This window comes from Cryobacterium sp. TMT1-66-1 (assembly GCF_004403435.1).
GTDB lineage: Bacteria > Actinomycetota > Actinomycetes > Actinomycetales > Microbacteriaceae > Cryobacterium > Cryobacterium flavum.
The window spans coordinates 57,279-112,994 of record NZ_SOGP01000021.1; the positions used below are offsets into that span (position 1 = coordinate 57,279).

The 55,716-nt window shown below is 64.3% G+C and carries 61 protein-coding genes and 2 pseudogenes (2 of these 63 running past the window's edge); 31 read left to right on the forward strand and 32 right to left on the reverse strand.

Annotated elements, in window-relative coordinates:
* The 4 genes from E3T29_RS14415 to E3T29_RS14430 form a co-directional block, all read left to right on the forward strand.
* Positions 1-276, forward strand: the 3' portion of a protein-coding gene (locus E3T29_RS14415; RefSeq protein WP_134346306.1) for an acetone carboxylase subunit gamma. 180 nt of this gene lie to the left of the window's left edge; 276 of the gene's 456 nt are visible here — the last part of the coding sequence; its start codon lies off the left edge, out of view; its stop codon occupies positions 274-276.
* A gap of 2 nt (positions 277-278) precedes the next feature.
* Positions 279-2,405 (forward strand): hydantoinase/oxoprolinase family protein, encoded by a 2,127-nt coding sequence (locus tag E3T29_RS14420; RefSeq protein ID WP_134346307.1) that lies wholly within the window; start codon positions 279-281, stop codon positions 2,403-2,405.
* A 52-nt stretch (positions 2,406-2,457) separates the two neighbouring features.
* Complete coding sequence (locus E3T29_RS14425; protein ID WP_134346308.1) at positions 2,458-4,794, forward strand: hydantoinase B/oxoprolinase family protein; 2,337 nt, start codon at positions 2,458-2,460, stop codon at positions 4,792-4,794.
* Between the two features lie 98 nt (positions 4,795-4,892).
* Positions 4,893-5,690, forward strand: coding sequence for a hypothetical protein (locus E3T29_RS14430; RefSeq protein ID WP_134346309.1), 798 nt, complete (start codon positions 4,893-4,895; stop codon positions 5,688-5,690).
* A 39-nt stretch (positions 5,691-5,729) separates the two neighbouring features.
* Here E3T29_RS14430 and E3T29_RS14435 read toward each other — a convergent pair whose 3' ends face one another.
* From E3T29_RS14435 to E3T29_RS14465, 7 genes are all read right to left on the reverse strand, one after another.
* On the reverse strand, positions 5,730-6,449 hold the full coding sequence (locus E3T29_RS14435) for a DUF2461 domain-containing protein (protein ID WP_134346310.1): 720 nt from the start codon (positions 6,447-6,449) through the stop codon (positions 5,730-5,732).
* Between the two features lie 2 nt (positions 6,450-6,451).
* On the reverse strand, positions 6,452-7,021 hold the full coding sequence (locus E3T29_RS14440; protein WP_134346311.1) for an HhH-GPD-type base excision DNA repair protein: 570 nt from the start codon (positions 7,019-7,021) through the stop codon (positions 6,452-6,454).
* A 134-nt stretch (positions 7,022-7,155) separates the two neighbouring features.
* Positions 7,156-7,551: a hypothetical protein gene (locus E3T29_RS14445; protein WP_134346312.1), complete on the reverse strand. Its 396-nt coding sequence runs from the start codon at positions 7,549-7,551 to the stop codon at positions 7,156-7,158.
* On the reverse strand, positions 7,548-8,102 hold the full coding sequence (locus E3T29_RS14450; RefSeq protein WP_134346313.1) for a TQO small subunit DoxD: 555 nt from the start codon (positions 8,100-8,102) through the stop codon (positions 7,548-7,550). The genes E3T29_RS14445 and E3T29_RS14450 overlap by 4 nt, the downstream gene beginning before the upstream one ends.
* Positions 8,103-8,113: 11 nt before the next feature.
* Positions 8,114-9,103, reverse strand: a complete 990-nt coding sequence (locus E3T29_RS14455; protein ID WP_198412713.1) for a radical SAM protein — start codon at positions 9,101-9,103, stop codon at positions 8,114-8,116.
* Between the two features lie 2 nt (positions 9,104-9,105).
* Positions 9,106-9,930 (reverse strand): phosphate/phosphite/phosphonate ABC transporter substrate-binding protein, encoded by an 825-nt coding sequence (locus E3T29_RS14460; protein ID WP_134346314.1) that lies wholly within the window; start codon positions 9,928-9,930, stop codon positions 9,106-9,108.
* 7 nt (positions 9,931-9,937) lie between these two features.
* On the reverse strand, positions 9,938-11,071 hold the full coding sequence (locus tag E3T29_RS14465; RefSeq protein ID WP_198417770.1) for an acyl-CoA dehydrogenase family protein: 1,134 nt from the start codon (positions 11,069-11,071) through the stop codon (positions 9,938-9,940).
* Positions 11,072-11,287: 216 nt separating this feature from the next.
* Here E3T29_RS14465 and E3T29_RS20335 point away from each other — a divergent pair.
* Positions 11,288-11,969: pseudogene (locus tag E3T29_RS20335) on the forward strand (transposase); the annotation flags it as partial.
* A gap of 71 nt (positions 11,970-12,040) precedes the next feature.
* On the opposite strand, the gene E3T29_RS14475 reads toward E3T29_RS20335, so the two are convergent.
* Both E3T29_RS14475 and ychF read right to left on the reverse strand, forming a co-directional pair.
* Positions 12,041-12,715: an SDR family oxidoreductase gene (locus E3T29_RS14475; protein WP_092340705.1), complete on the reverse strand. Its 675-nt coding sequence runs from the start codon at positions 12,713-12,715 to the stop codon at positions 12,041-12,043.
* Positions 12,716-12,768: 53 nt separating this feature from the next.
* The gene (ychF, locus tag E3T29_RS14480; RefSeq protein WP_134346315.1) at positions 12,769-13,842 is read right to left on the reverse strand and encodes a redox-regulated ATPase YchF; all 1,074 of its coding nucleotides are present in this window, start codon (positions 13,840-13,842) and stop codon (positions 12,769-12,771) included.
* Positions 13,843-13,905: 63 nt separating this feature from the next.
* Here ychF and E3T29_RS14485 point away from each other — a divergent pair, with 63 nt between their 5' ends.
* Both E3T29_RS14485 and rmuC read left to right on the forward strand, forming a co-directional pair.
* Positions 13,906-14,520, forward strand: coding sequence for an exonuclease domain-containing protein (locus E3T29_RS14485; RefSeq protein ID WP_134346316.1), 615 nt, complete (start codon positions 13,906-13,908; stop codon positions 14,518-14,520).
* 89 nt (positions 14,521-14,609) lie between these two features.
* Positions 14,610-16,037: a DNA recombination protein RmuC gene (rmuC, locus tag E3T29_RS14490; protein WP_134346317.1), complete on the forward strand. Its 1,428-nt coding sequence runs from the start codon at positions 14,610-14,612 to the stop codon at positions 16,035-16,037.
* Positions 16,038-16,157: 120 nt separating this feature from the next.
* On the opposite strand, the gene glpX is transcribed toward rmuC, so the two are convergent.
* The gene (gene glpX, locus E3T29_RS14495) at positions 16,158-17,090 is read right to left on the reverse strand and encodes a class II fructose-bisphosphatase (RefSeq protein ID WP_092340794.1); all 933 of its coding nucleotides are present in this window, start codon (positions 17,088-17,090) and stop codon (positions 16,158-16,160) included.
* A 209-nt stretch (positions 17,091-17,299) separates the two neighbouring features.
* Between glpX and fbaA the strand changes: the two genes are divergently transcribed.
* Entirely contained in the window at positions 17,300-18,325 is a 1,026-nt protein-coding gene (gene fbaA, locus E3T29_RS14500) for a class II fructose-bisphosphate aldolase (RefSeq protein WP_092340701.1), read from the forward strand.
* Positions 18,326-18,329: 4 nt separating this feature from the next.
* A complete protein-coding gene (locus E3T29_RS14505; RefSeq protein ID WP_134346318.1) occupies positions 18,330-18,905 on the forward strand; it encodes a DUF6264 family protein in 576 nt (191 codons plus the stop codon).
* Positions 18,906-18,967: 62 nt separating this feature from the next.
* On the opposite strand, the gene E3T29_RS14510 is transcribed toward E3T29_RS14505, so the two are convergent.
* A complete protein-coding gene (locus tag E3T29_RS14510) occupies positions 18,968-20,008 on the reverse strand; it encodes a 4-hydroxy-3-methylbut-2-enyl diphosphate reductase (protein WP_134346418.1) in 1,041 nt (346 codons plus the stop codon).
* A gap of 147 nt (positions 20,009-20,155) precedes the next feature.
* Between E3T29_RS14510 and xseA the strand changes: the two genes are divergently transcribed.
* The 5 genes from xseA to E3T29_RS14535 all read left to right on the forward strand — a co-directional run bounded on the left by xseA (position 20,156) and on the right by E3T29_RS14535 (position 24,420).
* Positions 20,156-21,373 carry an exodeoxyribonuclease VII large subunit gene (xseA, locus tag E3T29_RS14515; RefSeq protein WP_134346319.1) on the forward strand — a complete coding sequence of 406 codons (1,218 nt, stop codon included), beginning with the start codon at positions 20,156-20,158 and terminating at the stop codon, positions 21,371-21,373.
* A 5-nt stretch (positions 21,374-21,378) separates the two neighbouring features.
* Positions 21,379-21,633 carry an exodeoxyribonuclease VII small subunit gene (locus E3T29_RS14520; RefSeq protein WP_134346320.1) on the forward strand — a complete coding sequence of 85 codons (255 nt, stop codon included), beginning with the start codon at positions 21,379-21,381 and terminating at the stop codon, positions 21,631-21,633.
* The gene (locus E3T29_RS14525; protein ID WP_166790002.1) at positions 21,630-22,283 is read left to right on the forward strand and encodes a DUF4245 domain-containing protein; all 654 of its coding nucleotides are present in this window, start codon (positions 21,630-21,632) and stop codon (positions 22,281-22,283) included. The genes E3T29_RS14520 and E3T29_RS14525 overlap by 4 nt, the downstream gene beginning before the upstream one ends.
* Positions 22,280-22,930 (forward strand): carbonic anhydrase, encoded by a 651-nt coding sequence (locus E3T29_RS14530; RefSeq protein WP_092340695.1) that lies wholly within the window; start codon positions 22,280-22,282, stop codon positions 22,928-22,930. The genes E3T29_RS14525 and E3T29_RS14530 overlap by 4 nt, the downstream gene beginning before the upstream one ends.
* A gap of 65 nt (positions 22,931-22,995) precedes the next feature.
* Entirely contained in the window at positions 22,996-24,420 is a 1,425-nt protein-coding gene (locus tag E3T29_RS14535; protein ID WP_092340694.1) for an aspartate ammonia-lyase, read from the forward strand.
* Positions 24,421-24,473: 53 nt separating this feature from the next.
* Here E3T29_RS14535 and E3T29_RS14540 read toward each other — a convergent pair whose 3' ends face one another.
* From E3T29_RS14540 to E3T29_RS14550, 3 genes are all read right to left on the reverse strand, one after another.
* Positions 24,474-25,823 carry a PhoH family protein gene (locus tag E3T29_RS14540; RefSeq protein WP_370449178.1) on the reverse strand — a complete coding sequence of 450 codons (1,350 nt, stop codon included), beginning with the start codon at positions 25,821-25,823 and terminating at the stop codon, positions 24,474-24,476.
* A 217-nt stretch (positions 25,824-26,040) separates the two neighbouring features.
* Positions 26,041-27,162 carry an aminotransferase class V-fold PLP-dependent enzyme gene (locus E3T29_RS14545; RefSeq protein WP_134346322.1) on the reverse strand — a complete coding sequence of 374 codons (1,122 nt, stop codon included), beginning with the start codon at positions 27,160-27,162 and terminating at the stop codon, positions 26,041-26,043.
* 61 nt (positions 27,163-27,223) lie between these two features.
* The gene (locus tag E3T29_RS14550) at positions 27,224-28,009 is read right to left on the reverse strand and encodes an isoprenyl transferase (RefSeq protein WP_134346323.1); all 786 of its coding nucleotides are present in this window, start codon (positions 28,007-28,009) and stop codon (positions 27,224-27,226) included.
* A gap of 69 nt (positions 28,010-28,078) precedes the next feature.
* On the opposite strand from E3T29_RS14550, the gene E3T29_RS14555 reads away from it, so the two are divergent.
* Entirely contained in the window at positions 28,079-28,780 is a 702-nt protein-coding gene (locus E3T29_RS14555; protein WP_134346324.1) for a hemolysin III family protein, read from the forward strand.
* A gap of 6 nt (positions 28,781-28,786) precedes the next feature.
* Here the strand turns inward: E3T29_RS14555 and E3T29_RS14560 are convergent, their stop codons facing one another.
* Together E3T29_RS14560 and mca are read right to left on the reverse strand one after the other, a co-directional pair.
* Entirely contained in the window at positions 28,787-29,050 is a 264-nt protein-coding gene (locus E3T29_RS14560) for a hypothetical protein (protein WP_092340690.1), read from the reverse strand.
* Complete coding sequence (gene mca, locus E3T29_RS14565; protein WP_092340792.1) at positions 29,047-29,895, reverse strand: mycothiol conjugate amidase Mca; 849 nt, start codon at positions 29,893-29,895, stop codon at positions 29,047-29,049. Before mca ends, E3T29_RS14560 begins: the two co-directional genes overlap by 4 nt.
* A 202-nt stretch (positions 29,896-30,097) precedes the next feature.
* On the opposite strand from mca, the gene E3T29_RS14570 reads away from it, so the two are divergent.
* The gene (locus E3T29_RS14570; protein ID WP_166792422.1) at positions 30,098-30,484 is read left to right on the forward strand and encodes a DUF4307 domain-containing protein; all 387 of its coding nucleotides are present in this window, start codon (positions 30,098-30,100) and stop codon (positions 30,482-30,484) included.
* 106 nt (positions 30,485-30,590) lie between these two features.
* Complete coding sequence (gene greA / locus E3T29_RS14575) at positions 30,591-31,082, forward strand: transcription elongation factor GreA (RefSeq protein WP_092340688.1); 492 nt, start codon at positions 30,591-30,593, stop codon at positions 31,080-31,082.
* A 159-nt stretch (positions 31,083-31,241) separates the two neighbouring features.
* On the opposite strand, the gene ilvA is transcribed toward greA, so the two are convergent.
* Positions 31,242-32,477: a threonine ammonia-lyase gene (ilvA, locus tag E3T29_RS14580; protein WP_134346326.1), complete on the reverse strand. Its 1,236-nt coding sequence runs from the start codon at positions 32,475-32,477 to the stop codon at positions 31,242-31,244.
* Between the two features lie 3 nt (positions 32,478-32,480).
* Entirely contained in the window at positions 32,481-33,905 is a 1,425-nt protein-coding gene (locus E3T29_RS14585) for an AI-2E family transporter (RefSeq protein WP_241987833.1), read from the reverse strand.
* Between the two features lie 115 nt (positions 33,906-34,020).
* Here E3T29_RS14585 and E3T29_RS14590 point away from each other — a divergent pair, with 115 nt between their 5' ends.
* A complete protein-coding gene (locus E3T29_RS14590; protein ID WP_134346327.1) occupies positions 34,021-35,241 on the forward strand; it encodes a winged helix-turn-helix domain-containing protein in 1,221 nt (406 codons plus the stop codon).
* Between the two features lie 79 nt (positions 35,242-35,320).
* On the opposite strand, the gene E3T29_RS14595 is transcribed toward E3T29_RS14590, so the two are convergent.
* The 3 genes from E3T29_RS14595 to E3T29_RS14605 all read right to left on the reverse strand — a co-directional run bounded on the left by E3T29_RS14595 (position 35,321) and on the right by E3T29_RS14605 (position 37,555).
* Positions 35,321-36,205 carry a M48 family metalloprotease gene (locus E3T29_RS14595; RefSeq protein ID WP_134346328.1) on the reverse strand — a complete coding sequence of 295 codons (885 nt, stop codon included), beginning with the start codon at positions 36,203-36,205 and terminating at the stop codon, positions 35,321-35,323.
* A gap of 11 nt (positions 36,206-36,216) precedes the next feature.
* Entirely contained in the window at positions 36,217-36,783 is a 567-nt protein-coding gene (locus E3T29_RS14600; RefSeq protein WP_092108227.1) for a LemA family protein, read from the reverse strand.
* Between the two features lie 187 nt (positions 36,784-36,970).
* Positions 36,971-37,555, reverse strand: a complete 585-nt coding sequence (locus E3T29_RS14605; RefSeq protein ID WP_134346329.1) for a heme-binding protein — start codon at positions 37,553-37,555, stop codon at positions 36,971-36,973.
* A gap of 18 nt (positions 37,556-37,573) precedes the next feature.
* Here E3T29_RS14605 and E3T29_RS14610 point away from each other — a divergent pair, with 18 nt between their 5' ends.
* The 3 genes from E3T29_RS14610 to E3T29_RS14620 all read left to right on the forward strand — a co-directional run bounded on the left by E3T29_RS14610 (position 37,574) and on the right by E3T29_RS14620 (position 39,881).
* A complete protein-coding gene (locus tag E3T29_RS14610; protein ID WP_241987834.1) occupies positions 37,574-38,302 on the forward strand; it encodes a cysteine hydrolase family protein in 729 nt (242 codons plus the stop codon).
* A gap of 98 nt (positions 38,303-38,400) precedes the next feature.
* The gene (locus tag E3T29_RS14615; protein ID WP_198417771.1) at positions 38,401-39,150 is read left to right on the forward strand and encodes an ABC transporter ATP-binding protein; all 750 of its coding nucleotides are present in this window, start codon (positions 38,401-38,403) and stop codon (positions 39,148-39,150) included.
* Positions 39,147-39,881: an ABC transporter permease gene (locus tag E3T29_RS14620; protein ID WP_134346331.1), complete on the forward strand. Its 735-nt coding sequence runs from the start codon at positions 39,147-39,149 to the stop codon at positions 39,879-39,881. The genes E3T29_RS14615 and E3T29_RS14620 overlap by 4 nt, the downstream gene beginning before the upstream one ends.
* 94 nt (positions 39,882-39,975) lie before the next feature.
* On the opposite strand, the gene E3T29_RS14625 is transcribed toward E3T29_RS14620, so the two are convergent.
* Complete coding sequence (locus E3T29_RS14625; protein WP_134346332.1) at positions 39,976-41,442, reverse strand: glycoside hydrolase family 1 protein; 1,467 nt, start codon at positions 41,440-41,442, stop codon at positions 39,976-39,978.
* A gap of 214 nt (positions 41,443-41,656) precedes the next feature.
* On the opposite strand from E3T29_RS14625, the gene E3T29_RS20565 reads away from it, so the two are divergent.
* From E3T29_RS20565 to E3T29_RS14650, 5 genes are all read left to right on the forward strand, one after another.
* Positions 41,657-43,930, forward strand: a complete 2,274-nt coding sequence (locus E3T29_RS20565) for a hypothetical protein (RefSeq protein ID WP_166792423.1) — start codon at positions 41,657-41,659, stop codon at positions 43,928-43,930.
* 26 nt (positions 43,931-43,956) lie between these two features.
* Positions 43,957-44,883 (forward strand): Ppx/GppA phosphatase family protein, encoded by a 927-nt coding sequence (locus E3T29_RS14635; protein ID WP_134346334.1) that lies wholly within the window; start codon positions 43,957-43,959, stop codon positions 44,881-44,883.
* 35 nt (positions 44,884-44,918) lie between these two features.
* Entirely contained in the window at positions 44,919-45,470 is a 552-nt protein-coding gene (locus tag E3T29_RS14640; RefSeq protein WP_134346335.1) for a dihydrofolate reductase family protein, read from the forward strand.
* Positions 45,471-45,482: 12 nt separating this feature from the next.
* The gene (locus tag E3T29_RS14645) at positions 45,483-45,893 is read left to right on the forward strand and encodes a RidA family protein (RefSeq protein WP_134346336.1); all 411 of its coding nucleotides are present in this window, start codon (positions 45,483-45,485) and stop codon (positions 45,891-45,893) included.
* Positions 45,894-46,123: 230 nt separating this feature from the next.
* A complete protein-coding gene (locus tag E3T29_RS14650; RefSeq protein WP_134346337.1) occupies positions 46,124-46,654 on the forward strand; it encodes a GNAT family N-acetyltransferase in 531 nt (176 codons plus the stop codon).
* Positions 46,655-46,682: 28 nt separating this feature from the next.
* Here the strand turns inward: E3T29_RS14650 and E3T29_RS14655 are convergent, their stop codons facing one another.
* The 4 genes from E3T29_RS14655 to E3T29_RS14665 all read right to left on the reverse strand — a co-directional run bounded on the left by E3T29_RS14655 (position 46,683) and on the right by E3T29_RS14665 (position 48,260).
* On the reverse strand, positions 46,683-47,189 hold the full coding sequence (locus E3T29_RS14655; protein WP_134346338.1) for a GNAT family N-acetyltransferase: 507 nt from the start codon (positions 47,187-47,189) through the stop codon (positions 46,683-46,685).
* A gap of 173 nt (positions 47,190-47,362) precedes the next feature.
* A complete protein-coding gene (locus tag E3T29_RS14660) occupies positions 47,363-47,608 on the reverse strand; it encodes a hypothetical protein (RefSeq protein ID WP_134346339.1) in 246 nt (81 codons plus the stop codon).
* Between the two features lie 147 nt (positions 47,609-47,755).
* Positions 47,756-47,905, reverse strand: coding sequence for a hypothetical protein (locus tag E3T29_RS19715; protein WP_166792425.1), 150 nt, complete (start codon positions 47,903-47,905; stop codon positions 47,756-47,758).
* 13 nt (positions 47,906-47,918) lie between these two features.
* Positions 47,919-48,260 carry a hypothetical protein gene (locus E3T29_RS14665; protein ID WP_134346340.1) on the reverse strand — a complete coding sequence of 114 codons (342 nt, stop codon included), beginning with the start codon at positions 48,258-48,260 and terminating at the stop codon, positions 47,919-47,921.
* Between the two features lie 192 nt (positions 48,261-48,452).
* Here E3T29_RS14665 and E3T29_RS20345 point away from each other — a divergent pair, with 192 nt between their 5' ends.
* Positions 48,453-48,641 (forward strand): response regulator transcription factor, encoded by a 189-nt coding sequence (locus E3T29_RS20345; protein WP_241987836.1) that lies wholly within the window; start codon positions 48,453-48,455, stop codon positions 48,639-48,641.
* A 465-nt stretch (positions 48,642-49,106) separates the two neighbouring features.
* Here the strand turns inward: E3T29_RS20345 and E3T29_RS14675 are convergent, their stop codons facing one another.
* Complete coding sequence (locus E3T29_RS14675) at positions 49,107-50,051, reverse strand: YafY family protein (protein WP_134380291.1); 945 nt, start codon at positions 50,049-50,051, stop codon at positions 49,107-49,109.
* Positions 50,052-50,139: 88 nt separating this feature from the next.
* Here E3T29_RS14675 and E3T29_RS14680 point away from each other — a divergent pair, with 88 nt between their 5' ends.
* The 4 genes from E3T29_RS14680 to pdxH all read left to right on the forward strand — a co-directional run bounded on the left by E3T29_RS14680 (position 50,140) and on the right by pdxH (position 52,469).
* Positions 50,140-50,505 carry a VOC family protein gene (locus E3T29_RS14680; RefSeq protein WP_134346342.1) on the forward strand — a complete coding sequence of 122 codons (366 nt, stop codon included), beginning with the start codon at positions 50,140-50,142 and terminating at the stop codon, positions 50,503-50,505.
* Positions 50,506-50,766: 261 nt separating this feature from the next.
* The gene (locus E3T29_RS14685; protein WP_092340671.1) at positions 50,767-51,018 is read left to right on the forward strand and encodes a type II toxin-antitoxin system Phd/YefM family antitoxin; all 252 of its coding nucleotides are present in this window, start codon (positions 50,767-50,769) and stop codon (positions 51,016-51,018) included.
* Entirely contained in the window at positions 51,015-51,275 is a 261-nt protein-coding gene (locus E3T29_RS14690; RefSeq protein ID WP_134346343.1) for a Txe/YoeB family addiction module toxin, read from the forward strand. Before E3T29_RS14685 ends, E3T29_RS14690 begins: the two co-directional genes overlap by 4 nt.
* A gap of 552 nt (positions 51,276-51,827) precedes the next feature.
* Positions 51,828-52,469: a pyridoxamine 5'-phosphate oxidase gene (gene pdxH, locus E3T29_RS14695; protein WP_174776431.1), complete on the forward strand. Its 642-nt coding sequence runs from the start codon at positions 51,828-51,830 to the stop codon at positions 52,467-52,469.
* Positions 52,470-52,489: 20 nt separating this feature from the next.
* On the opposite strand, the pseudogene E3T29_RS14700 reads toward pdxH, so the two are convergent.
* From E3T29_RS14700 to E3T29_RS20350, 5 genes and pseudogenes are all read right to left on the reverse strand, one after another.
* Positions 52,490-52,906 (reverse strand): annotated as a pseudogene (locus E3T29_RS14700) (2OG-Fe(II) oxygenase family protein); the annotation flags it as partial.
* Between the two features lie 61 nt (positions 52,907-52,967).
* Entirely contained in the window at positions 52,968-53,483 is a 516-nt protein-coding gene (locus E3T29_RS14705; protein ID WP_134346346.1) for a GNAT family N-acetyltransferase, read from the reverse strand.
* 334 nt (positions 53,484-53,817) lie between these two features.
* On the reverse strand, positions 53,818-53,937 hold the full coding sequence (locus E3T29_RS20765) for a hypothetical protein (RefSeq protein ID WP_370449180.1): 120 nt from the start codon (positions 53,935-53,937) through the stop codon (positions 53,818-53,820).
* 710 nt (positions 53,938-54,647) lie between these two features.
* Positions 54,648-55,088 carry a GyrI-like domain-containing protein gene (locus tag E3T29_RS14715; protein ID WP_134346347.1) on the reverse strand — a complete coding sequence of 147 codons (441 nt, stop codon included), beginning with the start codon at positions 55,086-55,088 and terminating at the stop codon, positions 54,648-54,650.
* Between the two features lie 252 nt (positions 55,089-55,340).
* Positions 55,341-55,716 carry the 3' portion of a hypothetical protein gene (locus E3T29_RS20350; RefSeq protein WP_241987837.1) on the reverse strand. Its footprint extends 185 nt past the window's final position, so 376 of the gene's 561 nt are visible here — the last part of the coding sequence; its start codon lies beyond the right edge, outside the window; it ends in the stop codon at positions 55,341-55,343.

The window sequence follows — 55,716 nt, forward strand, 5'->3', positions numbered from 1 at the left end:
ACCTTCTCACCCGACCCCACCTTCTGCCGCATTCTGGAGTTCTACTGCCCCACCTGCGGCACCCAGATCGAAGCCGAGTACCTGCCGCCGGGGCACCCCCCGACCGTTGACATGCTCTGGGACATCGACTCGCTGCGTGAAAAGTGGGAGGCCCACGGTGGTAACCCCGAAGAGGTCGTCAACTATGGTCCGGGCGAAAACGCTGAGACCGACCTCAGCGCCCGGTTCGATTCCTCGTCCGCACATTCCCACTCACACCGCACCGAAGGGCGCTGACCGTGAAACGAATTTCCGTAGACATCGGCGGCACGTTCAGCGACTGCTTCTTCGTCTGGGACGACGTGTACATCGAGTCGAAGGCACTCACCACCCATCACAACCTTGCCCTCGGCTTCAACGAAGCCCTCGACCGGGCCTGTGAGCGAGCCGGCATCACGCGGGAAACCGCGCTCAAAGAGGTCGACTCGGTGCGCTACGCGACCACCCTCGGCACCAACGCCCTGATCGAGGGCAAGGGACCGCGGGTTGCGGCGATCGTCACCCACGGTTTCGAGGACACCATCCCGCTTTCCCGCGGCCGTGGCTACGGTGAAGGACTCGACGGGGTCAAGCAGGGCGATATGCCCGATGCCCAGCGGCCCGACCCGCTCGTGCCGCGCCGGCTCATCCGCTCGGTCAAGGAACGCATCGACTCGGTCGGCGAGGTGCTCGTGCCGTTGATGTACGACGATGTGCGCACCCAGGTGCGCGAACTCGTTGACAACGGTGCAGAGGCCATCGTCATTGCCTTGACCAACGCCACCGAGAACTCGGTGCACGAGGACCGCATTCTCGAGATCATTCTCGACGAGTACCCCTCGCACGAGCTCGGGTCGATTCCGGTTCTGCTCAGCAGCCAGGTCTCGGGCCGCAAGGGCGAATATGTGCGGGCGATGGCCACCATCGTCGACGCTTTTCTGCACCAGACGATGTTTTTCGCCCTCAACCAGCTCTCGAACAACCTCCGCGATTCTGGCTATGAAAAGCCCATGCTCGTCATCCACAACTCGGGCGGCATGGCGCAGCCCAATTCAACGGATGCCCTGCAAACGATTCACTCCGGCCCGATCGCCGGCGTCGGCGCGGCCCAGCACCTGTCCGAATCGACCGGGCTCGGCGACGTCGTGTCGATGGATATGGGTGGTACCTCGTTCGACATCGGGCTGGTACCCGAGGGCGGAGTGCGGCACTACGACTTCCAGCCCACCATCGGACGCTGGATGGTCTCGGCGCCAATGATCCACCTCAACACCCTCGGTGCTGGTGGCGGCTCGATCGCCGCCTACAACCGCATTCACCACGCGATCCAGATCGGGCCCGAATCGGCCGGAAGCGACCCCGGACCGGCCTGCTACGACCGTGGCGGTTTGCGTCCAACGGTCACCGATGCCGACCTAGTGCTCGGCTACCTCGACCCCGACAACTACGCCAACGGGCACATCAAGCTCAACAAGAAGCGATCGATCTATGTGATCGACGAGACGCTCAGCGACGAGCTCGACCTCGACGCCGTCGAGGTGGCCAAGGTGATCAAGAAGACCGTCGACGAGCAGATGGCGATCGGCATCGAGAAAGAGCTGCGCTCGCGCGGCGGCCTCATCGAGGACTACACGATGCTGGCTTATGGCGGCAACGGCCCGCTGCACGCCTGCGGTATCGCGGCGAGCGCCGGCATCAGCCGCATTCTGTTTCCCCCCTTCGCCTCCGTATTCTCGGCGCTCGGGGCCGGCAACATGCGACCGCTGCACATTCACGAGCGCAGCGCCTACGTCGTGCTCTACGAAGCCATTAAGCGCAGCCTGTACAACCAGTACGACGCGCTCAACGGGTACATCGAGGAGCTTGAGGCCAAGGGCGCCGAAGACCTCGTGCGCCAGGGCTACGATCGCGCCGACGTGCGCTACCGGCTCGAAATGGACATGCGATACGGCAACCAACTCGTCACAACGGCCGTAGCGTTCGACATCAACCGGGTCAACGGGGTCGCCGATGTGCTGCACCTGATCAAAACGTTCTCCGAGATCTTTGGCGAGCGTTATGGCGAGGGGACGCAAGCACCGGAGGCAGGCATCCGCGTACAGACGATTCGAGTGGCGTCGTTCATCGAGGGCGAAGTCATCAAGTTCGAGTCGATCAAGATCGGCGGAGAAAAGAGCAAACCAGCCCCGGTCTCAAACCGTACGGTGCACTTCACCAGCATTGCCGGCCCGGTCGACACCCCCGTTTACGATGCCGAGGCGCTCCACCACGAATACGTGATTCACGGTCCGGCGATCGTCACGACCGAGAACACCACCTATCTGGTGGAACCGGGCTGGCGCCTGGAGCCGACCGTGCAGGGAGCGGTATGGCTGCTCAGCGACTAAGCGTTCCCACCATCCCCGTCACATTTCGCATAAGCAAAGGAGCTTGAGCACCATGACACTGACAATTGACGAATTCGTACCAAGCAGTGGAAACGACGACGGCGCAGCCCAGCTGCTGACCGATCAGGAACAGCAGTGGGTCGATAAATTCATGGACGAGACCACCCTCTTTCTCGGACCAGACCCGGCGATCATGCGCCACCACGAGATCATGCCGCGCACCGCCTACGAGGAGGAGTGCATCGCGAAAGGCATCGACCCGCTCGAGATCGACCGCATCCGTAAGCGCCTGGCCGGCGCCCTCGACGAAGCGTTCGAAATGTGCGAGAGCATGGGCGCCGCTCCCGGCGCCAAATGGGCGGACCTGTCCTGCGCGGTCTACACCGCCGAGGGTGACGTCACCTACCTCTCCAACCGTGGTGTGATCGCATTCTCCTCGGTGCTGCACCACCCCATCCGCTACATCATGAAGAACTGGAAGGACGAGCCCACCGTCGGCATCAACGAGGGTGACGGATTCTTCCACAACGACTCCCGCTTCGGTATGGTGCACAACACCGACCAATCGATGCTCGTACCGGTCATTCGCGGCGGCATCATCATCGCCTGGGTCGGCGCGACCATTCACGAGGGTGAAAACGGCGCCTGCGAGCCGGGCGGTATGCCCAGCGGCTCGGAGACACCGTTCGACGACGGCTTGCGGGCCTCGCCGATCAAGATCGTGGAAAAGGGCCACCTGCGGCGCGACTTGCTGACTTTTCTGCAGCACTCGACCCGCGACCCGAAACTCATGCTCGCCGACATCAAGGTGAAAATGGGCGCTGTGCGCCGCATCATGGACACCGTCGACCGCCTCATCGACGAGGTCGGGCAGGAGACATTCGTTGCCTCTCTGCGCGTCACCGTGGAAGACGTTGAAACCGAGGTGCGTCGCCGCATCGGCGAACTACCCGACGGCACGGTTACTTTCAACCAGTTCGTCGATTCAACGCTGAAAGAAAATATTTTGATCAAGTTCGCCTGCAAGATCACCATCAAGGGCGAGCGTATGATCGTGGACCTCACCGGTACCGGCCCCGAAATTCTCAACCGTGCCATCAACTCGCCACTCGCCTCAACCAAGGCGTTCATGGTGCAGGCGATTCTGTCGTACTGGTGGCCCGACCTGCCCCGCTCCACCGGCGCTATGAGCCCGATTGAAGTCATCACCGAAGAGCACAGCTGGGCGGATGCCGGTTACGACGCCCCCGTAGGCCAGTCGCTGCAAGCCTCCTTCCGCGGCTTCTCCGCGCTGCAGAGTGCGTTTGCCAAAATGCAGTTCTCGGCACCGCAGAAATACTCCAACGTCGTCGCGCCCTGGTTCAACCAGATCAATGACTTTCTCTGGGGCGGCACCACCCAAAACGGCGAACAGGTCGGCAACCTCTGCGCCGACCTGAACGGCATGGGCGGCGGAGCGAAAGCGTTCCGTGATGGCGAGGATGCTGTTGCCCCGCTGTTCTGCGCGATGGCCGACATCGGCGAGCAGGAAGTGATGGAAGAGGAAGTCCCCTTTCTCCAGCTGGTCAGTAAGCGTCTCGTTCGTGACAATCAGGGCTTCGGCAAGTTTCGCGGCGGCATGGGTTACGAAATGATGGTCGCCTCGCGCGGCACACCCAGCTGGGGTTTCATGACCGTCACGAGCGGATCGAAGTTCTCCTCCGTGCCCGGCATGTTCGGTGGCTACGGTTGCCCCGTGTATCCCCTCGCGATGGTGAAAAATGTCAACATCTACGACATCATCAAAAAGGACCCGACGCAGTTCAACCTCTCGATGGAACGAGTGATGAACGAGCAGCCGTTTGAGGGCGGCGACTACCAGTCCTCGCACATGGGGTTGCAGTTCGACGTGGCGAAGGAGGGCGAGCTCTACATGATCGCCCAGGGAGCGGGCGGCGGCTACGGCGACGTGCTCGAGCGCGACCCTGAGCTCGTGGTGACCGACCTGGAACTCGACCGCATCAGCGCCCACACGGCGTCGACCATGTACGGCGTGGTCTGGGAGCCCGGCACTTACGTCGTGCACGAGCACCAGACGGCCGAGTTGCGGGCACAGATGCGGCGCGATCGTATTTCGCGCGGCACTCCCTACAAGGAGTTCGTGCAGAAGTTCGTGCAGGAAGAACCGCCGGCCGAGCTGCACTACTTCGGTTCCTGGGGCCAGGACGACGACGAAAATCTGATTGCCACCCACTGGGGTGGAGCGGAGCCGGAACGGGTCAAGGGTAAGCTCGCCGAACTCCCGCTGATCATGATTCCGGACCGTCGGGTTCTCAAGATCGGCAAGCTCGAAGCCCGCGTGCGGGAACTTGAGAAGAAGTACGGCGAAGTCGTCGCGCACAAGTCCTAATATCCACCTGCTGACCCGCGGCTGCGGGGCCGTCTCCTTACGGCCCCGCAGCCGCGGGTCGAACGTTTTGTTTGTTTGATTGATTGATGGGAGATACCGTGACGATTTCGCTGGATGAGTTTCTGGCCGCGCCCGCATCGGGCCGCCGCCGGGCAGTCGTACTCGACAGCCATGACTACGCTCAATCCGTTTTCTTGCAGGGCAAGCCCGTGCCGTGGCAGGAGCCGATGGCCTACGCTAACTTCTTCGGCCAGGTTCAGGGCGTACTGGAGTCCGACCTCGCGCTGCTGAGCCTCGACCGGTTCTACGCGCAACGTGTCGCCGCCGACCCGAAGCTGCAAGCGGCGATGGGTGCCAAATCCCGCACCGGCTTTGCCCTCCGCGCCCTGCTCAACGATGCCGAGACGACCGCGTTCGTCGTCGAACTAGCCACCGTTTTCAGTCAGACCCAGCGGGTGCCGGTCGTGGTGCAGATTCCGTCGCCGATGCAGTGGCTGGCGCGCACGCATCCGTTTTCGGGGTCGGACGACGTCTCGGGGCTTGACGCCGACAATGCCGAGAACGCCTCCATGTATGTCGCCGACTGGCTGCGCGGATTCGCCGCCCTGCCGTTGATGGCGGTGCTGCTGGATGATCGTGGCCCCGCTCTCGAGCCGGTGCCGCTGTCGACCTATTCGCCGATCACGAACGTGACCGACCACTACCGCTGGGCGCTCGGCCAACGGCACGACGATCGCGTGGAACTGCACGGCAGCCCTCTGACCGGCGCGGTGATCGGCGCGGATTTCTGGTCGAGCGACGCCGGCACGCTGCCGGACGGCGATTTTCTGGTGGGCGAAGTGCCGCAGCACGCCGTTCCGGAGCGAGTGCTGAGTCGCATCACGGCGCTGGTCTAGCCGGCGCTGGCTTGCGGGCATCCGTTCGGTCGGTCGCGGTCAGGCGGAGCGACGCCGACCCACGGCCGCTTCCTGCTCGAGCGGGGTGGCCGTGGCCAGCGGAATGTTCAGAAAGTCAACGACCGGCTGGATTGCTCGAAAGCGTTCGATGACGAGGTCGGTAAAATTGTCATCGAGGGCCTTGTCACCGGGCAAGTGTGAAAACACCGCCCAGCTGCGATTGAGCAGCAGGTCACCCGCTGGATGGTCGATCGGAAAGCCTCGCGGCGGGCGGGTGAGCTTGTTGCCGCCGAACGGCTCGGCCAGTTGGGCGAGCGCGGGCGCGGCGAGCAGAGAACGCAGCTTCAGGTGATGCTCGAGCACATAGTCGCGAATAGCCCGCAACTGCGGCGGCTGTGGGCTGTAGGCGCCTCCTGCCACCAGCACGCCGTGCACCCCGACCTGTAGAAAGAGTCCAGCCCCTCCGGCTTTCTCCAACCCCTGCCGTGGCCAGGAGGCGGCCAGATGCGTCTTGTACGGCGTCTTGTCGTGGGAAAAACGCACATCGCGATAGATGCGCAACATGGCCTTGTTCGGCGGGCGAATATAGTCACCGGCGAAGTCGCCCATCGCCCGGTTGAGGGACTCGATGACCGCGAGCATCCGCTCTTTCACCTCGACCTCGTAGATCGCTTTGTGTTCCTGAAACCACTCGCGTTCGTTGCGGTGCTCGAGTTCGTCAAGAAAATCGAAGGTCGCCGCGCTGAAGTGCGCACCCACCGCTACGCCTTCGCCGCCGCTTTGGCGGCCCGCTTGGTCTCGCGCACGCGAGTGAGTGATTCGGGGTCGACGATGTCGGCCACCGATCGGAACGACCCTTCTTCCCCATAGGGAGCGGATGCCTCGCGCCAGCCGTCCGCGTCGACCCCGAGCCGCTTGCCGAGAAGTGCGAGAAAGATCTTCGCCTTCTGCTCGCCGAACCCGGGCAGCGCCTTGAGCCGGCGCAGGATCTCCGGGCCGGCCGGGTCGTCAGCGGTCCAGATAGACGCCGTGTCGCCGTTCCAGTCGCGGACGATGACCGCGGCGACCTCCTGCACGCGTTTGGCCATCGAGCCCGGAAAACGGTGCACGGCCGGTGACTGGCGGAACACCTCCACAAAGGCCTCGGCGTCGTAGGCCGCGATCGTGGCCGGGTCGAGTGCGCCAATGCGGCCGTGAATCTTAGCCGGGCCAGCGAAGGCAGTCTCCATGGCAATCTGCTGGTCGAGGAGCATGCCCACAAGCAGGGCGAACGGGTTCTCGCTGAGCAGGGTGTCTGCTGCGGCATCGCCGGTGAGGTGCAGTGTCGTCATTCGCCCAGTCTGCCACTGCGCCACTGAACCGCTAAACCGCTGAGTCGCCGCGTCGCCGACAACGCGCGCGCCATCAACCACGCAGAGAAGCCGTCGGCCGTGCGTTGGGAAGACGGTCGTGTCGCCGACGCGCCTTATACGGTCGATGGCATCGGCCGCGAGGTAATCCAGATCGCGACCAAGGCGGCGCCGAACCCGACCATCAGCGCGGCGGCGTTCACTGAACCGGCAATGATACCGATCGTTTGCGCGTAGGTCACCAGCCGCACCAGACCCGCGACGATCAGAATCGCGCCGGCCACGAGAAGCAGCACGGGCATGCGCAGCGCGCAGCCCAGTGCGGCTAGAGCGGCCAAACCGACCAGCAGTAACCCTTGTATGAGGTTCACCGAAACAAAATGCAACGGTGTGTAGTCCACGAGGGAGAACAATGCGCTGAGCGCGGTGAACCCGGCGACGAGCAGACCGCGGGTACGCCAGCTCAAGGCGCGGGGAACGCGTACCGGTGCGGTGCCGTTGGGAGCGTTCACGAGACCGCCATCGCCAGCCGGGCCACCGGGCCCGAGCGGAGGGACCAGCGGGGGCGAAGCAGTCCATCGACTCCCGTGACACGCCCGGCGGCGGTGGCGAGGATCACGAATTGGGCTGCAAACATCAGGTAATAGCTCCAGTGCCACTCCATCGGTGTGTTCAGCACCGAGAGCGTGATTGCGATCGTCTGCAGAATTCCAACGATCGCCCAGAAGCGAGTCAGGAGCCCGACCAGCAGGAACGCACCGAGGCAGAATTCTGCGAGGAGTACCGCCCAGCCGAACAGAGCGAAGTTCGGCAAGATGACGTTCTGCACCAGCCAGGTAAAGGGCGCCAGAACCGGGTTCTCCACGGCGTAACTCGTGTACTGATATAGCCCGTTGCCCGCTTCTTGACCGAAGTCGGGCGGTCTTTTCCAGTTCACGTTCTGCAGCCACATCAGCCCCACAGCGATCCGCACGGCCGCGAGCACCACGCGAGTTGGCCGGCCGGCAGCGATGGCGTTGACGTCCAGTGCCTTGGCGTTCACTGGCGTTCCGATACCCGTCATGGTGTTCCTATTCAGGCGCAGGCGAAGAGAGTTGACGCGGCCGTCATCGACGACCACTGCTCGGCGAAGAGGTCACTGACCCGGTCGAGAGAAGGAGCGAGCGGCAGAATCTGCCGGCTGACGAGGGCATCCTCATCGAGTGCAGCGACCGGATGCCAGTAGATGCCGTCGGCCGTCACAGTCACCTCGGGAATTAGCGACTCCCGCGAGAATGCGAACCCTTCATCGGCGACCCCTTGGAGGGCGATCGGACGGATCACCTGATCGGCCCGCGGAATCCCGAGCCCATCGAACAGCGCGTGCAGCTCATCCAATGCCGGGTCATCGTGCGCCGAGATGGTCGCGGCGACCCGCACGGTGAAGCCCTCGTCGAGTGCCACCCGAATGCCGGCTAGCGCCCGCTTCCAGCTCCCAACGCCGCGGTGCGAGTCGTGTACCTCCGCGGTCGGCGAGTCCACGCTGATCTGCAGAGCGAAGCCAGCGCGCGGCATCGCCTGCAGCTTGCGCAGTCCCTGACCACGAAACAGCATCCCGTTGGTTAACAGCGTGGTCGGCAGCCGGTCGACGCAGGACCGCACGATCGCATCGATATCGGGCAGCAGGAATGGCTCACCGCCGGTGAGGTAGAGCTCGCGCACGCCCCACGCTGCGGCTTCGGCAACGAGGGCTTCAATCGTCTCGATTCCCAGCAGCCGCGGATCGGCTCTCGGTGAAGACGCCACACAGCAGTAATCGCAGGCCAGGTTGCAATGAAAATTGGTATAGAGCCACAGCCGGGCTCCGGGCATCCGATCGGCGGGGATCATCGTCGCCGGGTTGCGCGGTCGTCCGCGACCGACGGTGACGTAACCGGCATCCTGCTCGACCATCATTGTGCTGACCACCGTGTTGCCGGTCTTCGCGCACCACCGGCGCACCAAGTCCAGTTCGCTCGCCGACGCCACCGGGAACTCGGCGGTGTCCCCCTCGGCCAACTGTTCGACGGTGCGCATGAGCGCCATGACTACCATCGGGAATCGACGCCCTGCTCAGCAATCGCCTCGAAGAGGCCGGCGTAGCCGTCAAGGTGTGGCTCGACCCACTGGGTGAGCCCTTCCAGTTCAAGGATGCGCCGGTGCGCGGGCACCTCCCAGTCCATGGCGAGCAACTTTGCCACCCACGGAGCACTCACCGCCTCGGGAAGCGTGTCCAGGGCGGTGAACATGCAGTGCGAGTAGGTCTCGGTCTGCCAGACCTGTTCCAGCATCCCGGGCATCAGCTCACCGCGGCCAATGTTCTCCCAGACCGTGATGCCGATAGCGGCGACGTCGGCGTCCCCGGCAAGAACCGCGTCGATCGCGTCCAGCTCGCTTCGCCCGGTGTCACCATGCTTGCCGATGTCACTATCGAAGCGTTTCAGCTGCATGTGGTCCACATTCACGCCGGCCGCGCGAAGGTAGTGCAGGGGCAAGATCGCGGCGTGCGCGGAGTCCGCCGAGCCGAGTGCCAGCCGCCGGGCGCCGATGTCGCCGGGACCCGACCATCCGCTGCCCGCCGCCGCCACGAACACCGTCGAGAACGCGGTGTCGGTGTCGCGCATCGCGAGCGCCCGCACGTGCCCATCGGTTTGCAGCACGGTGCGAGCATAAGCCAGGTTGGTATTCCACGCGATGTCAATCATTCCGGCCCGCAAAGCGTCGACCAGACGGCCGTAGTTGGAGAACAGCACGAAATCCATGGCCGTGTCGGGCTCGTCAAAGTAATCACGGATGCCCTCCCAGATGGGAACGACATTGGGCGTATACGCGACGGCTCCGACGAGCAGGGGCGCTCCGATTAGTTGTGACATCCGGCGCTCAGAACAGGGGAAGGCCGGTGAGGGCCTTCCCGTAGAAGTCGTAGAGCACGTCGGCCGTGGGGGCCATGACCGAGCCGGCCCGCGCATCCCGAAAGGCTCGCTCGATGGGAAGATGTTTCGAGAATGCCGCACCGCCGCAGACCCGCATCGCCGATTCGGTAATCGTCAGCGCGGCGTCGTTCGTCGAGGCTTTCACCCCGAGCACGAACAATCCGGTGTCGTCAGCGGGACTCGCTACCCGTGCCGCCGCCAGAGCCAGGTAGGCACCCTGGGCCGCAAGCGCAATGCTCATCTTCGCCACCTGAGCGCGAATGGTCGGTAACGCCGACAGCGCCTGATCCAGATGCTCGAACCGGGTCCCAGTCACATGGGTCGTCGCCGCATCCACCGCGGTCCGCGAGAGCCCGAGCGACACTGCCGAGTTGCCCAGGTTGAACCACGGCAGCACGGTGGCCATCATGGTGCCGAACCCGCTCCCCGCCTCGCCGATGCGATAGCCGGATGGAATCTTCACCGACACCGACATCGGGCTCGACGCGTTGCCACGCAGCCCAAGCCCTCGCCAGGGGCCGGCGATCTCCAGACCGGGGGTGGCTGAGGGGATCGCGTACAGGTCGACGGTCTCTGGGTCGACAGCGCTCTTCGACGACATGACGTAGACGTCTGCGTGACCGGCCGAGGTTACCCAGCTCTTGTAGGCGGAAAAGCGCAGATCGTCGCCGTCGGTGACGGATTCCGACACGGGGGCCCAGAAGTGCGACCGCGATCCTTTTTCACTGAAGGCGAGCGTGCCGAGCACCTCGCCCGACGCCATTCGCGATAGGAGGTCCGGCATCGCGGTCGGAGGGGCGGATGCCACTGTCACCGCCGCCGCGACGTGCATCAGGTAGATCATCGCGGTCGAGCCGCAGGCCGCAGCGATGGAGCCGACCACCTGGATAAACTCGGTCGGACCGGCGCCCATGCCCCCGGCGTCCTCGCTGATCACCAGCCCGAGCAGCCCACTCCGGCGCAGCGCCTCGACCGCAGCGATCGGATACGTACCGTCTGTATCGACCTGTTCGGCGTGAGCGGCGGCCACTGCCGTCACCTCCGCAACGGTCTCGTCGAGAGTCGTCTGTGTCATGGTCATCCGGTCTCCTAGCATCGTCGCTGAAGTTTCTCGCCGCCACTACCGCGGTGCCGACCAGGTAAGTATTGCGTATCGAGATGCCAAATCAAAGAGAATGATTTTTGGCTCTCCTGAAGTATCCGTGGGTTCGTTGGGAGCGCCTTAACGGCCGCACGCGGCTCTCCTCCTAGGTTTCTAACTGTCAAAGGTAAGAAACTCGGGAACGGAAAAAGCGGCATGCGAGCACGGAGAATATGGCGAACTCTCCTCGGTGTCGAGAACACGTTCGTCGAGGACGTCGATCTTGATCTGGAGGGCAGGATTTTGATCGCGTTGGTGCGTCCGATGGCGTCGAAACGGAACCGATGCGGGTCCTGTCAGAAGCGCAGCCCACGCTGCGACCTCGGTGACGGGCGGCGTCGCTGGCGGGGGTTGGACGTGTGCTCAATTCAAGTTCACCTTGAAGCTGACGCGCCGCGTGTGTCCTGCCGCGTCCACGATGTGACCGTCGCCGGCGTGCGGTGGGCCCGGCACCAGAGCGGTCAGACCCTATTTTTTGACGACCAAGTCCCATGGCTGGCCACACAAACGTCCAAGACCGCCCTCCCTGTGCTGATGCGCATCGCGGATCGGAATTGACAAGATCAGTTAAAAGCGCGGCCACAGGTATTTGACCTGCGTCGTCGACCACGATTCCGGCCGTCTTGTGTGGGCAGCACCGGGCCAGGACAAAGCCACCCTCGCGACATGTATCGACGCGTTAGGACCGGAGCGGTCGGCCCAGATCACGCATGTTTCTGCCGATGGTGCGGCCTGGATCGCCAGTGTTGTCGCGGACAAAGCCCCCAACGCCATCCGCTGCGCCGACCCGTTCCACGTCGTGAAATGGGCCACCGAAACCCGCGATGACGTCCGCCGAACCGATCAACGTCAGAGAATTGACTTTGCTCTCGTCCTACAGTCCGATTGAGAATAGAGACAGCTACTGCCCTACTCCCGACCGTCCTCAAGCGGGATGAGCATGGTGCGGAACGGACCGGCAACGGCGTGGAGGTCCCAGATGCGATCGGCGACCCCATCGATGCCGTTGGCAAGCTGAAGCTGTGGGATGCCGCCGGGAATCACAAGTTGGTTGACACGGATGCCCTCACCCGCGAGGGCATCGTGGAGCATCTCGCCGTAGGCGCTCTCGGCCGGGAAGGCGACCGATGTGCCGGCGAAGTCGGCGCGGGCCTTCACGGAGGTTCCACCGTTGATCATGATGATGCTTCCGCTACCTGCCTGACGCATCGCCGGGAGCACTGCACGCACCGCGTGGATGAGCCCGAGGGCCGAGAACTGCAGGGCCTCTAACGCCAGCTCGGGAGTCATCTCAAGCACCGGCTTCAGGTAGTCGCGCGACGGGAGCGGGCTATATTGCAGCGCGGTGATGGGCCCGAGTTCTGCCGCCGCGTTCGCAAGGGCAGCTTCGAGTGACGCCGGCGTGCGGACATCCGCAGCGTAAGCACTCGCGGTGAAGCCGGCAGTGGTGAGCTCGGCTGCCATGGCGTCTAGTTTCGACGGGTTCCTGGCGATCAGGGCAATTGAGAAGCCTTCGCGCCCGAACCTTCGCGCAACTGCTGCGCCGAGTCCCGGTCCGGCTCCGATGATGGCGATGACAGGCACGATGGTCTCCTTCGATTGATGTTGCTGTGATAACGATCGCGAAAAGGTCGAGCTTAGACGTTGAAGCGGAACTCCACCACGTCGCCGTCCTGCATGACGTATTCCTTGCCCTCGATACGGGCCTTGCCCTTGGAACGGGCCTCGGCGATCGAACCGGCGGCCATGAGGTCTTCGAAGGAGAAGATCTCGGCCTTGATAAAGCCCTTCTGGAAGTCGGTGTGAATGACTCCGGCGGCCTGCGGCGCGGTCCAGCCCTTGTGGATGGTCCAGGCACGGCATTCTTTCGGACCTGCCGTGAGGTAGGTCTGCAGGCCGAGGGTGTCGAAGCCGATGCGGGCGAGCTGGTCGAGACCGCTCTCGGCCTGGCCGGTCGAGGCGAGCATCTCAGCGGCGTCTTCGGCGTCGAGTTCGCTCAGTTCGCTCTCGAGCTTGGCGTCGAGGAACACGGCGTTCGCCGGAGCGACGAGCGCGGCGAGGGTGTCGAGCTTGGCCGGGTCCTGCAGCACGGCCTCGTCCACGTTGAAGACATAGATGAAGGGCTTAGCGGTGAGCAGGCCGAGTTCACGGATCGGCTCGATGTCCAGTGTGGCGGAGGACAGCGGCTGGCCGCCGTCGAGGATGGCCTGCGCCTTGAGTGCGGTCTCCAGAACGAGCGGCGGCAGCTTCCGCCCCTTGACCTCTTTCTCGAAGCGCAGCACGGCCTTCTCGAGGGTCTGCAGGTCGGCGAGGATCAGCTCGGTATTGATGGTTTCCATGTCGCCGGCCGGGTTGACCTTGCCGTCGACGTGCACCACGTCGGGGTCGGCGAATCCGCGAATGACCTGGGCGATGGCATCCGCTTCGCGAATGTTGGCGAGGAACTTGTTGCCGAGCCCCTCCCCCTCGCTCGCGCCACGCACGATGCCGGCGATATCGACGAACGACACCGGCGCTGGCAGCAGGGTCTTGCTGCCGTAGATGGTCGCCAAGTCGGCCAGGCGCGAATCGGGAAGGTTCACGATTCCAACGTTTGGCTCGATCGTGGCGAACGGGTAGTTCGCTGCGAGCACGTTGTTCTTGGTCAGGGCGTTGAACAGGGTTGACTTGCCCACATTGGGGAGTCCGACGATTGCAATTGTAAGAGCCACGAGAGACTATTCTACCGGCCACGTCTGCGCGGGCTCTGTCGGTGGCCCGTGAGACCATGAGGAGTGCTGAATTTCACCGCGATCGATTTCGAAACCGCCAACTCCTCGGGCGCCTCGGCGTGCTCAGTGGGGATGGTGAAAGTGCGTGACGGCGTGGTCGTCGATTCGGCCTACTGGCTCATTGCACCGCCGCCCGGCCACGACGAGTTCTCCGAGTGGAACTCGCGCATCCACTGCATCACCGCAGCGGATGTCGTGGATGCCGCCAGCTGGGCCGAACAGCTTCCGCAGCTGGTCGCCTTCGTCGGCGACGACTATCTCGTCGCCCACAACGCCGGTTTCGACCTCGGCGTGGTCAAGACAGCATCGCTCGTGACCGGCCAGCCAGTGCCCGATTTTCGATATGTCTGCAGCCTGCAGGTTTCTCGCCGTACCTATCACCTGGAGTCGTACCGTCTGCCGGTCGCGGCCATGGCGGCCGGGTTCGAGGACTTCTCGCACCACAACGCGCTGGCCGACGCCGAGGCGTGTGCGGCCATCATGATCCATGCGGCAGGGCGTCACGAGGTCGACACGATCGAGCAGCTGGCCCACGTGACCCGGGTCAAGATCGGCGTGATCGGGCCAGCGGCCACCAAGGAGCACGCGTCGACGCACGGGCCGATGGCGCTCAACTAGCGGCGCTCAGCCGGCTGGATTGGCTCGGGCATGTGGACCGGTCCGAGTGTCATTCCAGCGATGTCAGTGGTCGCTGGCAGACTTAAAGCATGGATCCACTGCTGAGTTTGATCATCGGTCTCGTCGTCGGTGCCGCGCTGGGCGCCCTGTTGACCGTGGTGGTGCTGCAACGCAACCGCGCGCGCCCCACCGCTACCGGGGGTGACGACCCGGCCGTGCTCGAAGCCCGTCATCAGGTAGCCCTCGCCGAGGTACGAGCGAGCGAGGCCACGGTTCGCGCTGCCCTGCAGAGTGAGCTGTCGGCCGCTCTCGCCACCGTCGACGGTCTCTCGGCGCAGATCGACCACGACCGGGCCACGTCACGTGAGGCCGTCGAGCGCCAGCGGTCAGATCAGCAGTTGCAGTCCGAGCGGGAGAAGCGCGAGCACCTCGTACTCGAGGCCCTCAGCCCCGTTCGTGAGACGCTGCGCACCATGCAGGAGAAAGTCACCGAGCTCGAGACGCAGCGCAGTGAACAGTACGGTTCGCTCTCGCAGCAGCTCAAGCAGGCGCAAATTTCGGATCAGCAATTACGGGTGACCACCGAGTCACTCGCGACTGCCCTGCGTTCCAACAGCACCCGTGGTGTCTGGGGCGAGACCCAGCTGCGGCGCGTCGTCGAAGCTGCCGGTCTGGCCCAGTACGTCGACTTCAACACGCAGACCAATATCACGACGGATGCCGGCCTTGGCCGTCCCGACATGGTCGTACGGCTGCCCGGCAATAAGTCGATCGCGATCGATGCCAAGGTTCCGCTGGAGCACTACATCGAAGCCAGCACTATTCCCTACACGGCCACAGGCGAAGAGGGCGCCCGCCGCAAGCTGCTGATCGACAAGCACGTGAAGGCCGTGCGTGCGCACATTGACGCGCTCGCCAAGAAGACCTACTGGGAAGGCTTCGATGCCAGCCCGGAGTTCGTGATCGCCTTCATTCCGAGCGAATCCCTGCTGTCCGCGGCGCTCGAGGCCGACCCGTCAATTCTCGACTACTCGTTCAGCAAGCGAGTTGCCTTGGCCTCACCGGTGAACCTGTGGGCGGTGCTGAAAACGGTGGCCTTCACCTGGCAGCAGCAGGCCGTCACCGATGAGGCGCAGAAACTCTTCGACCTCGGCAATGCCCTGTACCAGCGGCTCGGTGCGCTCAGCGGCCATGCCGAGTCGCTGCGCAAGGCGCTCGAGCGCACGGTGGACAGCTACAACAAATTCGCCAACTCACTCGAATCCCGGGTGCTCGTAACCGCTCGGCAGTTTCCGGGGATCGACCAGACCAAGATTGGGCTGCTCACTGAACCGGCAATCATTCACGATTCGCCGCGCAAGCTGACCGCGCCCGAGTTGGAGGCGCCGGCATCTGTTTCCGACGAGCTGGACCTGCCCGTTCAACTGGACGGCGCTGAATTGAATGAGGCCAGACACAGCGTGATCGACCGGCGTCTCGCTGATGCCGACGAATCGGATTCCGAGGTACACGTGTAAGTCGGTGACAGAGAGTGTGAACGAAGAACTGCACGCCCCAAGTCTGAACAAACAGACCCGAGGCGTGCAGTTTGCGTTACGAGCCCGTCTTGCAGGCGAGCTCCGAGCCGGTCGAAGCGACTACAGCCACTTCTCGGCAAGGTGCTCGGCGATGACGCGACGGGCCGTGCCCGAACGCGAGCGCAGCACGATGCTTTCGGTACGGATCATCGGGCCCTTGCGACGCACGCCGTCGACGAGTCCGCCGTCGGTCACACCGGTCGCCACGAAGAACGTGTTGTCCCCGCTGACCATGTCGTCGATTTCGAGCAGCTTGTCGATGTCGAGGCCGGCCGCGACTCCGCGAGCACGCTCAGCGTCGTCCTTCGGAGCCAGGCGTCCCTGCATGTAGCCGCCGAGCGCCTTGAGCGCGCAGGCTGTGGTGATGCCCTCCGGGCTTCCGCCGATGCCGACGCACATGTCAATTCGGGTCTCGTAGCGCGCAGCGTTGATACCGCCAGCCACGTCGCCGTCGAGCATGAGGCGGGTTCCGGCGCCGGCGCTGCGAATCGCGTCGATCAGGCCGGCGTGGCGGGGGCGGTCGAGTACGGCAACCGTCAGCTCTCCGACTGGTTTCTTCACTGCCTTGGCAAGCTCACGCAGGTTGTCGGCGATCGACTGGTCGAGGCTGACGACGCCGCGACCGGCTGCACCGGTGACGATCTTGTCCATGTAGAAGATCGACGAGGCGTCCAGCATGGTGCCGCGGTCCGACACGGCGATGACGGAGACGGCGTTCTGGCGGCCTGCTGCGGTGAGGCTCGTTCCGTCGATGGGGTCCACGGCGATGTCGCAGGCGGGGCCGCGGCCGTTGCCGACGTGCTCACCGTTGAAAAGCATGGGGGCTTCGTCTTTTTCGCCCTCACCGATGACGATAAGTCCGTCGAAGTTGACGGTGCCGAGGAAGGCGCGCATGGCGTCGACGGCGGCCTTGTCGGCGGCGTTCTTGTCGCCGCGGCCAATGAAGGGCACGGCACGGATAGCGGCGGCCTCGGTGGCGCGCACGAGCTCCATCGCGAGGTTACGGTCGGGGTGTTGAAACAGAGTGGCGGTCTCGGTGCTGTTCAAAAGGTCCTCCCGGACGTAAGTTCGACTTCGAATACGACGGATGCGCGGCGGGTCGCGCGGATTGTCCGCCCGAGTCACCTTATCGCGCACGGACCACGCCGAGGCGGGCGTGGCTAGACTCGGGTCACACCCCCGCACACTTTCGAGGAGAAGCAATGCCCATCGCAACCCCCGACCAGTACGCCGCCATGCTCGACAAAGCGAAGACAGGCGGGTTCGCCTACCCGGCGTTCAACGTGTCCTCGTCGCAGAGCATCAACGCCGTCCTCCAGGGCCTCACCGAAGCCGGATCCGACGGCATCATCCAGGTCACCACCGGCGGCGCCGACTACTTCGCCGGCCACACCGTGAAGAACCGGGCCTCCGGCGCGCTCGCCTTCGCCCGTTTCGCGCACTCGGTCGCCGACAACTACCCGATCACCGTGGCACTTCACACCGACCACTGCCCCGAGGGCGCGCTCGGTGACTTCGTCATTCCGCTCATCGAAGCCTCGGAGTCTGCGGTAGCCGATGGCGGCAACCCCATTTTTCAGTCGCACATGTGGGACGGGTCGGCCATCGCGCTGGACAAGAACCTGGATATCGCCACTGACATCCTCAAACGCACCCGCGCGATCAACGCCATTCTCGAGGTCGAGATCGGCGCCGTCGGCGGCGAAGAGGACGGCGTGCAGGCCGACGTCAATGAGAACCTGTACACGACGCTCGACGATGCGATCAAGATGGTCGAGGCCCTCGGCCTCGGCGAGCAGGGCCGCTACATGGCCGCCCTCACCTTCGGCAACGTGCACGGCGTGTACAAGCCCGGCAACGTGAAGCTGCGCCCGGAACTCCTCAAGCAGATTCAGACCGGCCTGTCCGCCAAGTTCGGACTCGCAGCGCTGCCTCTCGACCTGGTATTCCATGGCGGCTCAGGCTCGACCGATGCCGAAATCGCCGAAGCCGTCGCCAACGGCGTCGTCAAGATGAACATCGACACCGACACCCAGTACGCCTTCACCCGCTCGATCGCCGACTACATGCTCAAGAACTACGACAGCGTGATCAAGGTCGACGGCGAAGTCGGCAACAAGAAGGTTTACGACCCGCGCGCCTGGGGCAAGGTGGCCGAGTCGGCCATGGCCGCTCGCGTGGTTGATTCCACCCGCCAGCTCGGCTCCGCCGGGCACTCAAACAGTTAGAGCAATGACAGACAACCCGGACTCCGTTCCACCACCCGCGAAAGACCCACGCCCGCGCCCCCAGTACGGCGAACTCGCCCCTGAAGGCTGGACCTGGCAGCCGCCGCAGGACACAAACCGGGTTGACCCCGCTCCCTCCCCCACTGCCGGGGCGGGAGCGGGAACACCGTCGCCAAACAATCAGCAGGCTCCCGCGGCGGTGGCCGGACCGCGAACCGTTCCCGGCTGGGACCGCCCGTGGACCATCGGCCTACTCGCCTTCGGACTCCTGGCAAATGTCTACGGCGTATTCTCGTTAGGCGGTTTCCCGGTGGCCATGCAAATGTTCTACACGCAGGAGGGCCTGGGAACGTACGATCCCGCTGCATCCATCGGTGCGATTACGACGTCCGGCGCAATCGTGCTGATATTCGTCTGGCTCGCCGCGGCAGCGATATCCGTGCGGCTGCTGCTGCGTCATCGACGGGCTTTCTACGTGCCGATTGTCGGTGGAGCCGTGTCCCTCGTCGTGCTGTTCGCGTTCACCGTGGCTGCACTATCCATCGACACGACCTTAATAGAGTTTCTCAGCCGCCAGTAACGCAGTGCGCAACCCCGAGGGACGGAAACGATCGCGCTCCCGCCCTTCGGTTGCTCGGCCGTCTACTCGGCGGCGTCGGCGCGACCGCCGAAGGCACGGGCATCCGTTTCGCCCGAAAGGTCCTTGCGCAGTTCCTTGGGCAGCGAGAAGATCAGGTCTTCTTCGGCCGTCTTGACCGGCACAACGTCGGCATAGCCGGCATCGGCAAGAGCGGCGAGCAATTCGTCGACCAGTTCTTCGGGAACGGATGCCCCGCTCGTCACGCCCACGGTGGCCGCGTTGTCGAGCCACTCCTGCTTGACCTCGCTCGCGAAGTCAACGCGGTAGGCAGCTTTCGCGCCGTATTCCAGAGCTACTTCGACCAGGCGCACGGAGTTCGACGAGTTGGCGGAGCCGACCACGATCACGAGGTCGGAGTCGCGCGCGACCTTCTTGATGGCGACCTGGCGGTTCTGGGTGGCGTAGCAGATGTCGTCGCTGGGCGGATCCTGCAGGTTGGGAAAGCGCGCCCGCAGTCGGCGCACGGTCTCCATGGTCTCGTCGACGCTGAGCGTGGTCTGGGACAGCCAGACCACCTTGTCGGGGTCGCGCACGACAACGGTGTCGGCTTCCTCGGGGCTGCCGACGAGCGTGGTGTGCTCTGGGGCTTCACCGGCGGTGCCCTCGACCTCTTCGTGGCCTTCGTGGCCGATCAGCAAAATCTGAAAGTCGTCGCGGGCAAAGCGCACGGCTTCGCGGTGTACCTTGGTCACGAGCGGGCAGGTGGCGTCGATGGCTTGCAGTCCGCGCTCGGCGGCCGCGTTGACGACGGCCGGCGAGACCCCGTGGGCGCTGAACACGATGTGCGCACCATGCGGCACTTCGTCGACCTCGTCGACGAAGATGGCACCCAGATTTTCCAGCTCGGAAACCACATGAATGTTGTGCACGATCTGCTTGCGCACGTACACGGGGGCGCCGTAGTGCTCGAGCGCCTTCTCCACGGCTATGACCGCGCGGTCGACTCCGGCGCAGTAACCCCTCGGGGCAGCGAGCAGCACCCGCTTATGTCCGACCACCGGGGTATCCTTAAGCCTGTTGCGAGCGCTGGGAAGGCGCGGCATGCCCAGGCCAATAGAAGTCGGCTTGCTAGTAGTGTGCGCGCTGGTGTTCACCGCCTCAGTCTACGCACGCACGACCGAAGAACTCTGGGAGGACCCGCCTGTGCCCAACGCCAGTGCCACGATCAGCACCACCGCCAGGATCACCGCATGACGGATGCCCCCGCCACCGTCGAAACGCCGTGGCCGGTCGCCCTGCTCTCGGGCAAGATCCGCGGTTACATCGAGCGGCTCGGCATGGTCTGGGTCGAGGGCGAGATCACCCAGTGGGGTGCCAGCGGCGGCAACGTCTACGGCAAGCTCAAAGACCTTTCTGAAGACGCCACCGTGAGTTTCACGATCTGGTCGTCGGTGCGCGCCAAACTGACCGCTGATTTCAAAGCCGGTGACCGCGTTGTTGCCCTGGTCAAGCCCAACTTCTGGGTCAAGGGCGGCACGCTGACCATGCAGGCCTTCGAGATGCGGCACGTTGGGCTCGGCGACCTGCTCGAGCGACTGGAACGCCTGCGCAAACAGCTCGCGAGCGAGGGCCTGTTCGATGCCTCTCGCAAGAAGCGCCTGCCGTTTCTGCCGCACTGCATCGGCCTGGTGACCGGCAAAGATTCCGACGCCGAGAAAGACGTCATCCGCAACGCGCAGCTGCGCTGGCCGGCCGTGAATTTTCGGGTCGCGCACGCCGCGGTGCAGGGTGACCGTGCCGTCGGCGAGGTGACCAGCGCGATCCAGCGGCTCGACGCCGACCCAGAGGTCGACGTCATCATCGTCGCCCGTGGCGGCGGCGACTTTCAGAACCTGCTCACCTTCAGCGACGAGAGCCTCGTGCGTGCCGCCGCTGCCTGCATGACGCCAGTGGTGAGCGCGATCGGACACGAGGCCGACCGTCCGCTGCTCGACGACGTCGCCGACCTGCGAGCCTCTACCCCCACGGATGCCGCCAAACGCGTCGTTCCCGACGTCAGCGACGAACTGAACCGGGTGCAGCAGGCCAGGGCGCGTCTCAGCAGCCGGCTCACCGGCATCCTCTCGTCGGAAATCGACCGCATTTCACAGCTGCGCAGCCGTCCGGCGCTGGTCGACCCGCGCTGGATCATCGACTCCCGCAGCGAAGACCTCACCCGCTACGTGGCGCGCGGCGCCGAACTCACCGGGCGCGTTCTCGAACGCGCCGGGGCCACGGTGGTGGAACTGCGTTCCCAGCTGCGCGCCCTGTCGCCCCAGGGCACCCTCGACCGCGGCTACGCGATCGCCCAGCTGCCGAGCGGCCACGTGCTGCGCAGCGCCGACGACGCCCCGGAAGGCACCGAACTTCTGCTCACCCTGGCCAGCGGCACCGTTCCCGCCACCACCAACGCCGCCGCGTCGAAATAAATAGAATGGATGCCATGACCTCGCCCGCCGCAGACACCAGTGAACTCAGCTACGAACAGGCCCGCGATGAGCTCATCCGCGTGGTGAACGAGCTCGAACAGGGCTCGAGCACCCTCGAGCAGTCGCTCGCACTGTGGGAACGCGGCGAACACCTCGCCCGCCGCTGCGAAGAATGGCTGATCGGCGCCAAAGCCAGACTGGATGCCGCCCGTCTGGCAGCGACGGCGCCCGCCAGCGAAGACACCGCGACCGCCAGATGAGCCGCGCCCCTAAACCGCCGCGCGTTGTCGCCGAACTCGGCCGGCCGGAGACTCCGCAGGAGACCGCCGACCGGCTCGCCGAGAATTCGCGCAAGTACCGCTCGCACAAGACGGTGAACAATCTGGTGCTCTCCCTGCTCGTCACCGTGGGCGCTGTGCTCGTGCTCGTGCTGCTGGTGCCGCGCAATGACAACCCGATCACTCGCGACATCGACTACGCGAGCATCGCTGCCCAGACGCAGCCCGTCGTGGACCACGCCCTCGCGAGCCCCGTATTGCCGGGCGGCTGGAGCGCCAACGACGCCGAGTGGCGGGCCGGCACTAACGGCCAGGTACCCTCCTGGTACATCGGGCTGCTCACACCCGACAACCAGTACATCGGCTTCAACCAGGCCTTCGACGCCAACCCCACCTGGCTCGCCCAGAAACTGCCGGACTCCCCCGTCGTCGACACGGTCAGCATCGCCGGAGTCACCTGGGACGTTTACCGCAACAGCGCGGCTGCCGCCGATCGCGGCAACTTCGACTATGCCCTCGTCACCACCGCCGGCACGAGCACCTACGTGCTCATCGGCACGGCACCCACCGGCGACTTCGAGACCCTCGCTACCGCGCTGGCGCCCAACGTGGCAGAGAACGCCGCCGAATGAACCGCGCCTGGACGACTCCCCCGTCGCCGGCTGAGGCCTGGAACGAACTGCGCGAGGGCAACGTGCGCTTCGTCGCCGGTACCCCCCGGCACCGCGAAGATGTCGACCGACGGGCAGAGCTCGTCGGCCAGCAGACCCCGCACGCCGCCCTGTTCGGCTGCAGCGACTCCCGACTTGCCGCCGAGATCATCTTCGACCAGGGTCTCGGCGACCTGTTCGTCGTGCGCAACGCCGGCCAGATCATCTCCGAATCCGTGCTCGGCTCGCTCGAGTACGCCGTCGCGGTGCTGCACGTTCCGCTCATTCTCGTGCTCGGGCATGACGAGTGCGGTGCGGTGCGCGCCGCCATCGATTCGCAAGGCACGGATGCCCCGCCCCTGCCCGTTCACATCAATCACGTTATCGAAAAGATCGTTCCGGCGGTGCGTCGGGTGAGCGGGGTGACGGCATCCGCTTTTCTCGACCCTCAGCTGGTCGATGCCGGCCACGTGGGCCGGGAACATCTCAAAGACACGGTCACCGAAATGCTCGAGCAGTCCGAGTTGATCAGCGCGGCCATCGCAGAAGGTACATTGGCTATCGTCGGTGCGAATTACGTTCTTCGCGAAGGGCACGCCGACCCCAACATCGTGGTGGGCGTCATTTAGACCCGCCGCCTCACAATCGCGCACCCGTTGCGCACAGCACGACTCTCATACAGCACCGAAAGGGAATGCACATAGTGGTGGACACCTCCGCAAACGCCGGCTACCGGATCGAACACGACACGATGGGTGAGGTCCGGGTTCCAACTCACGCACTCTACGGTGCCCAGACGCAGCGAGCCGTGGAGAACTTCCCGATCTCGGGTTCCACGCTCGAGTCCGCGCAGATCGCAGCTCTCGCTCGCATCAAGAAGTCCGCAGCTCTCGCCAACGCCCAGCTCGGCGTGCTGGAGCAGGACATCGCTGACGCGATCGCCGCGGCCGCCGACGAGGTCATCACCGGCCAGTACGACAACGAGTTTCCGATCGACGTCTACCAGACCGGCAGCGGCACCAGCTCGAACATGAACATGAACGAGGTCATCGCGACCCTCGCGACCCGCGCCCTCGGCCGCCCGGTGCACCCGAACGACCACGTCAACGCGAGCCAGTCCTCCAACGACGTGTTCCCCACCTCGGTGCACATCGCCGTCACGAGCGCCCTGATCGACGAGCTCATCCCCTCGCTCGACCACCTCGCGGTCGCGTTCGAGTCCAAGGCTGAACTGTGGAAAGAGGCCGTCAAGGCGGGACGCACCCACCTGATGGATGCCACTCCGGTCACCCTCGGCCAGGAATTCGGCGGCTATGCCCGCCAGATGCGCCTCGGCATCGAGCGCATTCGCACAGCGCTCCCCCGCGTCGCCGAGGTTCCGCTCGGCGGAACCGCGGTCGGTACCGGCATCAACACGCCCTACGGTTTTCCGCAGCTGGTCATCGAGCTGCTCGTTCAGGAGACCGAGCTGCCGATCACCGAAGCGCGTGACCACTTCGAGGCCCAGGCCAACCGCGACGGCCTCGTCGACGCTTCCGGAGCCCTGCGCACCATCGCCGTCTCACTGACCAAGATCAACAACGACCTGCGCTGGATGGGGTCAGGCCCGAACACCGGTTTCGGCGAGATCAACATCCCCGACCTGCAGCCCGGCTCGTCGATCATGCCCGGCAAGGTCAACCCGGTCATTCCGGAGGCCGTGCTCATGGTCTGCTCGCGCGTTATCGGCAACGATGCCACCATCGCCTGGTCCGGCGCTTCAGGCTCATTCGAGCTCAACGTCGGTATCCCGGTCATGGGAACCGCCCTGCTCGAATCGATCCGCCTGCTGACCAACGCCACCCGCGTTCTGGCCGACAAGACCGTCGACGGCCTCGTCGCCAACCTCGAGCACGCTCGTGCGCTGGCCGAGAAGTCGCCGTCGATCGTCACCCCGCTCAACCGGGTCATCGGCTACGAAGCCGCCGCCAAGGTGGCCAAGAAGGCCGTCGCTGAGGGACTCACCGTGCGTGAGGCCGTCATCGCCCTGGGCCACGTCGAACGAGGTGACCTGACGCTCGCCGAGCTCGACACTGCCCTCGACGTGCTCAGCATGACGCGTCCCCCCCAGCAGAAGTAACAGCACGACAAAGCGCCCGGCCCCGCGAGGGACCGGGCGCTTTGCCGTACCAGCTACATGACCTCGTTGCCCTCCAGCATCTCGGTCACGAGGGCGGCGATCGCGCTGCGCTCCGAACGGGTCAGGGTCATGTGCGCAAACAGCGGATGCCCCTTCAACGTTTCAATCACGCTGGCCACACCATCGAAGCGGCCGACCCGCAGATTGTCGCGCTGGGCGACGTCGTGGGTGAGCACCACGCGCGAGTTCTGACCGATGCGGCTCAGCACGGTCAGCAGCACGTTGCGTTCAAGCGACTGTGCCTCGTCCACGATCACGAAGGCGTCGTGCAGGGACCGACCGCGAATGTGAGTGAGCGGCAGCACCTCGAGGATGCCGCGCTCCATCACCTCCTCGACCACGTTCTCCGAGACGATCGCGCCGAGCGTGTCGAACACCGCCTGCGCCCACGGCCCCATCTTCTCGCCCTGGTCACCGGGCAGAAAGCCGAGATCCTGCCCGCCGACCGCGTACAGCGGCCGGAACACCATGATCTTGCGGTACTGCTGGCGCTCGAGCACGGCCTCCAAGCCCGCGCAGAGAGCGAGCGCCGACTTACCGGTACCGGCTCGTCCGCCAAGCGACAGAATGCCGATCTCCGGGTCGAGCAGCAGGTCGATGGCCAGTCGTTGCTCGGCCGACCGTCCGTGCAGCCCGAAGACGTCACGGTCGCCGCGCACGAGCTTGAGCGTGCCGCGACTGGTCACCCGGCCGAGGGCCGACCCGCGATCGGAGTGGATGACCAGCCCGGTGTTGATCGGCATGTCCTGCACCGTTCGCGAGTCGAGCGTCTCTTTGTCGTAGAGCACGCTCATCTGCTCGGCGCTGAGGGTGATCTCGTCCATACCGGTCCAGCCGGAATCGACCGCGAGTTCGTGCCGATATTCATCGGCAGCGAGGCCGAGGGATGCGGCCTTCACCCGCAGCGGCAGGTCCTTCGAGACGACGGTCACCGTCATTCCTTCGTTGGCCAGGTTCAGGGCCACGGCGAGAATGCGCGAATCGTTGTCGTTCAATTGCAGGCCCGACGGCAGCACCGACATGTTCGAGTGGTTTAGTTCCACGCGCAGGCTGCCGCCCTCGCCAACCGGAATCGGAAAGTCGAGGCGTTCGTGCTTGAGCCTCAGCTCGTCGAGGTTACGCAGCGCCTGCCGAGCGAAATACCCGATCTCCGGGTCGTTGCGCTTGGACTCCAGCTCGCTGATCACCACCACGGGCAAGACAACGGCGTGCTCGGCAAAGCGGAAAATCGCTTTCGGATCTGACAGAAGCACCGAGGTGTCCAACACAAAGGTGCGCTCGGTTTGCGAAGCGGATGTCTCCACCCGGTCAGTCGCATTAAGGTCGGTTCGATTAGCGGTCACAGCCACTCCCACCCTGCGTCACGAGGACGCGGATCACTTTGGCGAGCTGGCCATCAAGCAATTCTCGAGCCGTACTTATATGGCCGTCTCGATCAGGTGCCGTACCTGATAAAAGTGACGCTACGACTTACCGGCGCAAAATGGAACCCGACACGCCCACCGAAATCTGACGTTCACCTGACGTTGGGGCAGACGCAGAGTCTGGGCCGCGGTGTTGCTAGTAGGTAGCGGCGAGCGTGTAGGCGGTGAGTGCACCCCTCAGCATGGTTACCGTGTCAGGGTCGAGGGCCGCGTGCACGCTGAGCCGCACGGTGGCGCCGCGGGTGGTCGCGGTGATGCCGTGGTTGTGCAGGCTGGCCACGAGGGTGGTCAGCAGCTCAGCCGGCGGCTCGAGTACGACGATCCCCGCCCGTTCGCGAACATCGCGGGGCGAGACGATCTCGATGACGAATTCGTCTACGAGTTGGATGATCTGCGAGACGTTGTCATTCATGGCGGTCTGGATGACGTCGACACCGACGTCGGAGATCTGCTCGAGGGCCGCTGCGAACCGGGCCTGCGCGATGGAGTCGCCGTTGGTCACCCGGAAGGCTCTGGCTGCGCGGCTCGGCGGGGTCACCTCGTCCCACGGCTCGTCGGTATCGGTGCCGACGTAGCCCGAATACACCGGCACGAGGCGTTCCAGCGCCCGTTCGCTGAGGGCCAGAAAGCCGGTGCCCCAGCCGGCCCGCGTCCATTTCTGTCCACCGGAAGCGACAACATCCGCTGCCTCGTAGGCGGCATCGACGATGCCGAAGCCCTGGATAGCGTCGACGATGAGCAGGCGATCGCCGATGACTTGACGGATGCCCTCGAGGTCGACCCGATAGCCGGTTCGGGAATCGACGAGGCACACAGCGACGGCGGCGACGGCCGGGGTGAGCTGGTCGCGGATCTGCCCCGGAGTGACGCGGCCGTGCTCGGTCTGCAACCAGAGCGGAGTGACCACGTGCAGGGACTCAGCGGCCCGAACTGCGGCAAACGGCACGCTGGGAAAGTCCCCCGCAGATAACAGCACCGAACCGGTCAGACCGAACATGGCCTGCATCAGACCCGAGCTGGTGTTGGGCTGCAGCACGACCTGTTCAGGCGTGAAACCGGTGAGAGCGGATACCGCGGTGCGCGCACGCAGATCCTGCTCGGCGAGGTGGTCGAGGCTGCCGTAGCGGGCACGCGAGAGCACCTCGGTCTGGCCGAGGGTTTCGGCGACGACGGCGTCGGAGAGCGGGCCGACCCGGCCATAGTTCAGATAGCCGGGTTCATCACGAAAGCCATCGGTGAAGCTCAGGAGCGAATTCATGCTTGGGTCCAATCAATTGGAAAACGAATACTCCCCCGTTGGTCTCACCCCGCCAACGGGTCTAGCCGCCGAACCGGCGCTGCCGGCGGGAAAAGTCGCGCAATGCCCGAAGAAAATCGATCTGACGCAGGTCGGGGCCGAGCGCCTCGACGAAGTAGAACTCGCTGTGCGCGCTCTGCCACAGCATGAAGTCGCTCAGCCGCTGCTCACCCGAGGTGCGAATCACGAGGTCGGGGTCGGGCTGACCGCCGGTATACAGGTGCTGGCCGATCAGTTCGGGCGTGAGCGTCTCAGCGAGGTCTTCCAGCGTGCCACCGTGCGCGTGGTGGGTGGCGACGATGCTGCGCATCGCGTCTGTGATCTCGGTGCGCCCGCCGTAGCCGACCGCGAGATTCACGTGCAGGCCCCTACGGTCGCTGGTGCGGGCATCCGCTGCGTCAAGGGCTGCGACCAGCGGAAGGGGCAGGCCGGCTTTGGACCCCACCTGCTGCACCCGCCAATCGCGATAGTGCGAGAGCTCTTCGGCCAGATCGGCGATGATCTCGATTAGATCGGCGAGTTCGTCAGCGGGCCGCTGGGTGAGGTTGTCGGAGGAGAGCAGGTACAGGGTGACGACCGAAACTCCGAGGTCGTCGCACCATTCCAGAAATTCGCGCATCTTCGCGGCACCGGCACGGTGACCGTGTGCGGCCGTCTGAAACCCCAGTTGTCTGGCCCAGCGGCGGTTGCCGTCGATGATCATGGCCACGTGACGGGGCAGATGCTCCGGCGTCAGTCCGCGTCTCAGGCGGCGCTGATACAGCCTGTAGAGGAGACCGCGCGCTGAGGGAACTTGGGGTTTCTGCACACAGTTACGCTAGTCCACTCCGACGGGCCTTCGGGGCACGCGGGGCTCGCCCTGTCGTATCCTTGCAGCATGGCCACCGAGCGCGATATCCCCAATCTGCCGCTGATCGAGGCGGCTGACGCCCATCCGGAGGATGTGAAACCGACCTGGCGTGGCTGGATTCACGCGGGAACTTTTCCCGTCACGATCGTGGCCGGAATCGTGCTGCTGGTGCTGGCTGAGGGGTCGGCGGCCAAAATCAGCTCGGCCGTGTTCGTGCTGAGCTCGATGCTGCTGTTTGGCAATTCGGCGCTCTACCATCGCTTCAACTGGCAGCCGCGCACCCGCATCATTCTCAAACGCATCGACCACGCCAACATTTTTTTGCTGATCGCCGGGTCGTACACGCCGATCACCGTGCTCGCGCTGCCGCCGGAGAAGGCCACGCTGCTGCTCTGGCTGGTCTGGGGCGGCGCCGGGCTCGGCATCATCTTTCGGGTGTTCTGGATCCACGCGCCGCGCTGGCTCTACGTGCCGCTCTACCTGGTGCTCGGTTACGGCGCGCTGTTGTTTATCGTGGACTTTTTTCAGGCCAACGCCACCATGATGACGCTCATTCTGATCGGCGGGCTCTGCTACACCGTCGGAGCGGTCGTTTACGGGCTGAAGAAGCCCAACCCGGTTCCGGGTGTGTTCGGATTTCACGAGATCTTCCACACCCTGACGGTCGTGGCGTTCCTGTGTCATTTCGCGGCGATTCTGTTGATCGCCACGCATCCGCTCTACCCGTAACGCTGGTTATTCGGGCTTGTCGCCCGGGGTCTTCGGTGTGCTCTGGTCGGCGTCACGCTCGGCGATTTCGGCTTCGAGCCGGGCGGTGATTTCCGCGCGGTAGGTGGTGCGGCGGATGCGACGCACCAGGTCGAAACCGAGCAGCAGGGTCGCCGCTCCGATCAGGAAGACGACGATGAACCCGACGACACCGGGGGTGACAGTGTTCGGGTCGAAATCGGGGTCGGGGGTCGGTGTGACGGCGAGTACGACGTTCAACAGGGAGATCATTCGTTGTCCGGGATTCCGGCGAAGAGATCAGATTCAGGCATTGCGGTGTCTACTTTCGATTCGACGAGTTGGAAGTCTTCGTACGGCCAGGCCTCGCGTACCAAATCGTTCGGCCAGAAAAAGAAGCTGCTGTCGGGGGCGACCTGGCTCGCGTGCGAGCGCAGGGCCTCGTCGCGCGCTTCGAGGAAGTCTCCTGCCGGCACGTGAGTGGTGGCCAGCTGCGGGTAATTCTCCATGCGTTCCCGAGCCGCCCCGAGCGGTTCCAGCAGCGGAGAATCGGGCTCGGCGACGCTGAGCGCCAGGTACATCGCATCGATGCGCTCGAGGTTGAAAATGCGGTCGTAATAGAGCTTGTCGATCTGCCACGGCTCGCCCGACTGCGGGTACCGGTCGGGGGCAGCGGCCGCGCGAAAAGCTTCGAGGGAGACCTCGTGGCAACGGATGTGATCGGGGTGCGGGTAGCCGCCGTTTTCGTCGTAGGTGATCAGAACCTGGGGACGAAACTCCCGCACCAGCGTGACCAGGGGTTCGGCCGAATACTCCAGCGGAATATCAGCGAACGAGTTCGGCGGCACCGACTTGTCCTCGTTCATGCCGGAATCCTCGAAGCCGAGCCAGCGGTGCTGCACCCCGAGGGCACGCTGCGCGCCCAGCATCTCGAGGCGGCGGAGGCCTGAGATATCGCGCTCAGCCATGGCATGGCCGTTCAGGGCCGGGTTCAGGATGCTGCCCCGCTCGCCGCCCGTGCAACTCACGATCATCACCTCGGCGCCAAGGCTGCGGTAGTAGGCATACGTTGCAGCGCCCTTGCTCGACTCGTCGTCGGGATGGGCATGCACAGCCATCAGTCGCAGCGTCACCATACTCCTCAGGAATGCCGGATAACCTTAGGCCAGATAACCTAATTACCAGCCTAATCGCTCCCGTGAAAGTGTGAAATCGCCAGTGCCCCAAAACAGCACGCCTGCCGGAGTTCAGCCGAGCCGCGAGCCCTGCCGCCTGGACGAATCCGAAGGCACGTCGGCCCCCACGCCGATCGAGAGTGCCGTGATCCAATCGCGCTACGGGCGTACACCCGATCGCAAGCGTCGCGACCGACGGATCCTCTGGGCTCTGGGCGGTATTTTTGTGCTGGTACTCGGAGCGTGGGTGTTGTGGACCGGTCTGGATGGAGCATCCACTCAAATCGAGGCACGCGATATTGGGCACACCATCATCGATGAGCACACCGTCAGCGTGACGTTCGAAGTGTCGCTCCCAGTGAACCGCACGGCGAGTTGCGCGGTGCAGGCCCTCAACGAAAGCTATTCTGTGGTTGGCTGGAAGATCATCGATCTGCCGCCGTCGACGCTGTACAACCGGTCATTCACCGAGATTTTACGTACCACCAACCTGAGCAACACTGGTTTGATTTACGAGTGCTGGCTGACCTAAACTGACGTATTCGCCTCGGCAATCGTCGGGGCGTCGACTGTATCCGCGACCTTCGGGCTTTTCTGCGCTCGGGCGTCACATTCGACCGTAATAAAGGAGATCACTCGTGACAACCGACACAACGGTCACCTGGCTAACTCAGGAAGCCCACGACCGCCTCGCAGCGGAACTGGCGACACTGAGCAACTTCGGCCGGGGTGACATCGCGAAGAAGATCGAATCTGCTCGCGAAGAGGGCGATCTCAAGGAGAACGCCGGCTACCATGCGGCCAAAGAAGAGCAGGGCAAGATGGAGGCGCGCATTCGCACCCTCACCGTGCTGCTGCGCACCGCTGAAGTCGGCCACGCCCCCGAAAGCAACGGCATCGTCGTTCCCGGCACCGTTATCACTGCCACGATCGCCGGCGACGAGAGCCGTTTTCTGATCGGCAGCCGCGAGATCGGCGCCAACAGCGACCTCGACGTATTCAGCGAGCAGAGCCCGCTCGGCGCAGCCATCATCGGCCTGAAGGTGGGCGCGAAGACGAGCTACACCACGCCGAACGGCAAGGAAATCACCGTGCACGTCACCAACGTGGAGACCTTCACCGGAGCCTGACCGACCCGACCCGACCCGTCGGTTTAGCACCACAACTCCTGCAATTTGCTGACGGGGCAGAAAAGATGCCCGGAATTCCGGGCATCCGTTGGGGAACGGTCACAAAATGCAGGAGTTATACGCGGGGGCCGGGCCCGTAACGGGAGCCCGGAAGCGCGGCTAGTCGATCTGCGGGTCGTAGCCGGCCGCGCGCAGGGTGTCGACGACGTGCTGGCGGTGCTCTGGCCCCCGTGTTTCGACGCTGACGTCGAGCTCGACCTCGCTGAGCTGCAGGCCGACGCCGTGCCGGGTGTGCAGTACCTCGATGACGTTCGCGGTGGCCTCAGCCAGCAGCTCGGAGATTCGCGCGAGCTGGCCGGGGCGGTCCGGCAGCATGATGCGCAGCGTGAGGTAGCGGCCAGACGCGGCGAGGCCGTGGCTGATCACCCGCTGCATCAGCAGCGGGTCGATGTTGCCGCCGGAGAGGATAGCGACGGTCGGCCCCGCGGGCGTGACCTTGCCGGCCAGGATGGCGGCGACCGCCACGGCTCCGGCCGGTTCCACGACGAGCTTGGCGCGCTCGAGCAGCACGAGTAGCGCCCGGGCGGTGTCGTCCTCGCTGACGGTGACGATCTCGTCGACGGCGTCGCGCACGATCTCGAAGTTGAGCAGTCCCGGTTTGGCGACGGCGATGCCGTCGGCGATGGTCGGCAGCATGCTGATCATCGTGGCTTCACCGGCCTCGAGTGAGGGCGGGTAGGCGGCGGCGTTCTCCGCCTGCACCCCGATGATGCGGATGCGGCGCCCATCGCGTGCGGCGCGTTGCTTGAGCGCACTGGCCACCCCGGAGATCAGGCCGCCGCCGCCGATGGGAACGATGACCGTCTCGAGGTCGGGAACCTGGTCGAGGATTTCGAGGCCGAGTGTGCCCTGCCCGGTGACAACGTCCACGTGGTCGAACGGCGGGATGAGGATCGCCCCGGTCTCGCGGGCATATTCGGCTGCGGCGAGCAGCGGTTCGGTCACGGTCGTGCCGCGCAGGATGACCTCGGCGCCGTAGTCCCGGGTGGCCGACAGCTTGGGCAGCGCGACGCCGACTGGCATGAAGATGGTGGCTTTGATGCCCAGCTCACGGGCAGCGAAGGCCACGCCCTGGGCGTGGTTGCCGGCCGAGGCCGCGACGACGCCGCGGGCTTTCTCTTCGTCGGTCAGTTTGGACAGCCGATTGTAGGCGCCGCGAATCTTGTAGGAGCCGGTTCGTTGCAGGTTCTCACACTTGAGGTACACCGGCGCTCCCAGCACGTCGGCGAGGTACCGCGAGCTCTCCATCGGTGTCACATCGGCGACTTGGGCGACAACCGCGCGCGCCGCCTCGAACTCAGCGAGGGTGGGTGCGACGAGGGTGGTCTCTGGCATGTCTTAGTTCTCCGAACTGTCCTGCGGCGCGCGAGGTGCGCTCAAATCTGAGGGGGTCCTGCGGGCTGAGCCATCACGAGCCGTGCGGATGCTCCGCGGACGCACCCGCGCGGTGCGTTCCGGTGCACCGCTCGAACGGTAGCCGGGTCTGCTCTGCGGCACTGTCTGCCACAGCACCGATCCGGTCGGAGGCACCGCCGTCGGCGGACTCGACCGCCAGGTACCACCGGCAATGTAACTGGTCATCGCGTTCAAAACGGCGGCTATCGGTACGGCGAACAGGGCGCCCGGAATGCCGGCGAGCAACGCACCGGCGGCAACCACGAGTACGACAGCAAGCGGATGCACCTTCACGGCCGTTCCCATGATGAGCGGCTGCAGAACGTGGCCTTCAACCTGCTGCACGAGCAGAACCACTCCGAGCATGCCGAGGGCGACAGCCCAGTTGTTGAAGATCAGGGCGATGATAATGGCGACAGAGCCGGTCGCCACGGCACCGACGATGGGAATAAAGGAGCCAAGGAACACCAGAATACCAATCGGGATGGCCATCGGAACCCCGAGCAGAGCGGCACCGACACCAATACCGACGGCGTCGATGGAGGCCACCAGAATTTGCACCTTGGCGAAGTTTCCGAGGGTTGTCCAGCCGGCGATGCCGGCGCCGTCGACGGCGGCGCGGGCGCGCAGGGGAAAGAATCGCACGATCCAGGCCCAGATGGCCTTGCCGTCGATAAGAATGAACAGCAGGCTGAACAGCGCCAGGAGCAGGCCGGTGAGCAGATGCCCGAGGGTGGTACCGACCGAGAGGGCGCCGCTGATGAATACGGCGCTGTCGTTTTGAATCGCTTTCCACCCTTGATCCAGATAGCTGCTGATCTCCTGTTCGGACAATTGCAGCGGTGAGGCCGCGAGCACTGACTTGAGGCTGTCGAAACTTGCCGTGAGGCGATCGCTCAAGCCGACCGTGCCCTCAGCGATCTGGGTGGAAGCCAAAGTGACCAGGCCGGCGACGAGCACAAGCGTGCCCAACATCGCAACGGCTACGGCAAGCCCCTTGGGCCACCGATGCCGTACCAGAAAGGCCACGAGGGGAACCAGCAGCGCGGACACCAGCACCGCGACCAGCAGCGGAATGATGATGAGGCGTAGCTGAATGATGAGAAAAATCAGAATGGCGATAGCCGCGGCGATCATGATCAGGCGCCAGGACCACGCTCCAGCCAAGCGGATGCCGGCTGGCAGATTCTCGTCAACCCCGTTGGGCACGGGGGCCGGGGTCACCACCTCAACCGGGGTGAGGAGGAGTTCGGAACCGGCCTGATCGGCGCTCGCCCGTGCACGCTCAGCACGGGCTCGCTGAAGACCCTGCCGGCGGCGCAGACGTAGCAGGGCGCGCGCGCCCGGATTGCCCGTAGATTCACTCACTTGCCCAGTCTAGGACTGCTGCGTGGCCTCACGACGCGATCCTCACGTGCGGCGTAACAGATGATTGCGCCGCCCGAATGGCCGGTATACCGCTTCGCCGGATAGAGTCGAAAAGATGGTTCACACAGTCTCCCCCGCGACGATTTCCCCCGCACTGGCGCGGCGAATCGCGTTGGCCGCGCAGGGGTTCGGCGCCCGCCCGACGACTCCCGTCGGTATCCGCCAGCTGACCGCCCTGGTGAACCGGCTCGAGCTGCTGCAGATCGACTCCGTGAACGTCTTTGAACGCAGCCATTATATGCCGGCCTTCAGCCGCCTCGGCCCGTACGACAAGTCCCAGCTTGACCGCCTCACGACCGGACGCGAGGCCCGTTTCACCGAGTACTGGGCGCACGAAGCATCCTTTCTGCCGACCGACGTCTGGCCGCTGTTTCGCTGGCGCATGCACCAAAATCGGGACCGGTCGGCGCGCACCGTGGGCAACTGGTCGAGCGCCAACCAGAAGATGCTGGCCTGGCTGCTGGCCGAACTCGCCGCCAACGGCCCGATGCGTGCGAGCGAGATCGAGCACGACGCCAACAAGCGCAGCGGCCCGTGGTGGGGCTGGTCCGACGTGAAGACCGGGCTCGAAGTGCTGTTCCGCTGGGGCGACGTGGTGAGCGCTGGGCGCATCCGCTTCGAACGGGTCTATGCCCTGCCCCAGCAGGTCTTCTCGCCGGAGCTGCTCGGCCAGGATATTTCAGAAGCGGATGCCCACCGCGAGCTGGTGCGCCGCTCGGCCCGTGCCCACGGCATCGGCACCGTGAAGGACTTCGCCGACTACTTTCGGCTGAAGTCAGCACCCGCCCTGGTGGCCATTCGGGAGCTGGCCGACGCTGGCGAGCTTATTCCGGTGGAGGTGCCGGGCTGGGGGCCGCGCGGCACGGTCGGGGCGGCCTGGCTGCATCGGGACGCCAGACTCCCTCGCACCATGGACGCCCAGGCGATCCTGTCACCGTTCGACCCGGTGGTCTGGGAGCGCGCCCGGGCGCTGCGGTTGTACGACTTTCACTATCGCATCGAGATCTACACCCCCGAACCAAAGCGGATCTTCGGGTACTACTCGCTGCCGATTCTGCTCGGTGATACGGTCGTGGGTCGGGTTGACCTCAAAAACGACCGGCAGGCCGGGGTGTTGCGCGTGCAGGCGGTCTGGGCCGAGCCTGCAGCGCCAGCGGATTCCGCGGGCCGGCTCGCGCAGGTGCTGCGGGAGGCCGCGCTGTGGCAGGGGCTCGGTGAGATCGTGGTGGCACCCCGCGGCAACCTCGCCGACGGCCTGGCCGCCGAACTTCAGTAGGCGCGTCGCCATCAAGTCGCTGGTCGAGCTCGTCGAAACCGCCATCGACCGACGCGCACCGGTTTGGGGGACGGTTAGGTCAGAACTTGCTGCCCATGGCGGTGAGGCGCGCGATGCGGTCCTCAAGCGGCGGGTGCGTAGCGAAGAGCTTCGCCATTGCGCCCTTTTTGAGCGGGTCAGCGATCCACAGGTGCGCCATCGAGGTGTTCTGCTTCGTCATCGGGCGACCGTATTCGCCGAGCTTAGCCAAGGCTGAGGCGAGTGCATCGGGGTGGCGCGTGGTCAGCGCGCTCGTGGCATCCGCTAAGTATTCGCGTTGGCGGCTCACGGCGAGCTGAACGACCGTCGCAATCAGCGGAGCCACGATCATGGCGACGAGGCCGAACACCATGACAACGGGGTTGCCGTTGCTGTTGTTGTTGCGCCCGAAGAACGCCATGCGCAAGAAGATGTCTGACACGAAGCCGATGGCCACGACGAGTCCGAAGACGATCATCGAGAGCCGAATGTCGTAGTTACGCACATGGCCCATCTCGTGGGCCATGACGCCCTCGAGTTCGGCGTCATCCATGATGTCGAGCAGGCCTGTCGTTGCCGCGACGATCGCGTGCTTGGGGTCGCGACCGGTCGCGAACGCGTTCGGGGCCGGGTCGTTGATGATGTAGACCTCAGGCATGGGTGTGCCCGTCGTGATGGAAAGATTTTCGACCGTGCGCCACAGCCTCGGGTGGTCGGATTGGCTGTTGACTCTGATTCCGCCGCTCATCGAGATGGCCTGGCGTCCCGCCGCGTAGTACTGAATCAGCGCATAGGCCGACGCAATGACAAGCGTGAGAATAAGGGCGGTATACCCATTCATGCCGTAGGCCACGCCCGCAAGCCAGCCGAGGCCGGTGATCAGGGCGAGAAAAAAGATGATGATGAAGACGGTGTTGCGTTTGTTCTTGGCGATCGCGCTGTACATCTAGTGCTCCGTTAGAACTGCACGCGGGGCGGCTCCGCAATCGCTGCGGAATCGGCCACCTCGAAGAATTCGCGTTCGGTGAAACCGAGGTTCACGGCGAAGAGGTGGTTCGGGAACACCTTAATCTTGGTGTTCATTTCGCGCACGCCACCGTTGTAGAAACGGCGTGCGGCCTGGATTTTGTCCTCGGTGTCGACGATTGCACCCTGCAACTGCAGGTAGTTCTGGCTGGCTTGAAGCTGCGGGTACGCCTCGGCGACGGCGAAGATGCTCTTCAGGGCGGTCTGCATGTGATTCTCAGCAGCGGATGCGTCGGCCGGACCTTGTGCAGACAGCGTCTCGGCCCGAGCCTTGGTCACGTTCTCAAACACGCTTTTCTCGTGCGCTGCGTAGCCCTTGACCGTTTCGATCAGGTTGGGCAGCAGGTCGGCACGACGCTTGAGCATCACCGTGATGTCGCTCCACGCTTCGTCGACGCGTACGTTGAGCGTGACGAGGGAGTTGTAGGTCGACCACAGGTAGATACCCACGATGGCGACGAGTGCGACAACGATCAAAACCGGGATGAGCCATTCCATGGCAGCGTCTCCTTGCAAATTGGCGAGATGTGTACGTTGGCACGGAGACATGAACTGGCCAAAAACGACCCCCCGTGCGTACCTGCCAATACTAACCGCGACCCCGGAGGCTCCCACCCGCTTCCCATGACACTCCAAGCAAGCTCAAGGCGCGTAGGGATTTCCGGGAAGGCAGGGCGAGCGCTGCTCAGCCGGGCTCTTCGACGTCCAGCAGTACCTCGTTGCGGCGTAGAAACCATGGCGTGAACGGCGGGTCGAATCGGGCGAATCTGGGTGCCCCCAGGGCTGTGAGGCCGGCGGCGCCGAGCGCCGCGTGTAACTCCTCGAGATGCTGTTCGTATCGAGTCTGAGTCCAGCGTCCACTGAAGCGGAGGGCACCGGCCAGGCTGGCGGGCACCGTGCGTAGGTGCACGGTCGGGTCCGTGGGTTGCGGCGCGGTCTCGGCCGTCATCGCCTTGGGCAGCACGAAAGCCACCCGGAACTGTTCCGCGGCCGCAGCGCCAGAGACATCTTTCACGCTCTGCTGCAGTACCGGCGCGGTCATCGCGATCTTTTCGGCGGCATCCGTTTGCAGCACTGGCGCCGTCATGGCGACTTTACGAAGTGACTGGTTGGCGCCGGTGATGTACGCGAACAGGTAGCGAAAGGCCCGATTACCGGCGTCTTCGAATGGGCCATCGATGGTGACCTCGGCCACCAGATGCGCGGGGTATCGGCGCAATTCGAAATCCTCATATTGCTTCACAATTTGGTAGGGCTGTTGCTCGGTCACGCACCGAAGCTACTGCAGATGACTGGGTTCTCGCTCCCAAGTGCGGCCGTCAAGCCACTCACCAGCGTGCGACACCAAGACATCTGGCGCGATTTCATCGTTCACTGTCACTTCGGCCACTGTTTTGTTCGAAGAGAATCCGCTTCGATGGATCTCATGAGTCAGAAACAGAACCGCGAGCGCCAAGCCCTGATCGTGATCGACGTGCAGGAGGGATTCAACGACACCGCTTTCTGGGGAAATTCTTCCAACCCCGAGTGTGAAGACAAGATCGAAACCCTCCTCACCGTGTGGAGGGCACACGACTGGCCCATCATCGTCGTGCGCCACGACTCCGAATCGCCGGAATCAACGCTGCATCCCAGCCAGGACGGAAATCGGCTCATGTCCTTCATCGCCGACGCGGCCCCAAGTCTCTTCGTCACGAAACAGGTCAACTCGGCTTTCTACGGAGATCCCGCGCTGCACGAGTGGTTGCAGGCGCATGACATCGAAGGCTTGGTTATCTGCGGCATCCAGACCAACATGTGTGTCGAAACCACGGCGCGAATGGCCGGAAATCTGGGCTACGACGTCGTGGTCCCACTCGACGCCACAAGAACTTTCGACTTAACCACCACGGTTCCGGGTCTGGGAACGATAAGTCGTAGCGCTGATGAACTCATGGCCACGACCGCATTGAACCTGCAGGCCGGCGGCTTCGCACGTATCGCCACCACCGAGGAGATCACGGCCTCTCTGCAGTGAGTTCGTTGCGATGACAGACGTATGGGTCATCGGAGCCCGCCAAAACCGCCCATTGTGGGCTTGACACGGCGGGTGCAGCGGCGGAGAGTTCGACCATAGTGAACGAATCCGCCCCCGCGGTCGACGTGACCGATCTGCACGTGCGACGGGGGAAGCATCCGGTGCTGCACGGGTTGTCGGTCAGTGTTCCCCGCGGCGTCGTGGTGGGCCTGCTGGGCCCGAGCGGATGCGGCAAAACCACGCTCCTGCGAACGATCGTCGGCGTGCAGGTGGTGCAGTCCGGTACGGTGACGGTGCTCGGCCGGGAGGCGGGATCGGCGTCGCTGCGCCACCGGGTGGGCTACGTGACGCAGGATGCCAGCGTCTACGACGACCTCACCGTGCGCCAGAACCTGCAGTATTTCCGCGCCGTGCTGGGGGCCCCGCGCAGCGACGTCGACCGGGTACTGGCCCTGACCGACCTCACCTCTCAGGCGGGTCAGCTGGTCGGGTCGCTCTCCGGCGGGCAGCGCAGCCGGGTGTCGCTCGCCGGCGCCCTGCTCGGCTCCCCCGATCTGCTCGTGCTCGACGAACCGACCGTGGGCCTCGACCCGCTGCTGCGAGTCGAACTATGGACGCTCTTTCATCAGCTCGCCGCGTCGGGAACGAGCCTGCTCGTCTCCAGCCACGTGATGGACGAAGCCAGCCGCTGCGACCGGCTGCTGCTCATGCGGGACGGCGAGATTCTGGCCGATGACACCCCGGCGGGGTTGCTGGCTTCGACCGGCACCGCGGATACCGAGGGGGCGTTCCTGGCGCTGATCGCGCGGCATCCGCTTGCCGGCCCCGGCGACGGGAGCCACTCATGAATCCGCAGCGCACCCTCGCGACTGCCGGTCGGGTACTCAGCCAGGTGCGGCACGACCCGCGCACGATCGTGCTGCTGCTCGTGGTGCCGAGCCTGCTGATCGGGCTCCTGGCCTGGATCTTCTCGGACACCCCGGTATTCGCCACGATCGGGCCGGGCATGATCGCGCTGTTTCCCTTCATCGTGATGTTTCTCGTGACCAGCATCACCACCCTGCGGGAACGCCGCACCGGCACACTCGAGCGCCTGCTGTCGATGCCGCTCGGCAAGGGCGATCTCATTCTCGGCTACACGCTCGCGTTCGGGCTGCTCGCGGTGGCGCAATCGGCCGTCGCCGTGGGGTTCGCGGTGCGGGTGTGCGGGTTGGAGATCAGCGGATCGCTCTGGCTGCTGCTCGCCGTCGCGGTAGCGGATGCTGTGCTCGGCACGACCCTCGGCCTGCTCGCCAGCGCGTTCGCTCGCACGGAATTTCAGGTGGTGCAGTTCATGCCAGCGCTGGTGTTTCCGCAGATTCTGCTCGGCGGCATCTTTCTGCCTCGCGACCAGCTGCCCGATGTGCTGCGGGCCATCAGCGACTGGTTGCCGTTGTCACACGCGATCGACGCCCTGCAGGCGGTCGCGACCGACTCGCAGGATGCCGCCTATGTGGGCGGGGAACTGATCATTATCGGCGCCTGGATCGTGGGAGCCGTCGTGCTCGGCTCGGTGACGCTGCGACGGCGCACGCCATGAGGCCGGTCAAGGGGCGCTGAGCCGGGTCTCCGCTCCCCACTCAAACACTCGCAACTCCGCGGAAAACCCGACCCAGCGCTACGTGTAGCGGTTCTTAGCGGTTGGCCAGGGCGTGCTGCAGCCAGCGGTAGCTCAGCTTGGGGGTGCGGGTGCGGCGGTCGTCGGTGAAATCGACGTGCACGAGACCGGTGGGCTGGGTGTAGCCGGCGTTCCACTCGAAGGCGTCGAGCAGCGACCAGAAGGTGACGCCGCGAAGATCCATGGCGGCGGCCGCACTACCGGGCGCGGTCGCGTCGAGCGCTGCTACGAGGTGTTCGGCCAGATAGTCGACGCGGGCGGGATCCTGCACCTGGTGGCGGGCATCCGCTTGGTCAGCGAAGGCGCCGCCGGCCAGCGAGAGGTACACCGGGGGCAGGTCGGGGTAGCGTGCGAGAATTTCGGCGAGCGCCACGGCGACGTATTCGGGGGCGTTGACGACGCCGGCCGAAGTGGTGGGGTGTTCGCGGAAGGCCTCGAGGTGAAACGGCCACGACGTGATCGGGATCGCTCGACCATCGGGGGCCTTCAGCACCGTCGCGCCGGAGGCGACCCGAGCGGGCTCAGAATAGCTCAGGCCATAGAAATCGAGCGGCTGGTGAATCGTGCGGAGGTCCTCGGGGTCGGCCTCGAGCAGGGTGCGCAGTTCAACCGCGAACGGTTCGAGCGGGTCAGGATAGTGCCCGAGCAGCACGGGATCGGCGAACAGGCGGTTCTGCAGCAGGTCGTAGAGGGCGGCGTAGGAGCGGTCTTGGTCACGGTCGGTGACGGATTGCACGGGGGTGTGCGAGTTGACGAGGCCGATGCGTCCGCGCACGTCCGCTGCGCGCAGGGCCTGCACGGCGAGTCCGTGTGCGAGCAGCTGGTGGTGCGCTGTCGGCAGCGCGTCGAACAGCAGGGTACGGCCGGGCGCGTGGGTGCCGAGCGCATACCCCTTCGTGGTGACCGTGGCCGGCTCGAACAGGGTGACCCAGGCGTCGATCCGGTCGCCGAATGCCTCCCCCACGGCGTGCGCATAGTCGGCGAAACGGCCCGCGGTGTCGCGGTTCAGCCAGCCGCCGCGCAGGGCCGCTGGCAAGTCCCAGTGCGAAAGCGTAGCGCTCGAACGGATGCCGTCAGCCAACAACGCGTCAAGCAAACGATCGTAGAACGCGAGTCCATTACGGTTCAGGGCGCCACGGCCCTCCGGCTGCAGCCGGGTCCAGCCGAAGGAGAACGCGTAGGAATCAACGCCGAGGTCGCGCAGCAGGGAGGTGTCTTCGCCGTAGTTCTTCACGTGGTCGGTCGAGACGGAGGCGTTCGAGCCGTCGCGGATGCGACCGGGCACCTGGCTGAAGGTGTCCCAGACACTGTCGCCACGGCCGCCGTCGCGCGCGGCGCCCTCGATCTGAAAAGCGGAGGTGGCCACGGCCACCTCGAACCCGGTCGGCAGGCGGTCGCCGAGCTCGCCGGCGCGGTGTTCCCAGTCCCGGGCGGCGATGGCGCGATTCGCTGGTGCTGCGGGGCTGCGGGGCGTGGGATTCATGGTGGGTGCGGCTCTTTTCGGCGGGCGGCGCGGGGCATCCGCTTCTCTTGAGGGTGTCACGTTTACGACCGACTGACGGTAGGTTTTGAGGTCCGCGAAGAATTCCTCTGGTTTGTTACTCTGTTTGCAGGCGCGGGAGGTTGACTTTGCCGCCGACTACCCCTCAAATTGGGACAGGGGGTGAATTGTGTCCGCACCGGCTCGTACCGCAGTCTTGAGCACGTCGGCGCGCCCACGGCACTCCCGCAGCGTTGCGGCGATCGCAGCCCTGTTGCTCGGCTGCGCCATTGCGCTCGCGGCTCCCGCGCTATCGACCGCACAGGCCGAAGAGACTCCGGCGACTTCGGCGCCGCAGACTACGGCAGACGAGACAGCGACCGAGTCAACACCGGCCGAGTCGACGCCGACCGCGACCGAGGAACCGAATCCCAGCGCGACGACCGGCCCGGCGCCGGCTCCGCAGATCAGCCAACCGAAGAACGGGCAATTCGTCGGCAGCAACCGCACCACCGTATTGGGGTCGAAGGCTGCCAGCCAGGAAATCCAGCTGCTGTCGCCGCGCGGCGGTGACCCCTTGTGCATCGTCAACGACACGTCGACCTCGTGGAGCTGCGACAACGTCTACCTGCAGAACGGACCCAACATCACGCTGCGGGTGGTGGTGACCGGCAGTCCGACTCTGAGCGCCGAGATCTCCGTTGCCGTACTCGGCGCCCCGACGGTACTCGGCGGGTTGACCGGGTCGGAGTCCAACGGCTGGGTGCGCGGAACCGGGCACCCCCAGGCCGTCGTGACGGCGACCCTGCCCAACGGCGATACCTGCAACAGCACCGCCGACAGTTCCGGTGCCTGGGCCTGCCTGTTCTCCGGCCTCGGCAACGGCAGCCTGAACGTCACGGCCAGCCAGACATCATCGTTCAGTGAACCGTCTTCCTCGAACTCGAGTACGCCCGTCGCGATCGTGTTCGACGTCACCGCGCCGAATGCCCCGGTTGTGACCTCTCCGAGCGCTGGTGCGCAGGTGTCCGTGGCCGGCGCCCAGTACACCGGTACCGGTGAAACCGGCGCCACGGTGACGGTGTTCGCCGGCGCCTACTCGGTCTGCTCCGCCCCGGTGATCGGCGGAACCTGGACCTGCTCGGCCGGTGGAGTGGCCGCCGGGTCGTACTCGGTCATCGCCGTACAGAAGGACAACGCCGGCAATGTCGGCCCGGGCTCGATGCCCGCATCGGTCAGTTATGTGGCTGAGAGCACGCCGACGCCGTCTGGGTCCGCCTCGGCAACGCCACCGGTCACGCCGACTCCGAGCCCATCGGCTTCACCGTCACCGGATGGCGCGGTTGCCGCACCCGGCCCGACGGCAGAGCCGTCGCCGACCCCGGCGCCGGGGACCACCGCGCCAGACCCGCAAGCGGCGGAGCCGGAGAACGAGGGGGCTGCGGCATCCGCTTTTCCCGGCCAGTGGAATGACCCGACTCGGTTTGCGGCGGCGATCGGCCCGACGGGCACCGGCTCGCCGTTTCCCTGGTTGCAGGCCGGTCTGCTCGCCCTCGGGGCGCTGCTGCTGATCGCCGTACCGTTGCGCCTGCTCGCGGGCACCATCTCCCGCTCCCGCGGCGGCCGACCACTTCGGGCGTTGCCCTCACTGGCGGGCCGCAACCGGGTGCGCGAGGAGTACGAGGTCGCGCCCACCGTGCGGCTCAACCGCTGGTTGCCTGGCGGAGCGGCGCTCCTGGCGGCCGCGACGTTCGTCATGCTGTCCGGTCCGATCGTCGACCAACCGGCTTACCTGCGCCTGCTCGTCGCCGTGATCATCGGGCTGGTACTGGTCAATGCGGTGGCCATTCTGGTTCCGCTGTGGTGGAGTTCGCGCGTACTGCGGCTGCGCGGAACGGTCACCTTTCTGCCGCGCTACCTGCTGCTCATCGCGGCGGCCGCGATCGCGTCCCGCCTGTTCGACATTCACCCCGCCCTGCTGTTCGGGCTGCTCGGCAGCATCACCCTCACCGCCACAACGGATGCCGTAAGCCCGCACGGCGCGCACCCCGCGGCCGCAAGCCCCACGACCGCAGAGCCCACGACCGCACAGCGCGGCCAGCTCGCCGCGGTGCGGGTGGGCGCGCTGGCTGCCTTCGCCGTTCTCGCCTGGTCGCTCGGCTCGCTGCTTCCCGCTGCCAGTGATTTCGTCACGTCCCTGGCCGCGGAGACGGGCAACACGATCGTGCTCGCCGCCATCGGTTCAGCGGTGCTGATTCTGGTGCCCGTCGGTCATACTAGCGGGCGTCGCATTCTGTCCTGGTCGCCGCTGGTCTGGACCGGTCTGACCGTCGTCACGTACGGAATCCTGTTCGCGGCGCTGTCACCGATGGTGGATCAGGTGCAGAGTGCGGGTACCGGCCTGACGCTGTGGATCACGGCGGCAACCTTCGCCGCAGTGTGCGCCAGTGCGTGGGCCTGGCAGCGGTTCGTCACGCCCGCTCAGCGCTAGCGCGCTGCAAGCGGTATCGTACACATGTGCGCCTAGGAGTTCTCGACGTCGGTTCGAATACCGTCCACCTGTTGGTTGTCGACGCGCACGAAGGCGCTCCGCCGGTGCCGATGGCCGCCGACAAGAGCGTCTTGCGTCTCATGCGTTACATCACTCCCGAGGGCGCGATCAATGACGAGGGTGTCTCGGCGGTTCTCACCTCTGTACAACACGCAGCAGATGTTGCCCAGCAGCACAACATCGACGAGTTGCTGCCGTTCGCGACCTCGGCGCTGCGCGACGCTACCAACGGCCCCGAACTGCTCGACCGGGTCGAACGGGAAACCGGTGTGGCCCTGCAGGTGTTATCCGGCGAAGACGAAGCCCGGCTGACCTTCCTGGCGGTGCGGCGCTGGTACGGCTGGTCGGCCGGCAACATTCTGCTGTTCGACATCGGCGGCGGGTCCTTGGAGATCGCGGCCGGCGGAGCTGAGTTTCCCGAGGTCGCGCTGTCGCTTCCGCTCGGGGCCGGACGCAGCACGATCGGTTTTCTGCACCACGATCCCCCGCTGCCGGAGGAGGTGTCTGCGTTGCGTAAGCACGCGGCATCCGTTCTGCGCGATGCGGTTGACGCGTTCGCGCACCTGCCGGCCCCACACCACATTGTCGGGTCATCTAAGGCGATCCGTTCGCTGGCCCGCCTGGCCGGCACCACCTCCGATGGCGTCGGTGCCGCCGACCGGCTGCGCCTAGGGCGTGCCGAGCTGGATGACTGGGTGCCGCGGCTCGCGCGCATCCCCGCCGAAGCCCGCCCAGCCCTGCCCGGGATCACCGCCGACCGCACCTTTCAGATCGTGGCCGGAGGCATCGTACTGGGCGCAGCGATGGCCGCATTCGGGGCTGCCGAACTCGAGGTGTCGCCGTGGGCACTGCGCGAAGGCGTCATTCTTCGCTACCTCGACCGGCTGCGTTAGTATGCCCTTTCACACCGACTCATAGGAGAGCCCTGATGCGAAAACTGACCGCCGGCCTGTTCATGTCCCTTGACGGCGTCGTCGAATCGCCCAACCTCTGGCAATTCGACAGCTTCGATGAAGAGCTCGGCGTGGAAATGACCGCGATGATGGACCGCGTCGACACCGTGCTGCTCGGCCGGGTTGGCTACGAACAGTGGGCCAGCTACTGGCCGAGCGCCGAGCATGACGACCCGTTCGGCGCTTTCATCAATCCCGTGCCGAAGTTCGTCGCCTCGCGCACGCTGACCGGCGGGCTGGCCTGGCAGAATTCCACGCTGATCACCGGCGACCTCGAAGAGTTCGTGACCGACCTGAAGAACACGGCGGGCGGGGAGATTTCGCTGGTCGGCGGAATTTCGCTCGTACGCCAACTGCTCTTCGCCGGCCTGCTCGACTCGCTCACCGTGATGACGCACCCCGTCGTGGCGGGCGTTGGCCGTCACCTGTTCGAGCCGACCGATCCCCTGACGCGATTGACCCTGCAAAGGTCTTTGATGACGAGCAAGGGCAATGCCCTGCTCATCTACGGCCTGCGCACCGACTGAAGGGACACCACCATGACTTCATTTCCCACACCGATCGACCCGCCCGAGCTTTTTCAGAGCCCCGCCTTCGCGCCGGGCATGATCGCGCCCGCAGGGCCCACGCTCTACGTTGGCGGGCAGAACGGCACTGATGGCAGCGGCGCGCTGCTCGATGGGCTCGGAGCGCAAACCGAGCAGGCTTTGCGCAACGTGCTCGCCGTTCTGGCCGAAGCGGGAACCGGAGCGGAGTACGTGGTCAAGCTGACGATCTATCTCGCGACCGGCATCGACCCCGGTGAAGCGTACGCCGCCACTGCCACGGTCTGGGAAAACCGTCGCACCGCGGTCACGGTACTAGCGGTCACCCCAGCACGCGCGGGCGCTCTCGTCGAAATCGAAGCCGTAGCTGCGTTCCCCCAACAAGGTCTCGGCGCGGGGGCGTAGTCGCAGGGCGGGCATACCGCCAACCGCCCCGCATCCGCTCTAGTCGCTGCGACTGCTTATCTCGTCGCCGTCTCCCCGGTTGGCGCTCTGACCAAGGCATCGTCTCTTGCCGCATCCGACCCGGTCGATCCCGTGTCGGTCGCCATTCGGCTAGTCGTCTACATGGCGCCTAGGAGACCAAACTTGCTGATCAGTAGCCTGACGAAACATTCGTTATTAGTATCGAACGTATGAAGACGCAACCTGTCATCCGATCGGCGGTACCAACGGACGCGGCGGCCCTGGCACGCCTGCACGTTGCGACCTGGCAGGAAACCTATCGGGGCATCATGCGCGACGAGATGTTGGACGACCCAGCGTTCGTGTCGACGAGAGAGCGCTTCTGGACGATCGGGCTCACGGATGATCGATTCGCTCACGATCGAATCGCGGTCGCTGAACAGGACGGCGACCTGATCGGAATCGCACAGAGCGCGGCCCCCGCGGATACCGATGCGACATGGAGCCAGCAACTCAACGTCCTCTACGTGCTTGCATCCGCGCACGGCACCGGCGCCGGGAAAGCTCTCCTCGACGCTGTCATCTCTCCCGAGACAGCGGCGGGGCTCTGGGTAGCAGACCCCAATCCGCGAGCCCAGGCGTTCTACCGTAAGCACGGTTTTATTCCCGACGGTTCGTGCAAGGAAGAATACGCAATCAAGGAGATTCGGATGGTTCGGCGTGCGCCAGCCGAGTGTGACCACAAGGCAAAATTGACCTGAGGGGTGGCCGAAGCCCCCAGCGCAGCCCCTATTCCCAACGATTTTCGCCATCTTTCTTCGACGACGTCACGTGTAATCCTTGATTGTGCGCGACGCGCATTGACGCATGATTGGCCGGATGGATGTGTGCCGTGAAATGGTCCACCCCGTTTGATCGCAACCATTCGAGCATCCCCTGAGCGGCCTCCGACGCGAAACCGTGCCCTTGCCAGGTCGGTGAGATCACCCAGGCAATGTCGGCTATGAGTGTCGATCCGTCGTTCTCGACGGTTGCCTGCACGAACCCGAGCCGCTGGGCGCCATCTCGCTGAATGACGACCCAGTTCAACCACCACTGCGAACCATCCGCCGAGTTCCCGACTGCCTGTGCCGCATAACGGTCTTCCAACTGCTCGAGCGACGGCGCGTCCCCGCCGGTGAAGTCATAGAGCGAGGGGGCGGCCAGGACGTCGACCATAGAAGGGGCATGAAGTACCGACAGCGGTTCCAGCACGAGGCGCGCAGTCGTAATAGGTGCAGATCTTGGCCAATCCATTCATTGAGACTGGCACAGTGCTGACGCCCGGCGGGAATGTGCATCTTTGACTACGGTGTGCCACCCGGCTGTAGCGCTGCTCTGGGACCGACTTCAGGGTTTTGTGCACCTCGACGCCGAACCATTCATGATCCTCAACCCGAACCTCTGGCCATGGTCGATCACCGGACTGTTCATCTTGATAGCAGTGAGGGCCGCGCTGTCCGGCGGCCGATGTGCTGTTCGTAAGCGATCGTGATGCCCTGCGCCCACCACCCGTGATTTTTCAATTCCAGATGCGCGATTTCATGTTGTACCAGCGGCACGATGTCGGGATGGGGAAGCTCCCGGCCACCCATAGCGTCGATCACGGCAACCCATTCCGGCCATCCGCGCTTCGTCACTTTCACATACGGGCCAACGCTTTGTGGTTTGGTCATGGGCCGAATCTATCGGATAGGGCTAGCCTCCGGGCTCGTCGTCGCAGACCAGGATGTCGCCGGGCTAGAAACTCAGGACGCGGCAGATTGCCTCGAGTGTTGAAAACCGGATCGCTCGAGCGTTTAGCTGGCCCGTTGACCGAGTCGTCACGGCGATTCAGCAGCTACATGGAAGGTCAGTTGAGTCCCCGTTGCCTTCAGGTCGATGGTTACCGTTGCAGATACGCCCGCGCCAATGGCATCCGATGGGCCAATTTGTGCGGAGTAGAGATCTCCTTGCTTGGCGCGCTGGTCCACAACCAGATCCGACTCAAGCTTTTTGAGGTCCGCCGCCGTCCAGCCGCAGTTTGGGGGCTAGCTGCTCCAGTACGGAGAAGACCTCTTTGTAGTCGCCGTTTCCCGCGTACGTGGCGTCGACTGAAACGATTCGATCGCTCTTCGACCGGATCGTGAACGAGTCAACCGCGCCCAAGATGAGTGCCCTCTTGTGCCCCACTACCCGGATCTCCAGCGGACGCAGGGATGTCGTCACGGTTTCTCCAGTGACAGGAAGCCCGAGGTCAGATGCGCTTGTTGCATCCGGCCGAAGTTTCACCTTGACGATTCCCGATCGATTGAAGTAGTCGACGCCCGGTTTCGTAAAGGTTGACATTCCGTCGCCTGCCGTCTGGTCGGCGCTTGGGAAGGCAATGGGGACGGCCCACCACGATCCGTTGACTCCATCCATCTTGATCCGCCAACATCCGGCGGAGGTGCCACGGAATCGGCCCGCGCTGACGGAGACGCGTCGTCTCCCGTACCCGATCCTCGGCCTGATTTCACTGACTGGGACTCGATCGCCACGTTGTCGTCACGCGAACGGGAAATCTTTCTGCTCGCTGCGCGCGGGCTGAGCAACAGCGACATCGCCCACAGCGCTCATATCGGCGAGTCAACGGTGAAAACACACCTCAGCAGCATTCTCACCAAACTCGGATTCACCTCCCGCGCCCAAATCGTCGCCCACGCCTACCAGAGCGGGCTGTTGCACTAACCGGGCATGGACATCTGCCCTGTCGACCGACGACTGCATGGGCTGGACGAGAACGCCCAGAAGGGAACCCCTGCGGAAACGTTCAGTCCTTGGCAGTGCGGGCCCTGCGAGCGCTACGAAGCACCAAAACCCAAAGACCGGTGAAAGCGGCGAGAAGAATAAATGCACCCTGCGGTTGATCGGCCCAAAACCACGCGATGCCATTCCGGTCGAACGTGCACATGGCAGCGATTCCCAGCAGAAGTACGGCTGGGCTCTGCAGTGGAGAGTGAATCACAGTCAAGAATTGCTCCTGCTAACTTGTGGGTCAAGGCTAGTGGCGATAGAGCGTGATGGCACGAAGATTTCCAAGCCCCGTAAGGGGAACCCCTTGCGGGACGCGTTCGGCTCCACGTTTCGGACTCACCATTGCCCAGAGGCAAAGCCGTAGGGTGGGGTGCTTCGGGCTCTGCGGCAGGATCAGCCTTAGTACAGGGCTGCCGTGGCGCTGGCAACGTCACGCATAACGGCCTGTGCCTCCGGCGGACTCGTGACGTGGAGGTGGGCGCCGAATTGCAACAGCTGACGCACGGAATCCACTTGGTCGTAGATCACGGTGATCTCGACTTGTTCAGCATCAATGGGCTTACTGGCGGCGAGACGCGAGCCTAGAATCCGTCGAGCGAGGTCAAGCCTGTCCTTCTTCAGCGTTGCGCTGATTGTGATGGCTCCCAGGTTCTCCACCGCCGCACTCAAGTCTCGGCTTACATTGGCGAGCGTTGCGTTCGGTTGAAGGTGCCGAACCTCTGGCAGGACCTCCCAGCCCTCCAATCTTTCGAGCGAATACAGCCTCGGGAGGCCGTCAACATCGGCTACCAAGTACCAGCGGCCGGACTTCGCCAGAAGACCGTACGGGTCAACGAGGTGCCATGAAGCACCTTTCTCGGCACTTCGTCGATAGCGAATCCGCAAACGCCTGCCCGACTGCAGGTTTCTGGCGAGTTCGGAGATGCCGGCGACGCTTGGCATCGGGGTAAACCATGGAGTGTTGTCGACAACAATCAATTCAGACAACGGCAATTCCGACTCGCGGCACGGCGGGCGTCGGACTGCGATCTTCCTTTGGGCGCTGCGCGTCGCTGAATCGATGCCAAGTTGGCGGGCTTGCCCAGTGTCCAGACCCAGAAGTTTCAGCGCGTCGACTTCGGCGGGGCTGAGTGTGGACACATCCAGTTGTGACCCCGGAAGGAGGACTACGCCTCCATATCGGCCTCGCTCTGCGAACACCGGTACATCTGCGTTCGCCAGAGCGATGACGTCGCGCAGTACCGTTCGGACCGACACTCCCATCTGCTCTGCCAGCTCAGGTGCCGTCATGCGGTGGCGCGTCTGGAGCAGCAACATCATCGAAAGCAGGCGTTGGGACTTCACCTAACCAGTATCGATGGATACCAGACATGATCTGTCATGTATTGATGAAATGCTAGACGGAGCCGAGAACGTCAACCAAGGAGATCCCATGGCAACACCGAACCTGTTCCTCATCTACGTCACGGATGTTGAGCGCTCCACTCGCTTCTACACCGATCTCTTCGAGATGGAACCTGTCACTATTACCCCGCGATACGTCCCGTTCGAAGTAGCCCCGGGCGTCCTCTTCGCCCTGTGGTCTGGCCGCGGCGACACAGTCACGACGGCGACGCCGCGAACCAGCGAGTTGGGGCTCATGCTGCCGGGATCAGCAGCCGGAGTCGACGACTGCTTCGCCGCGTGGACGGCCAAGGGCGCCACTGTCATCGAAGAGCCGCACGAAGACGTCTTCGGGCGCACATTCGTGGTCGCCGACCCGGATGGCAACCTCATTCGTGTCTCGCCGATCGACTGAAACGCAGTACAAGCGCAAGCTCCACTAAAAAATTCTGGCTCTGACGGGCGCAATGCCTGACCTGACCGGTCACCCGGCCAGCCCGGTATCACGCTCGACAGGTTGCCAGCCCACCGCTGGGCAGGCTGAGCACCACGAGCGACCTTCCCCGGAGGGATATCCCACAAGCCGAACGGCTTACGCGACGATGGTGGAGCTGTGGGTGCATCTTGTAGTCGCAATCAAGGTGACGTACAATTTTCTGTACGTGAAAGGATCCCAATGCGCACCATGACATATTCAGAATCCCGGGCGAAGTACGCCGAGACACTCTCAGCAGTGGTGGATGACCGAGAAGAAGTTGTTATCACTCGTGCAGGACACGAACCCGTGGTCATCGTCTCGCTCGACGACTACGAGTCGCTCAAGGAAACCGCCTATCTGCTGAAGAACCCCGCGAACGCGCGCCGCCTCCTCGGATCGATCGATCGACTCGAGGCCGGCCACGGCACGCAGCACGCCCTTGATGAATGAAGTTGATCTGGGACGAGGATGCCTGGGACGACTACTGCTGGTGGCAGACGCAAGACCGCAAGATCCTCAAACGCATCAATACGCTCCTGAGCGACGTTAATCGCAACGGCAATGAAGGCATCGGAAAACCCGAACCCCTCAAGCACGGCTTCCGCGGGTATTGGTCACGTCGGATTACAGACGAACATCGCCTGATCTACAAGGTCGAGAACGACGAAGTCCGTATCGCCGGATGTCGATACCACTACGGGCGCTAACGCAGGCCGTATGCGGAACCCTCTACGAGACGCCCGGACTGGAGTTAACGCTTGCCGGCGTCGGGGCCATTCTCGACCGCAAACGCTGTAATTTCACGTCGGTATCGCCTCATTTTGACAAGCCCAACGGCGATCAGCCCTCCCGCGACGGCGAGGTATAGGGCCCCTCGCGTCGGCTCTGTGCCGACAAGCAGGTTGGCGATTGAAAGCAGGCCCCAAACCCGCCGAACACGGTCCACACAATGGCGGACGTGCGAATACGCTCGAGGGCCATTCTCTGCTGAATAAGCGAGGGCATGGCGGGACTGTACACCGGGCACTAACGCCATGATGTCCACGTCGAAGGATTTCTCGAACTTCGAGCGCACCATCGGAAGTCGAACTACCCGCAAAGGGAACCACTACAGGGCCACAACTCAGGCCACGATTATGAAAAGCGCGACTGACACACACGCGGCCACAGGCTCCCCGTCCGCCTGTTCCTCCTAGGCTGGAGGGGCAGGCCGGGGAGCTTTCGTATTCCGGCGGCTCAAACCGAGGGCGAGAATACTGATGGAATCCCTGACGAGTCACACCGACTACGGCGCAGTGAGCCTGAACGAGTCCGGGGTCAACCCCGACCCGATGGTCGAGTTCGACGTGTGGCTGGCTGCCGCGGAGCAGGCCGGGCTCTACGAGCCGAATGCCATGGTGCTAAGCACCGTCGACCCGGAAGGCTGGCCGAGTAGCCGAACCGTGCTGCTCAAGGGCCTCGACGGCAGCGGCTTCGAATTCGTCACCAACTACGCGTCCCGCAAAGGCCGGGCGTTGAGCGTCAACCCGGACGTCTCGCTGCTGTTCCCCTGGTATGCCATGCAGCGCCAGGTGATCGTCTACGGCACGGCAAGCCCCACGGATGCCGCCACCAGCGACGCCTATTTCGTAGGCCGGCCGAGGGCGTCTCGCGTCGCCGCGGTCGCCAGCGACCAGTCGCGGCCCATCGCAAGCCGCGCCCTGATCGAGGAGCAGGTACGCCGGGTGGAAGAGCGTTATCCGGACGACACGGACATTCCGCGGCCGGACGACTGGGGCGGGTTCCGTGTGGTTCCCAGCGCGATCGAGTTCTGGCAGGGCCGCACGTCCCGGCTGCACGACCGCCTGCGGTTCACGGCCGGTGACGCGGGTAGCTGGACGATGGAGCGGCTCCAGCCATAACCGCGGCCCGCGGCCGGGGGTTACTTGGCGAGGTCGGAGTAGTGGATCGCGGCCACATCCGGATGCGTGCGCAGCCGGCTCTTAAGCGCATTCTCGCCGTACGTGGTGAAGATCGGGTTCTCCGGTTCTGCCAGGATGTCTGGGGTCTCCAACTCGTCGGGCAGGGTGAGGAGCGGCGAGATCACCCGGTGCACGGTCGCGTTCAGGTAGACGTCGGTGGCCACCTCGAGCAGCTCGCCGATGTTCGCCACGAAGGCCCCATCCAGCGGCGGCGCATCGATCCGGGCACCGTCCTTCTCGACCTGCAGGCAGCCCTTGCCCGGTTCGACGAACAGGAGTGTCAACACGCCGGAATCCTTATGCGCGCCAACGCCCTGCTTCGGCGTCGGGTCGAACTTGCCGGGGTAGCGCACGATCTTCATCACAGTGAACGGTTTCGTCGCATCGCCGGATTGGCCGCCCGATTCCACAACGACCTCACTCCGAAAGACGAACCTCTTACGGGGTTGATGGTTCAGCGTAGGCAACCATCTGTACCCGGTACCCATATCGGTCAAGTCCAAGTTCGGCCTCGACGCCGACCAGGGAACGATGAAATTGCGTGGATGGCTCTTCCTCGACAAAACCGGCACTTGCGTAGAACGGGGCATTCCACGGGACGTCCGCGTAGGTTCGAAGCGAGATGCGGTGGTACCCGCGCTCCTGCGCTTGGATTTTGGCGGCCTCCACGAGCGCCCGCCCCCAACCCTTCCGCGCCTCCGCCGGCGCTACGGACAGCTGCTCCAAGTGGCACAGGCCGTCGACCTCGAGAACATGAACAAACCCGCCAACGTGACCGTCGTCGAGCTCGACGACAAGGATGAAGCCGGGCTGCGACGCACGAGCAGCTCCAGAGGGGGCGGCAGCCCAACCCTCCGGCTTGAGTGTGTTGATCAAGAGCTGGTCGGCATCGTTTTCAATCTTCTCGATGACGTCGAGGTCTCCCGATCGCGCAAGGCGAACTCTGGCTGACATGTGACCAGTGTACGGATCGGCACGTCAGGGGGACATCGGGCTGTGCCAGCACGCGAGGCGGGGTCTCGAGCACCTCGTGTTTGAAAGGGAACCCTCTGCGGGACGGCTTTCGTCCGTTTGCCGCAGCGAGGGGATCCCAGCGCGGGTCCGTGTGGATCTTGAGCTCGGCAGCGGCGGCCACCGCCGCAGCAGTCTCTGGTCCGAAGAGATGCACAACCAATGCGGCGATCATGTCAATTCCTGCCGCAACGCCTGAAGACGTCCATCAGCTGCGGTCCTCTACCCACCGTGCTTGAGTGACCCATTCGACGGACGAACCATACGACGTCGCCCATCAGTACGCACGTTTATTAGTCGTCGCTCGAAACCCGTCGAGCAGCCCGGCCGCGGCGAGCACAGCGGCCCCGGTGCACACCGACGTCACGAGTCTTGCCTCGCTCCCCCACGCTGCCAGCCTCTCGAAGAATTCGGCGTCGTTGACGAGCGAGCGAGTACCTCGTCCTCCAGGAACAAGACGATGCCGGGAAGTTTCGCGTCACGATACCCAACGGTCGCCATGACCTCGGCACCCTGACTGCTCCTCACAAGCCCTTGAGAGGAGCCGACCCATTCGACAGAAAACGCCTGCGGCAGCATTCCGAGTAGGCCTAACGGGCCAAAAACGTCGAGTAGCTCGAAACCGTCGAAGAGGACAATCGAGACGCGCCGGTGAGATTCGTCCAGGCCATCTGACAGCCCGAGCGGTTGGCCGTATCTGGGTTTGTCATTGCGCGGAAAACCACCCGGTCGCTCGCGATAGCTTCCGCAGACTCAGCACTGCCTTGAAAAATGCGATGAGTGCGACGAGGACGAGAACGCCTCCGGCCAACAAGGTCTGTCGACCGAAGGCTGCTCCACCCAGCGAGTCGGAGAAGCAATGTGGGCGGGCTGGACGAGAACGCCCGCAAGGGAAACAGTCAACGGGAGAGATCTCGGGTGGACTACGTGAATTCCCGAACTCGCTGATTTTGTGCCACACGGGAAAGATGACCTGCCACCGAGTCCCTCTCTCAACAAGTAGACGAGGCTGCCGCATCCGGACGACTTCGACAGCTGCGCGGATCACTGGCATTGCACGGCGGTTCGGCCGGTATAGCCTGATCTCGTCGTGAATGGGGGCGGCCGTCAGATGAGAATGTCGACGTAAAGTTCGTGCGGTTGTTGAACATCATCGGCCGTGTATCCGACATCGAGCTTGCGGTTCCCGAGAGTCAATCCCTGCTCTGCAGCCCAGTCATAAATCGTCTGGTAGCCGCCTGCGATGGTTGCCACCGAACCGTCATGCCGGTGGTGGACGAATCTTCCACCGGGAAGGAGCGCAACAGCCATACCATCAGGCACTGCAACGTCGGCGACGACAGCTACTGCTCCAATAATCTCGCGGTAACGGCCGTCGCCTAAATGGTTGCTGGCCTCGACGAAGACGCCTGTGCCTAAGGCGGGCAGCTCGTCTTGACGGGAAAACAGCTCGCGCCAGGCCGCAGGTATCTCGGAGCGTAGCTGGCCGAAGTCAGCGACAACTTCGATTCCGATGACGGCAGTTTCACCAAGTTCAACAATCTCCATTGGTCCCTCCCAGGCTTGGCCCCGAACGATTTACTCGTGTATCCCAGAATGATAGGGCCTCGCCACTCTAACCAGAGGGACTGTTGTCGGCTTGATGGCCTGAATGGTCGGATCCAGATCCGTAGGCAGATGGTCACCAGACAGAAAGTTCACTTCGACCGGTGCACACAATTCTGCCAACACACACGCCTGATCTCACAGGAGAAAAACCTGAAATACAAGCAATTCACACTCATCCGTTCCCCCAAACGATCATCCTCGAATTTGTCTATGGATAGCCAGAGTTGAAGAATGCCACCACCCACCACCGACCGTAAGCCGAACGGTCAGCGGACACCCCAACGTTCGGGAGTGGATCTCGCCGTGGAGGGCAGTTTCTCTATAGCTGCAAGTGAAGTCAAGGCGCGCCATGACCTCTGCAGGGGCGTGCCAGAGGATCGCGCCCAGTCGATCGACGGCGATCGAGCGGACCTGCTCGGCCTGGGCCTTGGAGTCCTGAGGCAGCCCGGTCGTGCCGGCGGGCCGTAGAGCTTGAAAAGCAAGCAGTTCCCCGATGCGGTGGTCGCGGTCCAGCGGGTGCCGTAGCGGCATCGCCGTGTTCAGGCGGTAGAGGTTGCGCCGCCCGTTT

Coding starts and splice junctions, on each gene's coding strand:
- E3T29_RS14505 (WP_134346318.1), top strand. CDS start 18,330: ATGACAGACAACCCGGACTCCGTTCCACCACCCGCGAAAGACCCACGC.
- E3T29_RS14665 (WP_134346340.1), bottom strand. CDS start 48,260: ATGTCAACCTTTACGAAACCGGGCGTCGACTACTTCAATCGATCGGGA.
- rmuC (WP_134346317.1), top strand. CDS start 14,610: ATGGATCCACTGCTGAGTTTGATCATCGGTCTCGTCGTCGGTGCCGCG.
- E3T29_RS14610 (WP_241987834.1), top strand. CDS start 37,574: ATGACTGGGTTCTCGCTCCCAAGTGCGGCCGTCAAGCCACTCACCAGC.
- xseA (WP_134346319.1), top strand. CDS start 20,156: ATGACGGATGCCCCCGCCACCGTCGAAACGCCGTGGCCGGTCGCCCTG.
- E3T29_RS14525 (WP_166790002.1), top strand. CDS start 21,630: ATGAGCCGCGCCCCTAAACCGCCGCGCGTTGTCGCCGAACTCGGCCGG.
- E3T29_RS14560 (WP_092340690.1), bottom strand. CDS start 29,050: ATGATCTCCCTGTTGAACGTCGTACTCGCCGTCACACCGACCCCCGAC.
- E3T29_RS14660 (WP_134346339.1), bottom strand. CDS start 47,608: ATGACCAAACCACAAAGCGTTGGCCCGTATGTGAAAGTGACGAAGCGC.
- E3T29_RS14535 (WP_092340694.1), top strand. CDS start 22,996: ATGCACATAGTGGTGGACACCTCCGCAAACGCCGGCTACCGGATCGAA.
- mca (WP_092340792.1), bottom strand. CDS start 29,895: ATGGCTGTGCATGCCCATCCCGACGACGAGTCGAGCAAGGGCGCTGCA.
- E3T29_RS14455 (WP_198412713.1), bottom strand. CDS start 9,103: ATGGCGCTCATGCGCACCGTCGAACAGTTGGCCGAGGGGGACACCGCC.
- E3T29_RS14655 (WP_134346338.1), bottom strand. CDS start 47,189: ATGGATTGGCCAAGATCTGCACCTATTACGACTGCGCGCCTCGTGCTG.
- E3T29_RS14520 (WP_134346320.1), top strand. CDS start 21,379: ATGGATGCCATGACCTCGCCCGCCGCAGACACCAGTGAACTCAGCTAC.
- fbaA (WP_092340701.1), top strand. CDS start 17,300: ATGCCCATCGCAACCCCCGACCAGTACGCCGCCATGCTCGACAAAGCG.
- E3T29_RS14705 (WP_134346346.1), bottom strand. CDS start 53,483: ATGTCAGCCAGAGTTCGCCTTGCGCGATCGGGAGACCTCGACGTCATC.
- E3T29_RS14545 (WP_134346322.1), bottom strand. CDS start 27,162: ATGAATTCGCTCCTGAGCTTCACCGATGGCTTTCGTGATGAACCCGGC.
- E3T29_RS14530 (WP_092340695.1), top strand. CDS start 22,280: ATGAACCGCGCCTGGACGACTCCCCCGTCGCCGGCTGAGGCCTGGAAC.
- E3T29_RS14715 (WP_134346347.1), bottom strand. CDS start 55,088: ATGGAGATTGTTGAACTTGGTGAAACTGCCGTCATCGGAATCGAAGTT.
- E3T29_RS14650 (WP_134346337.1), top strand. CDS start 46,124: ATGAAGACGCAACCTGTCATCCGATCGGCGGTACCAACGGACGCGGCG.
- E3T29_RS14425 (WP_134346308.1), top strand. CDS start 2,458: ATGACACTGACAATTGACGAATTCGTACCAAGCAGTGGAAACGACGAC.
- E3T29_RS14440 (WP_134346311.1), bottom strand. CDS start 7,021: ATGACGACACTGCACCTCACCGGCGATGCCGCAGCAGACACCCTGCTC.
- E3T29_RS14510 (WP_134346418.1), bottom strand. CDS start 20,008: ATGCCGCGCCTTCCCAGCGCTCGCAACAGGCTTAAGGATACCCCGGTG.
- E3T29_RS14685 (WP_092340671.1), top strand. CDS start 50,767: ATGCGCACCATGACATATTCAGAATCCCGGGCGAAGTACGCCGAGACA.
- E3T29_RS14620 (WP_134346331.1), top strand. CDS start 39,147: ATGAATCCGCAGCGCACCCTCGCGACTGCCGGTCGGGTACTCAGCCAG.
- E3T29_RS14465 (WP_198417770.1), bottom strand. CDS start 11,071: ATGACCATGACACAGACGACTCTCGACGAGACCGTTGCGGAGGTGACG.
- E3T29_RS14460 (WP_134346314.1), bottom strand. CDS start 9,930: ATGTCACAACTAATCGGAGCGCCCCTGCTCGTCGGAGCCGTCGCGTAT.
- E3T29_RS14640 (WP_134346335.1), top strand. CDS start 44,919: ATGCGAAAACTGACCGCCGGCCTGTTCATGTCCCTTGACGGCGTCGTC.
- ilvA (WP_134346326.1), bottom strand. CDS start 32,477: ATGCCAGAGACCACCCTCGTCGCACCCACCCTCGCTGAGTTCGAGGCG.
- E3T29_RS14690 (WP_134346343.1), top strand. CDS start 51,015: ATGAAGTTGATCTGGGACGAGGATGCCTGGGACGACTACTGCTGGTGG.
- E3T29_RS14625 (WP_134346332.1), bottom strand. CDS start 41,442: ATGAATCCCACGCCCCGCAGCCCCGCAGCACCAGCGAATCGCGCCATC.
- E3T29_RS14680 (WP_134346342.1), top strand. CDS start 50,140: ATGGCAACACCGAACCTGTTCCTCATCTACGTCACGGATGTTGAGCGC.
- E3T29_RS14450 (WP_134346313.1), bottom strand. CDS start 8,102: ATGACGGGTATCGGAACGCCAGTGAACGCCAAGGCACTGGACGTCAAC.
- E3T29_RS14600 (WP_092108227.1), bottom strand. CDS start 36,783: ATGGAATGGCTCATCCCGGTTTTGATCGTTGTCGCACTCGTCGCCATC.
- E3T29_RS14595 (WP_134346328.1), bottom strand. CDS start 36,205: ATGTACAGCGCGATCGCCAAGAACAAACGCAACACCGTCTTCATCATC.
- glpX (WP_092340794.1), bottom strand. CDS start 17,090: ATGGAGCTCGTGCGCGCCACCGAGGCCGCCGCTATCCGTGCCGTGCCC.
- E3T29_RS14590 (WP_134346327.1), top strand. CDS start 34,021: ATGGTTCACACAGTCTCCCCCGCGACGATTTCCCCCGCACTGGCGCGG.
- E3T29_RS14645 (WP_134346336.1), top strand. CDS start 45,483: ATGACTTCATTTCCCACACCGATCGACCCGCCCGAGCTTTTTCAGAGC.
- E3T29_RS14555 (WP_134346324.1), top strand. CDS start 28,079: ATGGCCACCGAGCGCGATATCCCCAATCTGCCGCTGATCGAGGCGGCT.
- pdxH (WP_174776431.1), top strand. CDS start 51,828: ATGGAATCCCTGACGAGTCACACCGACTACGGCGCAGTGAGCCTGAAC.